Raw genomic sequence first — 56821 nt, 5'->3', positions numbered from 1 at the left:
GATGCGCAGGTGTTTCTCGTCGGGGGCCCCCTCGGGCTGTACGAGGAGCTGCCCGCTCATCCCGAGGTGCCCGAGCACGGAGTGCTCACGCTCCTCCAGCGGCAGCCACAGGTACTTGCCGCGCCGCCTGGGCACCCCGAAGGTCGCCCCCGTGAGCCGCGCCGCGAAATCGGCGCCGCCGCCCTCGTGCCGGCGTACGGCGCGCGGGTGCAGGACCTCGACGGCCGTGACGGTCCGCCCGGCCACCCAGCGTTCCAGCCCGCGCCGCACCACTTCGACCTCGGGCAGCTCGGGCACGGTGTTCCTCCGGAGGGTTCGGATCGGGCTCTCTCCCGCGAGCGTACCGACTTGCCCTGCGGGCTCGCCCCCTACCCGCATTTCCCGGCCGGCACCCGGAAACGGGTCCGCCCCGCCACCTGCCGGAGCAGGTGGCGGGGCGGGGAGTTCCCGGAAGAACGGGTCAGGCGTTCGACGTCGGATCGGCGGGGGTCGTCGCCCCGTCGTCCTCGGCCGGAGCCGCGGCCTCGGTCGCGGCCGGAGCCTGGACCTCGGCCTGAGCAACGCCGTCCACGGAAGTCGCCGCGGTACTGATACCGCGCCACGCAGACTCGGCCGCCTGCTGTTCCGCTTCCTTCTTGCTGCGTCCGACGCCGGAGCCGTAGGAGACGCCACCGACGCGCGCGGCGGCGGTGAAGGTCTTCTCGTGGTCCGGGCCGGTCTCGGTGACCAGGTATTCCGGCACGCCCAGACCTTCGGCCGCCGTGAGCTCCTGGAGACTGGTCTTCCAGTCCAGGCCGGCACCGAGGTTCGAGGACTTCTCGATGAGCGGGTCGAAGAGCCGGTGAACCAGCTCCGAGGCCGCGTCGAGGCCCTGATCGAGGTAGACCGCGCCGATCACCGCTTCAAGGGTGTCGGCGAGGATGGAGGCCTTGTCCCGGCCACCCGTGCCCTCTTCGCCCCGGCCGAGCCGGATGAAGGAGCCGAGTTGAAGGCCGCGGCTGACCTCCGCCAGTGCACGCGAGTTGACTACCGCGGCCCGCAGTTTGGCCAGTTGGCCTTCCGGCAGGTCGGGGTGGGTCGTGTACAGCGTGTCCGTGACCACCAGGCCCAGCACGGAGTCCCCGAGGAACTCCAGCCGTTCGTTGGTGGGCAGACCGCCGTTCTCGTACGCGTACGAGCGGTGGGTCAGCGCACGCACCAGAAGGGCGGACTCGAGTCGATACCCGAGCCGCCCTTCCAGAAGCACGTGGGACGAGGCCGCGTTGTTACTGACTGCCTGCTTCTCAGCGTGGGACAGCTCAGACATTGCGCCTCTCACCAGCCGCTCAGACCTCGAGGACCTGGCGCTTGTTGTAGGTGCCGCAGCTCGGGCACGCAATGTGCTGGAGCTTCGGCTCCTGGCAACGCTCACACGAAACCAGGGTGGGGACCGCAGCCTTCCACTGCGACCGGCGGTGGCGCGTGTTGCTGCGCGACATCTTCCGCTTCGGAACAGCCACGGCTACTTCTCCTGCTTCTCGGCGGCGCTCTGAACTCCGTCGGAGGCAGTGCCGCTCATATTGTCCTTCTCGACGCCCTGATCGGTGACGAGTCCCTGCAATGCCGCCCAACGGATGTCGACGGCGTCATGGTGGTGGTCCGGGTCGTCGTTCAGGCTGAGCCCGCAATCGGGGCACAGTCCGAGACAGTCCTCCCGGCACACCGGCTGCAGCGGCAGTGCGAGCACCACCACATCGCGCAGCACGGATTCGAGGTCGAACAAACCGTCCTCGAGAAAGAGCGTGTCCTCGTCGTCCTCGGCGTCGTCGGCCGGCTCCGCCTTGGAGCGGATCCGGTCGTCGGCGTCAGGGTACGAGAACATCTCCTGGAAGTCCGCCTTGAGCTCACACTCGACGGCCTCCAGACACCTTACGCATTCCCCGGTTGCCGAGCCACGGGCGGTGCCTGTGACAAGCACCCCTTCCATGACCGACTCCAGGCGGAGCTTGAGGTTCAGCCGGCTGCCTTCCGGCACTCCGATGACACCGGCGAGACCGAGGTCCGCCGGCGCCGCGATCTCGCGGGACAGCCGCAGCATGGCACCAGGACGCCGACCCAGCTCGTGCGTGTCGAACACGAGGGGGTTGCGGTGGTCGAGGTGGGTGTTCAGGGCTGTTCCCGCTTTCACAAAATCACTGGAGACTGCTGAAGATCAAGATTTCCGCCACTCAAGGGCAGCATGGATCGCGGTGCATACGCGCGACCGAAGAGCCAGGATACCCGCCGCTTCGCTCTGAGCCCAATCCTGGTCCGAGGCGAGCTCAGCGGCCCTGCTCGTACTGGCGCAGCTGGTCCAGATTGATCATGCTCGTGTCGAAGAAGCTGGTCTCGTCGAGCGCCGCCTGCTGGTCCTGTACGGGCTGGGGCTGCTGCTGGTAGCCGCCGTACGGGTCGGGCTGCTGCTGGTCGTACGAGACCGCGTACGGGTCGGGCTGCTGCTGGACCTGCTGGTAGCCGGAGTAGGGGTCCTGGTACGCGTAGGCGTCCTGCTGGACGGGCTGCTGGACCGGCTGCTGGTAGGCATAGGCGTCGTACGCCGGCTGCGGCTCGGGCTGCGCCTGCGCGGGGATCAGCGGCGCCTGCGGCTCGGCCAGCCCCGCCAGGAAGTCCGCGTCGCTGGAGGAGCGCGACTGCTGGTGCCCCGCCGCGTCCTGGGCGGCCATGTGGGCGCCGAGGTCGTCGGTGGCCACGCGGCCGAGGAGCTTCTGCCGGCCCCGGCCGACGGCCTCCAGGGTCTTGGAGAGCACCGCTTCGAAGGTCGCCAGCTTGGTGTCCACGTACGCGTCCGCCTGCTGCCGCTGCGTCTCGGGGTCGTGGCTGCGCTCGGGCGCCTCGGCGTCGGGGTAGCCCTGCTCGTCGAGCCCGGCCCCCCGGCCCAGCAGCTTCTCGCGGCCCCGGTCCACCGAGCCGATGGTCTTGGTGAGGACGACCTCGAAGTTCGCGAGCTTGCTGTCGACGTAGTCGTCGGCCTCGGCCTTGACCTCGTCCGCCTCCCGGCGGGCCTCCGCCAGGATCCGGTCCGCCTCGGCCTGGGAGCGCCGCGCGACCTCGGTGTCGGAGATCAGCGAACCGCGCTGGGCGTGCGCCGACTCGATGATCCGGTCGGCCTCGCGGCGGGCCTCCTCGACCATCTGCTCCCGGCCGCCGATGAGCTCCTGGGCCTGTGCGAGCGAGCCCGGCAGGGCGCCCCGCACTTCTTCGAGCAGGGCGAGCAGCTCGGCGCGGTTGATCACGCACGAGGCCGACATGGGCATGGACCGGGCGCTGCCGACGGCCGCGACGATCTCGTCGAGCTTCTTCTGCACGTCCATGGGTGCTCGCACTCTCTCGGCCCCGGGCGGTTCCCGAGACGGACGGGACGACTGTAAGGCCACCGGCCCGGGAGCCGACACCGGCTGATGCCGGGTCAGGGTGCGCCGACGGCCGGGTCAGCGCCGGGGCAGGCGCTCCAGCAGCGCGGCGTGCACGTGTGCGGGCAGCAGGTGGGCCACGTCGCCGCCCCAGGCCGCCACTTCCTTGACCAGGGAGGAGGACAGGAAGCTGTAGGTGGGGTTGGTCGGGACGAAGAGCGTCTCGACGCCCGACAGGCCGATGTTCATCTGGGCCATCTGCAGCTCGTAGTCGAAGTCGCTGACGGCGCGCAGGCCCTTGACGATGGCCGGGATCTCCCGCTGCTTGCAGAAGTCGACGAGGAGCCCGTGGAAGGACTCGACCACGATGTTGCCGTAGCCGGCGGTCGCCTCGCGGATCAGCTCGATCCGCTCCTCGACGGTGAAGAGCCCCTGCTTGGACTGGTTGATCATCACGGCGACGTGGACCACGTCGTAGAGCCGCGAGGCCCTGCCGATGATGTCGAGGTGTCCGTTGGTGATGGGGTCGAACGACCCCGGACAGACGGCGCGGCGCAACTGCATTCCCTCGTTCCCGGGTGCGGGCTTCATGACTCTTCGCTGATGGAGGCGGCGCGACCGTACCAAAGGGTGCCCTCGCCGTACTTCCTGGAGCGCAGCGGCTCGAAGCCGTCCGGCCACGGGAAGGCCCCGCTGCGGGTCCTGCGCTCCACGGTGACGAGCGCGTCGTCGGTGAGCCAGCCATTGGACCGGAGTGTGAGGAGGATCTCGCAGAGGTGTGCGTTCTCGACCTCGTACGGCGGGTCCAGGAAGACCATGTCGTACGGGTCCCCGTGCGCGGCGCCGGCCACGATCTGCTCGGCCTTGCCGGACCGGAATTCGGCGCCGGGCAGGCCGACCGAGGTGATGTTGTCCTTGATCGCCTTGGCGGCCTTGGCGTCGGGCTCGACCAGCAGCGCGTGGTCCGCGCCGCGGGAGAGCGCCTCCAGGCCGACGGCGCCGGAACCGGCGTAGAGGTCGAGGACGCGGGCCCCCTCGACTCCGTGCAGGGACTCCCAGGTGGAGAACAGGCCTTCGCGCATCCGGTCCGAAGTGGGGCGGGTGCCGGTGCCGGGCGGTACGGCGAGGCGTCGCCCGCCGGCGCTTCCGGCGATCACGCGGGTCATCTGGGGTCCTTCGGTGAGCGGGGCGGAGGGTGGTGCAGGCCTTCAACGATAGGTCGTGCCCGTCACCCCTTCTCCAGGTACTGCTCGCGCTCGGTGTCCAGCAGGGCGTCCAGGGCGGTCCGCAGGCCCGGCAGCTCCGTGAGCTCGGGGTCGGCGGCGACCACGCGGGTGGCCTCCTCCCGGGCCTGGGTGATGACCTCCTCGTCCTCGATGACCGCGAGCATCCGCAGCGAGGAGCGCACGCCGGACTGGGCCTGGCCCAGCACGTCGCCCTCGCGGCGCTGCTCCAGGTCGATGCGGGAGAGCTCGAAGCCGTCCAGGGTGGCGGCGACGGCCGCGAGCCGGGCGCGGGCGGGGCTGGCCTCGTGCATCTCGCTGACCAGCAGGCAGAGGCCCGGGGCGGAGCCGCGGCCGACGCGGCCGCGGAGCTGGTGGAGCTGGGAGACGCCGAAGCGGTCCGCGTCCATGATCACCATCACGGTCGAGTTCGGGACGTTCACGCCGACCTCGATGACGGTGGTGGCGACCAGCACCTTGACCTCGCCCGCGGTGAAGCGGCGCATCACGTCGTCCTTGTCGGCGGGGTCCATCCGCCCGTGCAGCACCTCGACGGACAAACCGGCCAGGGGCCCCCGGGTGAGCTGCTCGGCGATCTCCAGCACCGCGAGCGGGGGCCGCTTGTCGCCGTCCTCCTCGGCCGCCGCCTTCTTCTTCCCGCCCTTGGCGCCCTTGGCACCCTTGCCGTTCTCGTCCTCCCCGTCGCCGATGCGCGGGCAGACCACGTACGCCTGGTGGCCGTTCTCCACTTCCTCGCGGACCCGCTCCCAGGCCCGGGCCAGGAAGTGCGGCTTGTCCTTGGCGGGCACCACGTGGGTGGCGATCGGGGAGCGGCCGGCGGGGAGCTGGTCCAGTACGGAGGTCTCCAGATCGCCGAAGACGGTCATGGCGACCGTCCGCGGGATCGGGGTGGCGGTCATGACGAGCAGGTGCGGGGGCTGCTTTCCCTTGGAGCGCAGGGCGTCGCGCTGTTCCACGCCGAAGCGGTGCTGTTCGTCGACGACGACCAGGCCGAGGTCGTGGAACTGCACCTTGTCCTCGATCAGGGCGTGCGTGCCGATCACGAGCCCGGCCTCGCCGGTGATCAGGTCGAGCAGCGCCCGGCGCCGCGCGGGCACCCCCATCGAGCCGGTGAGCAGCACCACTTTGGTGCCCCGGTCGGAGCCGCCGAGCATGCCGCCCTCGGCGAGCTCGCCCATCATCTCGGTGATGGACCGGTGGTGCTGCTGCGCGAGCACCTCGGTCGGCGCGAGCATGGCGGCCTGCCCGCCGGAGTCGACGACGGCGAGCATGGCCCGCAGCGCGACCATCGTGTTGTGCGTGACGGTGAAGTTGTCGGTCACGTAGGCATGGCTCGGATGCTCGACGCTGATGCACTGGACAGGCTTCGGGCCAACGTGCTCCACGGCGCGAATACCGCGCCGGAACGTGTTGTACTTCGGCCTCGGCCGCATGCGGGCCGCCTTGCGCGACAGCCTGAACGGCTCGAACTCCTCGGGCAGCGCGACTGAGACGTTGAAGGCTGCCTTCTTGGCCAGCACCCGGGCACGTCCGCCGAGAGACCGCACGAGCCAGGCCACGTCCTCCGCCAGTCGGCGCGAGGCAGAGCAGAACGAAATGCTCATTCCGTTCGCGTCAAGCGTTCCGTCCGTGTCCATGAGCCCTTGAAGGACCGCCAGGCGTTCCTTGACCGGTGCGTTCTTGTAGACGTCCGGGACGAATTTGTCGTGGGAGGTCGCACCCCACAGCCCTAGGTCTCGAACCGCCTGGATGACGGGATTCCGGCGAGTGCCGCCCTTCGGTCCGCTCATCCGGATCGTGTAGTCGCACCGGGATCCGGGAACCGCGGCCATCTCGCAGCCCGGGGCCACCTCGGCCGCGACCGCAGCCAGAATTTCCGCGTCCGCGGTGGACAGCCGCAGGTTGTGCCGGAACGACCCGTCCCCGATGAGTACACCCATCAGGTAAGGATCAAGGGGTTGGCCATCGCCGCTCGCAAGGTCCACAGGTACCGCTACCGGCAGGTACCACTTGGAAGATCCATTGGCCTTGTACAGGTCCGACCGGATCTCCCTCGTGGTCATGACTTTGGGTTCCTGGCCGCGGTGCCATCCACAGCTGGTGCCGACGATCCACAGGTGTTCGTCGTCGCACTCGACCGTGCTCCCGTCCGAGAGCACCACCCGCCACACCTCGCGCTCTCCTTGTGGGAAGACACCCCCGACGATCGCGACCTCACCGGTCGGCACCACCACCTCGTCCCCGACCTCGATCTGGCCCATCGGCCGGAACCCCATCGGTGTCAGAACTTGGGCGTCGAGCGGTTGAGCCTTGCCCGAGCCGACTTCGCCCTGGAGGAGGCGGTGCATGGGGTGCTCGGTGGCGAGGTCGTCGAAGATCTCTTTCGAGACGGTCTGCTGGCCTTCGGTGAGGGTGAAGGGGAGCTTGGCGTCGAAGGATTCGAGGAGGCCGCCGGGGGTGGGGCGGCGGGGTACGGCCGGGAGCTGGGAGTCGGCGTGCCGGCGGCGGGCCAGGGCGACCTGGAGGACGAAGGCCTCGTCCCACTTGAGGCGCCCGCGGGCGTCCTCGATGTCGGCCTTGGTGACCGGGCGGTGGATCTTCAGCAGGGCTTCGGTGAGCGGGACCAGCCCGCGGTCCTCGCGCAGGGCGCCGGGCAGCGGGTCGACGACCTCCTGGGCCCTGGGGAGCACCGCGTCCACACACTTGGCGATCTTCCAGGACTCCAGCTTCGCGCAGGCCGGGTAGATCGGGATGAGCTGGCTCGCGAAGGCGGTGGCCGCGTCCCGGTCGGAGGCGTCCGCGCCGAGCGGCTCGTAGGCGGGGTGGGCGAGCTGGAGCTTGTGGTTGAACATCCCGACCTTGCCCGCGAACATCGCGCGGCTGCCGGGCAGCAGTTCCTTGTGCGGTTTGTGGACGCCCGACCCGAAGAAGACGAGCTGGAGGCGTCCGCTGCCGTCGGTGATGGTGACTTCGAGGCGCTTTCCGCCGCCCCGGCTGCCCTGGTACGTCAGCAGGCGCGCGTCGGCGACCTGCGCGACCACCGTGACGTGTTCGTCGATCTGGTCGGCGAGTTCGGCCAGCGAGGTCAGCTCGCCGCGCTCCGCGTACCGCCGGGGGTAGTGGTGGAGCAGGTCCAGGGCCGTGTGCAGGCCGAGCTGCTCGGCCAGCACCTTGGCGGTGGCGGGGCCGAGGGTCTTCTTGAGGTCTTCGTCGAGCGCGGGCACGTGTTCCATTGCACACCATCGGGCCGACAACCCGGCTATTCCACCCCGATGAGCAGCGGCGCGGACCAGCGCCCGCCCTGGTAGGTGACGGTGTCGACGGCGAGGTGGCCGTGCTGGACGTACGCCTCCAGGCGCTCGGCCAGCGCCTCCGGCACCTCGGGGCCCAGGACCAGGGTGACGAGTTCGCCGCCGGATCCGAGCATGCGGGCCAGGACGGCCTCGGCGGTTTCGGCCAGGCCGGTGCCGATGACGGCCACGTCGCCGTCGATGAGGCCGAGCACGTCGCCGGCCTGGCAGATGCCGGCCGAGGTGAAGGACTGCCGTTCGGCGACGGCGAGTTCGCCGTAGCGGGTGGCTCCGGCGGCCGCCGTCATGGCGACCACGTCCTCGTCAAAGGTGCCGTCCGGGTCGTGCACGGCGAGCGCGGCCAGGCCCTGGACCTCGGAGCGGGTGGGGATGACGGCGACCCGTACGCCTTCGGCGCGCGCCTGCTGGGCGGCGGCCGCCGCGACCGCCCGCAGTTCGGCGCCGTTCGGGAGCAGGACGACCTCGCGGGCGTGCGCCTCGCGGATGGCGTCGGCCAGTTCGGCGACGGCCGGCGGTTCCCCGGGCCGGGCGAGCACGGTGGTGGCGCCCGCCTCTCCGCACAGTCCGGCCAGCCCCTCGCCCTGGACCACGGCGACGACCGCGCGCTGGGAGCGCTCGCCGCGGGCCCGGCGGCGTTCGTCGCCGAAGTGCGTGATGCGGATCCGGTACGGCCGTCCGGCGACCACCGCGGCCTCCACGGCCGCGCCGGGGTCGTCGACGTGGACGTGGACGTTCCACAGCCCGCCGCCGCCGACCACCACGAGGGAGTCGCCGAGGGCGTCGAGCCGGGTGCGCAGCCGGTCGACCTCGGTCTCGGCGGCCTCCAGCAGGTAGATCACCTCGTAGGCGGGTCCGCCGTGCTCCTCGGCGCAGGGCTCCTGCGGCCCCGGTACGGGCACGGTCCGGCCGCGTACCGGTTCGGGGGCCGGCTCCCGCCCGGACAGCGCCTGCCACAGGGCCCCGAGTACGGCGACGAGTCCGCAGCCCCCGGCGTCGACCACCCCGGCCCGCCCCAGCACGGCCAGTTGCCCCGGGGTTTCGGCGAGGGCCGCGCGGGCTCCGTCGTAGGCGGCCCCGGCCACGTCGGCAGTGGTCTCGGCGGCCCGGGCGGCGGCCTCGGCGGCCCGGGCGGCGGCGGTGGCGACGGTGAGCATGGTGCCCTCCACCGGGTGCGCGACGGCCCGGTACGCCTCCTCGGCGGCCCGGGTCAGCGCCTGCGCGAGCAGCCGCGCGGGATCACGGTCGGCGGGATCACGGTCGGCGGGCTCGTCGCCGAGTACGTCGGCCACTCCGCGCAGCAGCTGCGCGAGGATCGTCCCGGAGTTGCCCCGGGCGCCTATCAGGGCGCCGTGCGCGAAGGCCCGTACGGCCTCGGAGAGGGAGGCCGCGGCTGTGCCGTCCGTCACTGCGGCGAGGAGGTCGGCGAGCTCGCGGTCGGCCGATTCGGCGGTCAGGTAGAGGTTGGTGCCGGTGTCCGCGTCGGCGACGGGATAGACGTTGATCGCGTCGATGTCCTCGCGGGCCCGGCCCAGTGCGGCCAGGGCCAGCGAGCTCCAGGTGCGTACCGCTTCGGCGTTCAGGGGGTACGGCTGAGGCTGGTGCGCCACCGGGCGTTCCTCCTTGTGCGGGCCAGGGTTCACCGCAGGGTAACGAAGGACTGCCGGGCGGGCGGGACCCCGGGGCGGGGGTGGCCGTGGACATGGTAGTTTTCTTGGACCGAGGCAGTCGTTGTATGCTGCTCCGGTTGCCCGATGAGAGTCGGGCCATTCCCCCCGGCAAACCACTTCAGATCTCTGATACCGGTGCGCCGGGATTCACTGTAAGTGCATCTGAAGTCTTTGGAGTGACCTGTGGCTGCCAACTGCGACGTTTGCGCCAAGGGGCCGAGCTTCGGCAACAGCATTTCCCACTCGCACCGCCGCACCTCGCGTCGCTGGAACCCGAACATCCAGCGTGTCCGTGCCGTGGTCAATGGGACGCCGAAGCGCCTCAACGCCTGCACCTCGTGCATCAAGGCCGGCAAGGTCTCGCGCTGACGCCTTCCGTCGTAGCGCAGCCCTTTCCGGTTGCCAAAGAGGCCGGTCCCCTGGTGGACCGGCCTCTTGCATTGCCTGAAACGCCTGTAGGGGTCAGTTACCGATTTCGGTAACTGACCCCTACAGGCGTTTGTGGCCTTCAGGCGCTCGGGCGGTGCCACCGCCACGCGTGGTCCACCGGGCCGATGCCCGCGCCCAGGGCGAACCCGGCGGCAATGGCGCCGGTGACGTACTCCTTGGCCCCGGTGACGGCCTCCGGGACGGTCCGGCCCTTGGCCAGGCCCGCGGCGATCGCGCTGGCGAGCGTGCAGCCGGTGCCGTGGGTGTGCCGGTTGTCGTGGCGCGGCGCCCGCAGCCAGAGTTCGTCGGAGCCGTCCGTGAGGAGGTCCACGGCCTCGTTCCCGTGGGCGGCGAGGTGGCCGCCCTTGATCAGCGCCCACGCGGGCCCGTACGCGAGGACCGCGTCGGCGGCCCGGCGCATGTCGTCCTCGCTCTCCACGACGACTCCGGTGAGCTGGGTCACCTCGTCCAGGTTCGGCGTGGCCACGGTGGCCCGGGGCAGCAGTTCCTTCCGTACGGCGTCCAGCGCCGTGGCGGCGAGGAGCGCGTCCCCGTGCTTGGAGACGCCGACCGGGTCCACGACGGCCGGGGCGGCGGTCGCGGCGAGCAGCTCGGCCACGGTCTCCACGAGGGCGGCGGACGACAGCATCCCCGTCTTCACGGCCTGGACGCCGATATCGTCCACCACGGCCCTGTACTGGCCCTTGACGGCCTCAGCGGGCAGTTCCCAGACGCCTTTGACGCCCAGCGAGTTCTGCGCGGTCACAGCCGTCACCACGCTCATCCCGTGGACCCCGAGCGCCAGCATCGTCTTCAGGTCGGCCTGGATGCCCGCACCGCCGCCGGAGTCGGATCCGGCGACGGTCAGACACAGCGGCGGGTGCGGGCGGGCTAGGGGGGATCCGCTCATCGCGGGGTGTCCTCCGCGGCCGTGTCGCCGCCGAAGTGGTCCCAGCCGCCGGTGGAGGCCCAGGGGGCGCCGTCGACGGTCACCTGGGGCAGCGCGGAGCGGTTCTGGACCTCGCCGATGACCTTCCAGCGGGCCGGGAGCTTCACGTCCGGCGGGAAGGTGGCGACGATCGCGTGGTCCTCTCCCCCGGTGAGGACCCACTGGAGCGGGTCCACGCCGACGGCCTGCCCGATGTCGTGCATCTGCGACGGGATGTCGACGGCCGCCGAGCGCAGGTCGATCCGTACCTTGCTGGCCTCGGCGATGTGCCCGAGGTCCGCGATCAGGCCGTCGCTGACGTCGGTCATGGCGGTGGCGCCGAGTCCGGCGGCCGCGGGGCCCGCGTGGTACGGCGGCTCGGGGCGGCGGTGGGCCTCGACGAAGGCCCGCGGCGAGCGGAAGCCGCGCGAGAGCACCGCGAAGCCGGCCGCGGACCAGCCGAGCCAGCCGGTCACGGCCACGACGTCGCCGGGCTGGGCGCCGGAGCGCAGCACGGGTTCGTGGTTGCGCAGGTCGCCGAGCGCGGTGATGGCCACGGTGATGATGTCGCCGCGGACGACGTCGCCGCCGACCACGGCCGCGCCGGCGACCTGGCATTCGTCGCGGATGCCGTCCATCAGCTCGGTGGGCCAGGTGGCCGGCAGCTCGGCCGGTACGACGAGGCCGAGCAGCAGCGCCGTCGGCACCGCGCCCATGGCGGCGATGTCGGCGAGGTTCTGCGCGGCGGCCTTGCGGCCGACGTCGTAGGCCGTGGACCAGTCGCGCCGGAAGTGCCTGCCCTCCAGCAGGATGTCCGTGCTCGCCACGACCCGCCGGTCGGGGGCCGACACCACCGCGGCGTCGTCGCCCGGGCCGACCCGGACCGCCGGGGTGGTGGTGAGCCGTGAGGTGAGCTCCCGAATGAGCCCGAACTCCCCCAGCTCGCCCACAGTGCCCTTCATCGCTGTGCCCCTTCTTGCCCAGTCCGCTTGCGGTCGCGAGCCGTCACAGCTCTGGGTACCGTCAACAGATACGTCAACTTCTGCTCTCCGTACGCCCGGCTCTGCGCGCTGCCGGACCCGCGGGTCTCCCCGCGGCGCTCGGCGACGCGGTACCGTGGCGTCCCTTCTTCCCCGGGCCCACCCGTCATCCCCGGGCCCACCCGAAGGGTAGGGGAAATGATCCTCGCGGCCGCCCTGGAGGTTCCGTGGTACAGGCGTACATCCTCATCCAGACCGAGGTGGGCAAGGCGTCGTTCGTCGCCGAGTCCATCGCGCAGATCGCGGGGGTGATCCAGGCCGAGGACGTGACGGGCCCGTACGACGTGATCGTGCGCGCCCAGGCCGACACCGTGGACGATCTCGGCCGCATGGTCGTGGCCAAGGTCCAGCAGGTGGAGGGGATCACCCGCACCTTGACCTGCCCGGTCGTCCATCTGTAGCCCCCGTCTACTCTTGGCCGGTGATGTCACGACACCGCCGGCCCTTCTCTCTGCTCGCCGCACTGACCGCGCTGGCCGCCTCGGCGGCCCTCGCGGGGTGTTCCCCGGGTGAGTCCGAGGCGCGGGTGGAACCGCCGTCCGCTCCGCCCGCCGATGTCGCGGGTCCCTGTGCGGCGCTGCACAAGAAGCTCCCCAAGACGGTGGCGCGGCTGGACCGTGCCCCGGCCGTACCGAAGTCCGACCTGACCGCCGCGTGGGGCGGCTCGGCGATCGTACTGCGGTGCGGTGTCGGCAGGCCCGTGAAGATGCTGGATCCGAAGCAGGACGGCATCGAGGTGAACGGTGTCGGCTGGCTCGTGGAGCGGCTGGACGACGGCGGGGTCCGGTTCACCACCGGGCTGCGGGTGGCGTACACGGAGGTCCTGGTCGACAAGGAGCATGCCACGGATGCGGGGATGCTGGTTGGCCTGTCCGCCGCGATCGCCGAGACCGTTCCGGTGGGCATCTCCTCGTACTGAGCCCCGCCGCCCGCCCCTCTTCGCTCACAAGGACCGCCCGCCGGGATGCCGGCGGGCGGTCCTTGTGTACGGCGAAAGCGCGGGCCTCATGGCGTGACCAGCGCCCTGAGCGACCCCGGATGAGCCGCCCCCGGGCGACCACGCCGGACAGCCCAGGAACCGCCCCGGCTGCAATCCGTCATCCCCACGCGAGACGGCTCAAGTCTTAGCGCAGTCCGGTGGAGCGTCGGAGGGCCGCCTGGATCAGGCGGTCCACCAGCTCCGGGTACTCGATGCCCGACTCCTGCCACATGCGCGGGTACATGGAGATCGGCGTGAAGCCCGGCATGGTGTTGATCTCGTTGATGACGAAGGTGCCGTCTTCGGTGAGGAAGAAGTCGGCGCGCACCAGGCCCTCGCAGGACGCGGCGTCGAAGGCCTCGATCGCGAGCTTCTGGACTTCGGCGGTCTGCTCCGGGGTGAGCGGGGCGGGCACGAGTCCGGAGGCGGAGTCGATGTACTTGGCCTCGAAGTCGTAGAAATCGTGGCTGGAGACCGGCGGGATCTCGGCGGGCACGCTCGCGCGCGGACCGTCCTCGAACTCCAGGACTCCGCACTCGATCTCGCGGCCGCGCAGCAGCGCCTCCACGATGATCTTCGGGTCGTGGCGGCGGGCCTCGCGGATCGCGGCGTCCAGTCCGGAGGGCTCGTCGACCTTGGTGATGCCGATCGAGGATCCGGCGCGGGCGGGCTTGATGAACAGCGGCCAGCCGTGCTCGCCGGCGAACTCGGCGATGCGGGCGAGGGCGCCCTCGCGGTCGTTCTCCCACTCGCGGGGGCGGATGGTCACGTACGGGCCGACACGCAGCCCGAAGGACGTGAAGACCCGCTTCATGTAGTCCTTGTCCTGGCCGACGGCCGAGGCGAGGACGCCCGAGCCGACGTACGGGATGCCGGAGAGCTCCAGGAGGCCCTGGAGGGTGCCGTCCTCGCCGTACGGGCCGTGCAGGACGGGGAAGACCACGTCGACCTCGCCCAGCGCCTTGGGGACGGCGCCCGGCTCGGTGTAGACGACCTCGCGGCTGGCCGGGTCGACGGAGAGCACGACGGCGCCCTCCTCGGATTCGGCGAGCTGCCCCACGTTGGGGAGCTCGCCGCCGGAGATGGCCATCCGGGCGGGCTCGTCGGCGGTCAGCGCCCACCGGCCGTCCGTGGTGATGCCGATGGGCAGCACCTCGTACTTGGAGCGGTCGATGGAGCGCAGGACGGCGCCCGCGGTGACGACCGAGATGGCGTGTTCCGAGCTGCGGCCGCCGAACACGACGGCCACGCGGGGCTTGCGGCCCTGCTGCTCAGGGGTCTGGGGGAGGTTCTCGCTGCTCATATCGCCACGAGGGTACCCGCTCATGCGTCCGGAAAGCAGTCAGCGCCGTTCCGGTTTGGCACTGCGCCCCATGAGTTCCTTGAGCGCGACCAGGGTGGGCTTGCCGTGGTGGACGATGTCGACGACCGTGTCGGTGATCGGCATGTCCACTCCGTGGCGGCGGGCCAGATCGGCCACGGACTGGCAGGACTTGACGCCCTCGGCGGTCTGCTTGGTGACCGCGATGGTCTCCTCCAGGGTCATCCCGCGGCCGAGGTTGGTGCCGAAGGTGTGGTTCCGGGAGAGCGGCGAGGAGCAGGTCGCGACGAGGTCGCCGAGGCCCGCGAGGCCGGAGAAGGTGAGCGGGTCGGCGCCCATCGCCAGGCCCAGGCGGGTGGCTTCGGCGAGGCCGCGGGTGATGAGCGAGCCCTTGGTGTTGTCGCCGAGGCCCATGCCGTCCGCGATGCCGACGGCGAGGCCAATGACGTTCTTGACGGCGCCGCCGAGCTCGCAGCCGATGACGTCGGTGCTCGTGTACGGGCGGAAGTACGGGGTGTGGCAGGCGGCCTGGAGGCGCTGGGCGACGGCTTCGTCGGTGCAGGCGACCACGGAGGCGGCGGGCTGCCGGGCGGCGATCTCACGGGCCAGGTTGGGGCCGGTGACGACGGCGACGCGGTCGGCGGGGACCTTGGCCACCTCTTCGATGACCTCGCTCATCCGCTTGGCGGTGCCGAGTTCGACGCCCTTCATCAGGGAGACGAGCACGGTCTCGGGGGCCAGCAGCGGGGCCCAGGCGGCGAGGTTGCCGCGCAGGGTCTGCGAGGGGACGGCGAGCACCGTGAAGTCGGCGCCGGCCGCGGCCTCGGCGGGGTCGCCGGTGGCGCGGATGTTCGCGGGGAGTTCGATGTCGGGGAAATAGTCCGGGTTGGTCCGGCCGCTGTTGATGGCGTCGACGAGCTCCTGCCTGCGGCCCCACAGGACCACCTCGCAGCCGGCGTCGGCGAGGACCATGGCGAAGGCCGTGCCCCAGGAGCCGGTTCCGAATACGGCTGCCTTCACGGGACGTGTCACTTGTTGCCCTCCCCTGCGGCCTTGCGCCGCTGCTGCGCCCTGGCGCCTCGATGGTCGTACGGCTGCGCGGGCGCACTCTCGCCCCGCAGTTCCTCCAGCAGCCCGGTGATGGCCGCCATGATGACTTCGGTGACCTCCCTGAGTACCTCCGGGGTGGGTTCCCGGTCGTAGTACGCGGAGAGGTCCACGGGCGGCCCGGCGAGGACCTGGAGCGTTTTGCGCGGGAACAAGCTGACCTTGTTCTCCTTGGCGTAGGGCGGCATCGCGAGATGCGCGCCCCACTGGGCCACCGGAATGACGGGGGCCCTGGTCATCAGTGCCACGCGCGCGGCGCCGGTCTTGCCGGCCATGGGCCAGATGTCCGGGTCCCGGGTGAGGGTGCCTTCCGGGTAAAAGGCCACGCATTCGCCCTGCTCGATCGCGTCCACGGCGGCCCGGAATGCGTCCAGGGCGTTGGTGGACTCCCGGTAGACGGGGATCTGGCCGGAGCCGCGCAGGATCGCTCCGACAATGGGGACCTCGAAGAGGGCCGCCTTGCCGAGCAATCGGGGCACCCGGCCGGTGTTGTACTGGAAGTGCGCGTAGGACAGCGGGTCCAGATACGAGTTGTGATTGACGGCGGTGATAAATCCGCCCTCGGTCGGAATGTGTTCCATTCCCCGCCAGTCCCGCCTGAAGAGCACTACCAGCGGCGGTTTCGCGATGGCCGCCGCAAGGCGGTACCAGAAGCCGATTCTGCGGCGGGACACTCGGACACCTTCCTCTAGGACCGGTGCGCGGCTTGGGCACCCCGGGGACGGACAAGTGTGGCCCCGGGTCCGGTCTCTGTCGAGAACACCGTACGCCCCGGACACCCGGACCAGACCCCGGGTCGCCCGGCATGAGGTGACAATGGGGCTCCGCATGACCTGGCCATGACCCGCACATGGTCTGAGCGGCGCGCGAGCGTGCCGGAGGGAAGGGGTCCGTCACGAACGCCGTCTGGAGTCTGGTGGTCCCGCTGAAGCCGCTCGCGGTGGCCAAGAGCCGCCTCGCGGTGGCGGTGGGAGCGTCCCGGCCGGGGCTCGCCCTGGCGTTCGCGCTGGACACCGTCGCGGGGGCGCTGGCCTGCACGGCGGTCGCGGATGTGGTGGTCGTCACGGACGATCCGGCGGCCGGGGCGGAACTGGCGCGGCTGGGGGCCCGGATCGTGCCGGACTCCCCGGCGGCCGGCCTCAACGCGGCACTGGCCCACGGGGCGCGGGAGATACGGGCGGGCAGGCCCGGGGCGGCGGTGGCCGCCATGAACGCGGATCTGCCGGCGCTGCGGCCACCCGAATTGCTACGCGTGCTCGAAACCGCTTCGGCATTTCCCCGGGCATTTCTGGCTGATGCGGCGGGAATCGGGACGACCCTGCTTTCCGCTGCTCCGGACGTGGAATTGGCGCCCTCGTTCGGCGGCCCCTCACGGGCCCGGCATTCGGCCTCGGGCGCGGTGGAAATGGCCCTCTCCGGCGTCGAGAGCATCCGGCGGGACGTGGACACGGGGGCGGATCTGCGTACTGCCCTGACCCTCGGTGTGGGGCGTCATACGGCCCGATACAGTGCCCGTATGCAGGCGACCGCGTACACGTACGACTCCCAGACCCGCAGCGGCAGTGTGCTGCTGGACGACGGCACCCCGGTGCCCTTCGAGGCCCCGGCGTTCGACGCGGGCGGCCTGCGGCTGCTGCGTCCCGGGCAGCGGGTCCGGATCGAGACGGACGGCGAGGGCGCGGGCCTGCGGATCACCCTGGTCACCCTGCAGACCTTCTGACCCCCGGGCGCTGCGGCCCGGCGGGCCTGCCGGCCACCTGACCTGCCTGACTTTCCGGCCCACCCGACCTGACGGCCCTCCGGCCCACGGCGCTCCGACGCACCGCGGGCCGGCTTCCCCGCCGTGGGGAAACCGGCCCGGCGTGTGTGACTCGTTGCCCTACTTGGTCTTGCGGGCGGTGGTCTTCTTCGCGGTGACCTTGCGCGTCGCCGTCTTCTTGGCGGGCGCCTTCGTCGCAGCGGTGGCCTTCTTGGCCGCCGGGGCGGTCTTCTTCGCGGTGGCGGTGGTCTTCTTCGCCGTCGCCGCGGCCTTCTTGACCGTGGCCTTCTTGGCCGCGGGAGCGGCCTTCTTCGCCACGGCGGTCTTGGCGACCGTCTTCTTGGCGGTGGCGGTGACCTTCTTGGCCGTGGCCTTCTTCGCGACCGTGGTCTTGGCCGCGGCAGCCGCCTTCTTGGCGGGTGCGGCCTTCTTCGCGGCGGCCTTCTTGACCGTCGCCGAAGCACCACCGGTGAGGCTGCCCTTGGGCGCCTTCTTCACCGATACCTCGCCGCCCTTGGGCAGCTTCTTGGTGCCGCTGACCAGGTCCTTGAAGCCCTGACCCGCACGGAAGCGGGGAACAGAGGTCTTCTTGACCCGGACGCGCTCACCCGTCTGGGGGTTGCGGGCGTAGCGGGCCGGGCGGTCGACCTTCTCGAACGAGCCGAAGCCCGTGACCGAGACCCGGTCGCCCCCGACGGTCGCGCGGACGATGGCGTCCAGTACCGCGTCGACGGCGTCCGCGGCCTGCTGACGGCCGCCCAGCTTGTCGGCAATCGCTTCTACGAGCTGCGCCTTGTTCAACGTCTTCCCCTTCGGAGACTTCGCCAGAACGAATGTGTTCAAGCTTATTTCGCACGTTAGGCGGATATATACCGCAAATCAAACACGAAACGGTCTTATCACCCTAGTGCCGCAACGTTGTAGGCCGTTACGGAGTTCCTTCGCATCAGTCGCCTTCAGGGAATCGACCCTCGTCGAGGTCCTTCATCAACCTGTCCAGGCGCCTTGCCGCGTCGGCGAGATCATGCTTCGCCACGGCCGTGACGACCAACAGCTTCCGGGACAGCGCCATCCTTACGCCCTCCGGGACTTGCAGTGTGCGCACCCTTGTGTGTGCTTCTTTCAATCGGTCGGCGACAAGTCCGTAGAGCTCAAGTTGACTGTCGCGTTCCATGCACAGATTGTGCCATCTGGGGCGAGTTGTCGCCTCACGGGGCCTCAACACACGACTGTGCCCCCTGCCGGATGGCAGGGGGCACAGTGTTGCCTATGTGATCACCCTAAGGCGAATAAGCGCTGATCAGGCTGGAATCACGCCTGAATCGTGCTCGGCTTGAAGGGGGGCCGGGCGCTTTCGTAGGTGGTGATGTCCGCTTCGTTCTGAAGGGTGAGCGAGATGTCGTCCAGCCCCTCCAGGAGCCGCCAGCGGGCGTTGTCGTCGAGGTCGAACTCCGCGACGACGCCTTCGGCTCGGACCTGGCGGTCGACCAGGTCGACCGTGATCTCGGCGGTGGGGTCGGCCTCGGTCAGCTTCCACAGCTGCTCGACGGTCTCCTGCGGCAGGACCACGGTCAGCAGGCCGTTCTTCAGCGAGTTGCCGCGGAAGATGTCGGCGAAGCGGGAGGAGATGACCGTCTTGAAGCCGAAGTTCTGCAGGGCCCAGACGGCGTGCTCGCGCGAGGAACCGGTACCGAAGTCGGGACCGGCGACCAGGACGGTCGCGCCGGCGCGCTCGGGGCGGTTGGTGATGAACTCCGGGTCCTTGCGCCAGGCCTCGAAGAGCCCGTCCTCGAAACCGTCGCGGGTGATCTTCTTCAGCCAGTGGGCCGGGATGATCTGGTCGGTGTCGACGTTGCTGCGGCGCAGCGGTACGGCCCGGCCGGTGTGGGTGGTGAAGGCTTCCATCGTTCTCAGACTCCGGCGGTCGCGGTGGCTTCGGACAGGTCGGCGGGCGAGGCCAGGTGGCCCAGCACCGCGGTGGCGGCGGCCACCTGCGGGGAGACCAGGTGGGTGCGCCCGCCCTTGCCCTGCCGGCCCTCGAAGTTGCGGTTGGAGGTGGACGCGGAGCGCTCACCGGGGGCCAGTTGGTCGGGGTTCATGCCCAGACACATCGAGCAGCCCGCGTGCCGCCATTCGGCGCCGGCCTCCTTGAAGACCTTGTCCAGACCCTCCGACACGGCCTGCAGGGCGACGCGGACCGAGCCCGGGACGACCAGCATGCGGACCCCGTCGGCGACTTTGCGGCCCTCGATGATCCCGGCGACGGCGCGCAGGTCCTCGATGCGGCCGTTGGTGCAGGAACCTACGAAGACGGTGTCGACCTTGATGTCGCGCAGCGGCTGCCCGGCGGTCAACCCCATGTACTCCAGGGCCTTTTCGGCGGCGTGGCGCTCCGAAGCGTCCTCGTACGAAGCCGGGTCGGGGACGTTGGCCGACAGGGGCGCGCCCTGGCCGGGGTTGGTGCCCCAGGTGACGAACGGCGACAGCGTGGTGCCGTCGATGACCACCTCGGCGTCGAAGACGGCGTCGTCGTCGGTGCGCAGGGTCTTCCAGTACGCGACGGCCGCGTCCCAGTCCTCGCCCACGGGGGCGTGGTCGCGGCCCTGGAGGTAGTCGAAGGTGGTCTGGTCGGGGGCGATCATGCCCGCGCGGGCGCCGGCCTCGATCGACATGTTGCAGATGGTCATGCGGGCTTCCATCGAGAGGTCCTCGATGGCCTCGCCGCGGTACTCCAGGATGTAGCCCTGGCCGCCGCCGGTGCCGATCTTGGCGATGATCGCCAGGATCAGGTCCTTGGCGGTGACGCCCTCGGCCAGTGCGCCGGTGACGGTGATCGCCATCGTCTTGGGGCGGGCCAGCGGCAGCGTCTGGGTCGCCAGCACGTGCTCGACCTGGCTGGTGCCGATGCCGAACGCCAGCGCGCCGAAGGCGCCGTGCGTGGAGGTGTGCGAGTCACCACAGACCACGGTGGTGCCCGGCTGGGTCAGACCCAGCTGCGGTCCCACGACGTGGACGACGCCCTGCTCGACGTCACCCAGGGAGTGCAGGCGCACTCCGAACTCGGCGCAGTTCGACCGCAGCGTCTCCAGCTGGGCCCGGGAGACCGGGTCCGCGATCGGCTTGTCGATGTCGATCGTGGGGGTGTTGTGGTCCTCGGTCGCGATGGTGAGGTCGAGGCGTCGGACCTTGCGGCCGGCCTGACGCAGACCCTCGAAGGCCTGCGGGCTGGTCACCTCGTGCAGCAGGTGCAGATCAATGAAGAGGAGGTCGGGCTCACCTTCGGCGCGCCGGACGACATGGTCGTCCCAGACCTTCTCCGCGAGTGTCCTACCCATCGCTTTCCCTCCGGCCGGCCGGTTGTGCCGGCGCTTGATAGAGATCTTGTGCGCCTGATCGCCCGTACCCCACGTCCCGGACGACGGCTCGGACCCAGTGGTTCGTGGACCCGCACATACAGACTCGCTGGTTCTTGGAAAAATTGAACTTGCGTTTCACAGTGTGAGACGCGAATATCGTTTCATGGACAACTCTAGCGGCGTCGGCGTTCTCGACAAGGCAGCTCTGGTATTGAGCGCACTGGAGTCCGGTCCGGCCACCCTCGCCGGGCTGGTCGCGGCGACAGGGCTCGCACGACCCACGGCACATCGCCTTGCCGTGGCACTGGAACACCACCGGATGGTGGCGAGGGACATGCAGGGCCGGTTCATCCTCGGACCGCGGCTGGCGGAGCTCGCCGCCGCGGCCGGCGAGGACCGCCTGCTGGCCACGGCCGGACCGGTGCTCACCCACCTCCGGGACATTACGGGCGAGAGCGCGCAGCTCTACCGGCGTCAGGGCGACATGCGCATCTGCGTGGCGGCCGCCGAGCGGCTGTCGGGCCTGCGGGACACCGTCCCGGTGGGCTCCACGCTCCCGATGAAGGCCGGCTCGGCCGCGCAGATCCTGATGGCCTGGGAGGAGCCCGAGCGGCTCCACCGCGGCCTGCAGGGCGCGCGCTTCACGGCGACGGCGCTCTCGGGCGTACGGCGTCGCGGCTGGGCGCAGTCGATCGGCGAGCGCGAGCCCGGCGTGGCCTCCGTCTCGGCGCCCGTGCGCGGGCCGTCGAACCGCGTGGTGGCCTCCGTATCGGTCTCCGGGCCGATCGAGCGCCTGACCCGCCACCCAGGGCGCATGCACGCCCAGGCCGTCATCGACGCGGCCGCCCGCCTGACCGAGGCCCTGCGCCGCTCCAGCTGAGCACCTCCCCGGCCGCAGACCTCCACCACCACTACCCCCGGGCCCGGGGGCGCGTGAGACGCCGCACACGTCCGCACACGCGCCGCCGGGCCCGTACTACGTCCAGGACAGTCCGGGTCCCGTCCGATCCTGTCCGGAACGGTCCGGGAACAGCGAAGAGGCCCTCCGCGATGAACGCGGAGGGCCTCTTCTGTGCGTACCCCCGACCGGATTCGAACCGGCGCTACCGCCTTGAGAGGGCGGCGTGCTAGGCCGCTACACAACGGGGGCTAGCTGTTACTGCGGTACTGCGCTGGGCTACCAGGACTCGAACCTAGAATAAGAGAACCAGAAACTCTCGTGTTGCCAATTACACTATAGCCCACAGGTCTAGACCAGCTAGACACCGTACCCCCGACCGGATTCGAACCGGCGCTACCGCCTTGAGAGGGCGGCGTGCTAGGCCGCTACACAACGGGGGCCCTAGCGATCCTGCATCAAAACATCCGGGTGCGACCCTGGAGATCTCGCGGGAAGGATCTGTACCCCCGACCGGATTCGAACCGGCGCTACCGCCTTGAGAGGGCGGCGTGCTAGGCCGCTACACAACGGGGGCAAGCACTGCGTTACTACTGAACTGCGCTGGGCTACCAGGACTCGAACCTAGAATAAGAGAACCAGAAACTCTCGTGTTGCCAATTACACTATAGCCCACCAAAACGCAAGACCCTGAGGGACTTTCGTTCGGTTAGCGTCTCCGGCCCGGCCTTTCGGCCCGAGCGGGCGGCGCAGAAAGAACATTACCGGATGCCTGACCGTGCTCCAAAACGGGTATCCCCGGCCAGCACCTGCGGGAGCCGGTCGAGTCCGGCGATGCGGTGCACGCCCTCGGGCCCGGGGCCGCGCGATCCGTCGCGGTCGAGCCACACGGCCGTCAGACCGGCGTCACGGGCGCCGCGCGCGTCGATCTCCGGCTGGTCCCCCACGTAGACGACCTCCCCCGGCTCCAGCCCCATCTCGGCGCACGCGGCCAGGAAGGCCCCGGCCTCGGGCTTGCTGACGCCCAGCTCCACGGCGCACACCAGCACCTCGAAGCGGTCGCGCAGGCCGAGGTGGCGCAGCTTGGGGTCCTGGTTGGCCACGGAGGAGTTGGAGAGCACCCCGTGGCGGTAGCCGGCGGCCAGGGCGTCCAGTACGGGCACCACGTCGGGGAAGAGCTCCCAGGCCGCCGTGTAGTGCTCCACGTACCGCCCGAACCAGTCGTCGGCCTGGGCGTCGGTCATCGCGGGCTCCCCGAGGAACTCCCGCACCCGGTCCCGGCGCTGCCCCTGGAAGGTGCCCTCCCCCGCCGCGAACCGCTCCCAGTGCCGGTCGGTGATCCGCCGCCACAGCGCGAGCGCCTCGCGCGGAGCCCCGTACCGCTCCGCGAGCCCCTCGGCGACCAGGTGCGCCGCGAGCCCGGCCCGGTCGGCCCCGGTGTAGTCGAAAAGGGTGTCGTCGATGTCCCACAGCACCGCACGGATCGCCATACGGCCGACCCTACGCGGAACGCCCCGGGGGCGGCAGCCCTTTGCGGAGCTGCCGCCCCCGGGGGACGGTGCGGGTGGTGCTTACGCGGCGCTGAGCTTGGCCAGGGTCGCGTCGATGCGGGACAGGGAGCGGTCCTTGCCCAGGATCTCGAGGGACTCGAAGAGCGGGAGACCGATCGTGCGGCCGGTGACGGCGACGCGGACCGGTGCCTGGGCCTTGCCGAGCTTGAGGCCGTGGGCCTCGCCGGCGGTGAGGACCGCCTGCTTGAGCGACTCGGGGTCCGACCAGTCCGCGGCGGCGAGGTTCTCGCGGGCCGTGGTGAGGAGGGCCGCCGGGTCGCCCTTCATCGCCTTGTCCCACGAGGCCTGGTCTTCCACCGGCTCCTTGAGGAACAGGAAGTCGACGTTGGCCGTGATGTCGGACAGGACCGTGACGCGGGTCTGGGCGTACGGCGCGATGCGCTCCCAGGCGGCGGCGTCGAAGTCCTCGGGCGCCCAGTTGGCGTGCGGGGCCTGCAGCCACGGGGCGCAGGCGTCCGCGAAGGCCTTCGGGTCGAGCAGGCGGATGTGGTCCGCGTTGATCGACTCGGCCTTCTTGAGGTCGAAGCGCGCCGGGTTGGCGTTGACGTCCGGGATGTCGAACTTCTCCACCATCTCCTCGATCGAGAAGATGTCCTGGTCCTTGGAGAACGACCAGCCGAGCAGCGACAGGTAGTTCAGCAGGCCCTCGGGGAGGAAGCCGCGCTCGCGGTACAGGTTGAGCGAGGCCTCGGGGTCGCGCTTGGAGAGCTTCTTGTTGCCCTCGCCCATCACGTACGGCAGGTGGCCGAACTGCGGGACGTCCGTGGCGATGCCGAGTTCCATCAGCGCCTTGTAGAGCGCGATCTGGCGGGGGGTGGAGGACAGCAGGTCCTCGCCGCGCAGCACGTGCGTGATCTGCATCAGCGCGTCGTCGACCGGGTTGACCAGCGTGTAGAGCGGCGCGCCGTTGGCCCGCAGGATGCCGAAGTCCGGCACGTTCTCCGGGGTGAAGGTCAGCTCGCCGCGCACCAGGTCGGTGAAGGTGATCGGCTCGTCGGGCATCCGGAAGCGGACGATCGAGGGGCGGTGCTCGCCCTGGAACGCCTCCAGCTGCACCTGGGTCAGCTCGCGGCAGTGGCCGTCGTAGCCGGAGGGCTTGCCGGCGGCGCGGGCGGCGGCGCGGCGCGCGTCCAGCTCCTCGGTCGAGCAGTAGCAGTCGTACGCGTAGCCGCCGTCACGGAGCCGCTGGGCGACGTCCGCGTAGATGTCCATGCGCTCGGACTGGCGGTACGGGGCGTGCGGGCCGCCGACCTCGGGGCCCTCGTCCCAGGTGAAGCCGAGCCAGCGCAGCGAGTCGAGCAGCTGGCCGTAGGACTCCTCGGAGTCGCGGGCCGCGTCGGTGTCCTCGATGCGGAAGACGAACGTACCGCCGTGGTGGCGGGCGAACGCCCAGTTGAAGAGGGCGGTCCGGACCAGGCCCACGTGGGGGTTGCCGGTCGGGGAGGGACAGAAACGTACGCGGACGTTCGCGTTAGCCACGCTTGATCACCTTGTTGGTGAGAGTGCCGATGCCTTCGATGGTGACGGCGACCTCGTCGCCGACGTTCAGGGGGCCGACTCCGGCCGGGGTCCCCGTGAGGATGACGTCGCCCGGGAGCAGCGTCATGGCCTCGGTGATGTGCACGATCAGGTCCTCGATGGAGCGGACCATCTCGCTGGTGCGGCCGAGCTGGCGCTGTTCGCCGTTGACGGTGCACTGGATGGTCAGGTCGCTGGGGTCGAGGTCCGTCTCGATCCAGGGGCCGAGGGGGCAGGAGCTGTCGAAGCCCTTGGCGCGGGCCCACTGCTTCTCGCGCTGCTGGACGTCGCGCGCGGTGACGTCGTTGGCGCAGGTGTAGCCGAGGATGACGTCCTTGACGCGCTCGCGCGGGACCTCGCGGCACATGCGGCCGATGACCACGGCGAGCTCCGCCTCGTGGTGGAGGTCCTGGGAGAAGGACGGGTACGCGATCGGGTCGCCCGGGCCGACCACCGAGGTGGAGGGCTTGAAGAAGGTGATGGGGGCGTCCGGGACCTCATTGCCCAGCTCCGCCGCGTGCTCCGCGTAGTTGCGGCCGATGGCCACGACCTTGTTCGGGAGCACGGGCGGCAGCAGCCGGACCTTGCTCAGCGGGACCTTCGTGCCCGAGAGCTCGAAGTCCGCGAACGGGATGCCCTTGATGATGTCGAGGACGAGCTCACCTTCGGCGCCGGGGGCAGTGCTGCCCTCGACCGCGCCGAACGCGACATTGCCGTCGATCGAGAACCTGGCGATGCGCACGTGTTGCGTCTGCCCCTCTGTATTTCCGCTGGCTGGAGTCTGCGGACTCCAGGCTAACGCGGTGGGGGCCGACGCTTCGCGCGCATCGTTGCGAGAAGGTCCCGTGGCCGGGGACTACTGCGCGGCGGCGGCGACCGGTGCGTTCATGAGGATGGTGCGGCGCGGGTTCGCGGTCTGGGCCGGCAGCTCGACGGTGTGCTCCGGGACCGGCACGGCCTGCAGCTCCTCGGCGTCCTTGAGGTGCGCGAGGGTGGTGCGGCGCGGGTTGGCTATGTTGCGGAACATCATCGTCGTCTTCATCGGAGTGCGAAGCCCTCGGCTCACTAGGTCGGATGGTGGCGGCGGCGGCCGCCGGGATGCCTTCGGAGTGCCGCTTGTCGCTCGCGGCAACCCTGTAAAGCTCAAGGCTAAACATCTGAATCCCCCGCCGAACCGGGAAGTAATGGCCACGGCTGTGTGAGTTTGCTCACCAGTGGCCTGGCATTACGGGCATAACGGGCAGTCAATGTCCTCCCATAAAACGGACATTGCGCCACTGAATGCGCCATTCCGCTCCTGATCATCGCGACTGGGACAGCTTGCCGGGTGTGAGGTTTGGGCGGCGTAAGTCCGATTCCGTATGAATTGGCACGCACGACGGGTAGTGCACACGTCACCAGACGTGACCGACCGCCCAGGGCGGGACTCGCACCTTGTTGGAGATCCGCCTCTGTGCTGGAATTCGCGGGACCGCCGCGGGAAACAGCCGGCGCGCAGGTGGCGCGAGACAGCGCCGAGCGCGGCGGCAACGGAGAGGGAGACGCGCCGGTCACCGACGACCACCATGGGGCGCATTGCCCCACGACTCGACACCGTCCCACCGGTCGCCCGGCGGGACGCCTGGTCCAGAGGTTGCGACGCTAGTGCAGGGACGATTCAAGAGGGATGACAAGGGGTCTCCCCAGGCCCGTCAGGGCCGTGGGGAAGCCGCGCCGGAGCAGGACCCGCGCGGCGGGACCGACCGTGGCTCCTCGCCCCAGCACGCCCAGAACCGCGGGCCGGCTGTCGAGAGCGGGGGCCCCGACGGCTCCGCCACGGTGAAGCCCAAGGGCCGCGCCAAGTCCAAGGGCGGATCCAAGGCCGACGACGAGTCGGGCGGCCGCGACGTCGCGATACCCCAGACCCCCCGTGGGTCCGGTTCACGCCTCGCCATGCAGAACTGGCGCATCAGTACGCGACTGGTGTCGCTGCTGACCCTGCCGGTCGTCGCCGCCACCACCCTCGGTGGCTTCCGCATCAACGACTCGCTCAACGACATCGCGCAGCTGGAGCACATGCAGCTGCTGACGACGATGACCCGGCAGGCCACCAACCTGGCCGCCATGCTCCAGGCCGAGCGTGACAACTCCGCCGGTCCGCTGTCCGTCGACAAGTCGGGCAAGCCCAGCACCCTGGTCAAGGGTGTCCGCGACTCGACGGACTCCGCCGTCAAGGCCTTCGCCGCCGCGACCGACAAGGTCGACGTCGCCGAGGGCAACGACGAGACGCTCAGGTCGATCCGCAACAACATCCTGCAGATCGCACACGGGCTCAACAACCTCGAAGAGATCCGCAAGGGCGCGTACCAGAACGGCGCCCAGCAGACCGTCACCGAGTACAACGCGCTGGTCGTCTCGCTGCTCTCGCTCTCGCAGGAGATGGCGCAGGCCACCTCGAACCCCGAGATGATCAAGCGCACCCGCGCCCTGGCCGCGTTCTCCTCCGCCAAGGAGTACGCCTCCATCCAGCGCGCGATCATCGCTGCCGCGCTCCCCGCCGACCCCAATCAGTCCGGCAACCTCAGCGAGAACGACCGGCTCTACGCCCGCTCCGCGCAGAACAGCGAAGAGCAGGCGCAGAAGACCTTCGAACTCGCCTACCAGGGCAAGCCCGAGGAACTCCTCGCCTCGCTCGGTGACGGCAACCAGGAAATCGGCAACGCCGACGGCTACGCGCGCCGCGTCCTCGGGAACAAGGACCAGTTCGTCAAGGAGAAGCCCCGGTCCTGGATGGACTGGTACGACGCGGACGACGTCAAGCTCCAGGCCATGAAGGTCATCGAGCTCACCCTGCTCGAGGACATGGAGCAGAAGGCCCGCGAGCTCAAGAACGAGTCGCAGCGCGACGCGCTCATCAACGGTGCGCTGATCCTCCTCGTCCTCGGCGTCTCCCTCGTCGGCGCCTTCGTCATGGCCCGCTCGATGATCCGCTCCCTGCGCCGCCTCCAGGACACCGCGACCCGCGTGGCCCAGGACCGGCTGCCCGAGCTCGTCAAGCAGCTGTCCGAGTCCGACCCGCAGGACGTGGACACGACGGTGGAGTCCGTCGGTCTGCACACCCGCGACGAGATCGGCCAGGTGGCCGCGGCCTTCGACGACGTGCACCGCGAGGCCGTCCGCCTCGCCGCCGAGCAGGCCCTCCTGCGAGGCAACGTCAACGCGATGTTCACCAACCTCTCGCGCCGTTCGCAGGGCCTCATCCAGCGCCAGCTCTCGCTCATCTCCGAGCTGGAGTCGCGCGAGGCCGACCCGGACCAGCTGTCCTCGCTCTTCAAGCTCGACCACCTCGCGACCCGCATGCGCCGTAACGGCGAAAACCTCCTCGTCCTCGCGGGCGAGGAGCCGGGCCGCCGGTGGACCCGCCCCGTCCCGCTCGTCGACGTGCTCCGTGCCGCGGCGTCCGAGGTGGAGCAGTACGAGCGCATCGAACTCTCGTCGGTGCCCGGCACCGACGTCGCCGGCCGCGTCGTCAACGACCTCGTGCACCTGCTCGCCGAGCTGCTGGAGAACGCCACCTCGTTCTCCTCCCCGCAGACCAAGGTCAAGGTCACCGGGCACGCGCTGCCCGACGGCCGCGTGCTCGTCGAGATCCACGACACCGGCATCGGCCTCTCCCCCGAGGACCTCGCCGCGATCAACGAGCGGCTCGCGTCGCCGCCGACCGTGGACGTCTCCGTCTCCCGCCGCATGGGCCTGTTCGTGGTCGGCCGCCTGTCCCTGCGACACGGCATCCGCATCCAGCTCCGCCCCTCCGACTCGGGCGGTACGACGGCCCTCGTCATGCTCCCGGTGGACGTCGCCCAGGGCGGCAAGAAGCCGGCCCCGATGCCCGGCCAGGGCGGTCAGGGTTCCCCCGGCGCCCCCGGTCAGGGTGGTCCCGGCGGCCAGGCGCAGGGCTCGATCCCCGCTCCCGGCGCGCGTCCCCCCGTGGGCGCCGCCCCGCAGCGCGGCCAGGTTTCCGCCGGCAACCAGCGCGCGGCCCTGCCGGGCCGCGACGGCGGCCCCGGCGGTCAGCCCCAGGGCCCCGGCCCGCAGGGCGGACGGCCGCAGGGCGGACGGCCGCAGCAGCAGGGCCCCGGCGGGCAGACGCAGAGCGCCTTCGGTTCGGGTGCTCCGCTGCCCGGCCGCGGTCCGGTCTCCGGTCCCGGCGGCCCGGGCGGCTTCGGCGGTCCGCAGGCCCGTCCGGCCGGCGGCCCCACGGCGTCCGGTCCCGGCGGCTTCCCGCAGGGCAACGGCTTCGAGCGCCCGCAGCAGCCCCAGCAGCCGTACCAGCCCCAGCAGCAGGCTCCGCAGCAGCAGGGGCAGCAGGGGCAGCAGCAGACCGGCGGCCCGGCCGCCCGCGGACCCCGCCCGCAGCTTCCGCCGCGCGGTGGCGCGCCCCGTCCGGAGCTCCCGGGCGCGGTCGGCGGACCCGCCGCGATGCCCCAGACCACCAGTTGGGGCGCGGGCCAGCGCGGGCAGCACGACGTTCCGCGCGGCCACGACGAGCTGTCGGGCCCCGGTTCCACGTCCGAGTTCCCCCGCCCCGACTTCAACGCCCCGGCCCCGCAGGCCGGCGGCAACGGCGGCTACGACAACGGCGCCACGGGCCAGTTCGCCCGTCCCGACTTGGGCGACCCGGCCTCCACCGGCCAGTTCGCCCGCCCGGACTTCGGTGACCCGGCCTCCACGGGGCAGTTCGCCCGCCAGGACTTCCAGGCCCAGCGGCCCGGTGGCCCCGGTGTCGGCGGCTACGCCCAGCCAGGCCAGGCCCCGCAGCCCCAGGGCAACTACGCCCCCGTACCGCCTCCGCGCGCAGAGGCTCCGCGGCTGCCGCAGGCGCCCCGGCCGGAGGCACTGCCCCCGGCCGGTCCGGGCACCGGCGAGGGCCGCAGCCCGATCTTCGACACGCTGGAGTCGAACTGGTTCCGCCAGGAGGCCGCTCAGGCCGCCGCGCAGGCGCCGACGGCCGTACCCCAGCAGCAGGGCCAGCAGGCGCAGCAGTCCGCTCCGGCGGCTCCGGCTCCCGCCGCCCCTCAGCGCCCGCAGCAGCCCCAGCTGCCGCAGCGCGGCCAGGAGGAGGCTCCGGCCGAGTCCGCGCAGACGGCCACCGGCGCCGTGCCGACCGTGAGCTGGCGCTCCTCGCCGAACGACGAGCTGATGCGGCAGGCCGAGCGCGTGCGCCAGCCCGCCGCCGGCGGTATCACCACGTCGGGTCTGCCCCGCCGGGTCCCGCGGGCGAACCTCGTGGCCGGCACCGCGCAGCAGCAGGCCGAAGCACAGGCCGGCCCCCAGGTTTCGCGATCCCCGGACGATGTCCGCGGGCGTCTCACCAACCTCCGCCGCGGTATCCAGCAGGGTCGGCAGGCCGGCACCACCGGCCCGGCCACCGGCAGTTACCACGTCGACCCCACTTACCAGCAGGAGCGATAGTTGAGTTCGATGAGCCAGGCGGCACAGAACCTGAACTGGTTGATCACGAACTTCGTGGACAACACCCCCGGGGTGTCCCACACCGTGGTGGTCTCCGCCGACGGCCTCCTTCTGGCGATGTCCGAAGGCTTCCCCCGCGACCGGGCCGACCAGCTCGCCGCGGTGGCCTCCGGGCTGACCTCCCTCACCGCGGGTGCGTCCCGCATCTTCGAGGGCGGCGCCGTCAACCAGACGGTGGTGGAGATGGACCGCGGATTCCTCTTCCTGATGTCCGTCTCCGACGGATCCTCGCTGGCCGTACTGGCGCACCCCGAGTGCGACATCGGCCTCGTGGGCTACGAGATGGCTCTCCTCGTGGACCGCGCCGGCAGTGTCCTCACCCCGGACCTGCGCGCGGAACTGCAGGGAAGCCTGCTCACCTGACTGCCACTCTCCCGGCCGGACGGTACTGCCGGCCGGGGGACCGGGGCCCGCGCCCCGGAACCCAGTACCACCGCCAGGCCGTCATACCGTCCCCCCCACCGGCCGCCCCGTGAGACGGCACGCTGACCATTGCTGTCCAGCCCGGAGGATCAATGACCCCGCCCCCCGCCTATTCCGATTCGTACGGAGACTCGTACTCGGAAGGCGACCAGCCGCTGGTTCGTCCGTATGCGATGACCGGCGGCCGGACCCGACCGCGCTACCAGCTCGCCATCGAGGCACTGGTCAGCACCACGGCCGATCCGATGCACCTCTCCGGGCTGCTCCCGGAGCACCAGCGCATCTGCACCCTCTGCCGTGAGGTCAAGTCGGTCGCGGAGGTCTCCGCACTGCTGAACATGCCGCTCGGCGTCGCACGGATCCTCGTCGCCGACCTGGCGGAGGCCGGCATGGTGGCCATCCACCAGCCGGGCAATGGAGAGGCCGGCGGAACGCCGGATGTAACGCTGCTCGAGAGGGTTCTCAGTGGACTTCGCAAGCTCTAACGGTGGGGCGGCTCCTCGCTCCACCACCTCCGCGAAGATCGTGGTGGCGGGTGGCTTCGGCGTGGGCAAGACCACGTTCGTCGGCGCCGTCTCCGAGATCAACCCGCTGCGCACCGAGGCCGTGATGACGTCCGCGAGCGCGGGCATCGACGACCTGACCCACACCGGGGACAAGACGACCACCACGGTCGCCATGGACTTCGGCCGCATCACCCTGGACCAGGACCTGATCCTGTACCTCTTCGGTACTCCCGGTCAGGACCGCTTCTGGTTCATGTGGGACGACCTCGTGCGCGGCGCGATCGGGGCGATCGTCCTGGTCGACACGCGACGCCTCGCCGACTGCTTCCCGGCCGTCGACTACTTCGAGAACAGCGGCCTGCCGTTCGTCGTGGCGCTCAACGGCTTCGAGGGGCACCAGCCCTACACCCCGGAGGAAGTCCGCGAGGCCCTGCAGATCGGCCCGGACGCCCCCATCATCACCACCGACGCCCGCCACCGCGCGGACGCCAAGAGCGCGCTCATCACGCTCGTCGAGCACGCCCTGATGGCGCGGCTCAAGTAGGGCTCCGCGCAAGGAGTGCTTCACCGGCTGGTTTTGGGGGGCGGGCTGTGTCATGCGACACGGCCCGCCCCCTTCGTTCATAACGTTTCGACAGAGAATTGCCGGTAGTTGGCGACACGGTGCGTTCGCCCGGTGTCGCTGCGCTCACAACCGGCCCCATTTTTGCCGCAGGACGCTCTTTATGTCCGATTTATGTGGGGCATAAGGCTCTAGGAACGGCCGATTTCAACTGTTTGGAACACGGCCGTTAACCGTGCTGGAATTCAACGAACTAGCTAGTAGCACCGCCGAGAGGTTGTTGGTCGAGTGAGGCGAAGCAACTCGAGCCCCGCGGATGAACCCGCGCGCGGCAACTTCACCCCGCCGCCGCGCGCGGCCGCGTCATCCTTTGACGTACCCGTGGAACCATCCGTGAGCGGTGGCAGCACCAGCAGGTTCTCGCCCCGCAACTGGCGTGTGCCGACCCGACTGAACGCCATCCTGCTCGTCCCGGTCCTCGTCGGACTGGTCATGGGCGGCTTCCAGGTGAAGGGGTCCATCGACACCTGGAACGAGGCCAAGGACGCCGAGAAGACCGCCGTCATCGTCCAGGCCGCCGCCGAGTACGGCCAGGCGCTCCTCAACGAGCGCGACCTGACGGCCGAGCCCCTGCTGAAGGGCCAGCGCGAGTCCGAGTCCGTACAGAAGGCGTACTCCGCCACCGACGCGGCCCAGGCCAAGTTCGCCGAGGTCGCGAAGGATCTGCCCGAGGGCCAGGGCCTGGAACGCCGCCTGGAGCTCTTCCGCCAGGAGGAGCCGAAGCTGGAGCAGGTCCGCAAGACGGCCTACCTGTCGCAGCAGATGGAGACGCCGAAGAAGGCCCTCCCCAAGGCGATGGGCCCGATCCCGACCGAAGAGGGGTACGTGCTGGTCCAGCACTACCTCATGCAGTTCTCCAACGAGCTGGGCCTCGGCACCGGCAACGTGACCTCGTACGGCCGCATGGTCTACGCGCTCGAACTGTCCAAGGCCGCGAACTCGCTGCAGCGCTCGGTGGGCACGCACCTGCTGGTGCGGCCGAACGAGGACGAGGACATCCGCAAGGCCCAGCTCGTCGCCTTCTCCTCGTACGCGTACCTCGAAGAGATCGCCATCGGCGAGTACGTCGCCGCCGGCACCGACGAAGACGTCGCGCGCCTCAAGGACATCATGGGCGCGAAGTCCCAGGAGGGCGCCAAGAAGCTCGTCGACGCCAAGCAGGCGGCCGAGCAGGCGGGCACCGTCTTCCGGGCGCCTCCGGTGGTCAACGGCTCCGCGCTCACCGGCATGACCGAGGCGATAGCCGGCGGCGCGAAGCCGGCCGCCCTCGCCCTGGGCGGCACCACCCCGGCGGCCTGGCAGGCCGCCGCGACCGCCAAGTTCGACGGCTACAACCAGCTCGAGAAGGAACTCCTCGACAAGGCCCTGGCGGACGCCGGATCGGTCTCCGACGAGGCCCGCAACGACGCCATCCTGACCGGCGCCATCGTGGTCGTGGCCCTGCTCGCCGCCTTCATCCTGGCCGGCATGATGGCCCGCCAGATGGGCAAGGCGATGCGCCGTCTGCGCGGTGCCGCCTTCGACATCGCCGAGCAGCGCCTGCCGATGCTCGTCGACCAGCTCTCGCGCACCGACCCGGGCAAGGTCGACACCCGGGTGGTGCCGATCCCGATCGACTCCCAGGACGAGATCGGCGAGGTCGCCCGCGCCTTCGACCAGGTCCACCGGGAGGCCGTCCGGCTCGCCGCCGAGCAGGCCCTCCTCCGGGGCAACGTCAACGCGATCTTCACGAACCTCTCCATGCGCAACCAGTCGCTGATCGAGGGCCAGCTGAGCCTGATCACCGAGCTGGAGAACAACGAGGCCGACCCGGACCAGCTGGAGAACCTCTTCCGCCTGGACCACCTGGCCACCCGCATGCGCCGCAACGGCGAGAACCTCCTCATCCTCGCGGGTGAGGAGCCGGGCCGCCGCTGGGACCAGCCGGTCCCCCTCGTCGACGTCCTGCGCGCCGCCTCCTCCGAGGTGGAGCAGTACGAGCGCGTCGAGCTGTCGGGCGTCTCCGACGCCGAGATCCACGGCCAGGCCGTGACCGACCTCGTGCACCTGCTCGCCGAGCTCCTGGAGAACGCCACCACCTTCTCCTCCCCGCAGACCAAGGTCCGGGTCAACGCGACGCGTCTGCCCGACGGCCGCGTGATGGTCGAGATCCACGACAAGGGAATCGGCCTGACGGCCGAGGACTTCGCGGACATCAACCACAAGCTGGCCAACCCGCCGACCGTGGACGCCGCGATCTCGCAGCGCATGGGTCTGTTCGTGGTCGGCCGGCTGGCCGACCGGCACGGCATCCGCGTCCAGCTGCGCCCCTCGGGCGAAGCGGCCGGCACCACCTCGCTGGTCATGCTCCCCGACGCCATCACCCACGGTGGCGGTGGCGAGGAGGTCCCGGCGGACGACTTCACGGTCTCCCAGATGATCCCGCGCCAGCAGGCCCAGCAGCCGGCTCCGCTGCGCACGGCCGCCGAGCTCGGCTTCGACGACTCCCGCTACGAGGTCCACCGGGCCGACCAGCCGGGCTACGACGAGCCCGCCGCCGACCCGGTCGGCCGCTCCCTGGGCCGTGACGAGCGCCGGGCCGCGCTGGAGGCGCAGGTCGGCTACCCGCAGGCGCAGCCGGCGTACGACGAGCCCGCGGCGCAGTATCCGGAACCGCAGCCGGAGCACGCGTACCAGCCGTACCAGGGCTACGAGCAGCAGCCCGCGCAGGGCTACGACCTCGGTTACGAATCCGCTCAGGCCGGGCAGGGATACGACGCGTACACCCAGCAGGAGTACGCGTATCCGGAACCCGAGTACACGGATCAGCGACAGGAACTCCCGGCCTACGACGGCGGGTACGATTCCCCCTCCACAAGCGCGGAGTGGCCCCAGCAGAACACCTACTCGGGCTCCTACCAGCAGGATTACGGGACCGAATCGGAATCACCGGCCGCTCCCGAACCGGCGCCGGAGCGCGTAGGCTTCGACCGTCCGGGCACCACTGCCGACGCCGGCCACCAGGTGACCGGGGCGGGCCTGCCGCGACGCGGCAGCCAGCCGCAGCAGCGGCCGGGACAGCAGGAAACGGAGTCCTCCGGATCCCTCTTCGAGCAGCGGCCGCAGCGTCAGCAGCAGCCCGCGGCGCCGGAGCAGGACACCGGGGAGACGGAAGGCCCTGCCGACTGGCGCTCGAACAACGACGAGCGCTGGCAGCAGGCCGCCAAGCTCCGTGAGCCGAAGGCGGGCGGGGTCACCCCGTCCGGTCTCCCTCGGCGGGTGCCCAAGGCCAACCTGGTCGAGGGCGCTGCGGAGACGACGCCGCAGGGAGGCCCCGAGGTCTCCCGGGCCCCGGAGGACATTCGTGGCAGGTTGAGCAACCTGCGACGCGGTGTCCAGCAGGGCCGCAACGCGGGATCCGAGCAGTCAAGTAACAGCTATGACCAGGAGCGTTAGTGTGAGCGCGATGAGCCAGGCAGCGCAGAACCTGAACTGGTTGATCACCAACTTCGTGGACAACACCCCAGGGGTGTCCCACACGGTGGTGGTATCCGCCGACGGCCTCCTTCTGGCCATGTCCGAGGGCTTCCCCCGCGACCGGGCCGACCAGCTCGCCGCGGTGGCCTCCGGGCTGACCTCCCTCACCGCGGGTGCCTCGCGCATCTTCGAGGGCGGCGCCGTCAACCAGACCGTTGTGGAGATGGACCGCGGATTCCTCTTCCTCATGTCCGTCTCCGACGGATCCTCGCTCGCGGTGCTCGCGCACCCCGAGTGCGACATCGGCCTCGTGGGCTACGAGATGGCCCTTCTGGTGGATCGCGCGGGCAGTGTCCTCACCCCGGACCTGCGCGCGGAACTGCAGGGCGGGCTTCTCAACTAGCAGACAGGCAGTGCGTTTCGCGCCACTGCACCATAGGGTGCGGTGGCGCGGTTCCACAGGGAGTACTGCGTACTTGGAGTCGGAGGAGGAGACGTGACAACACCCGGAGGACATCCCTATGGCGGCGCGCAACAGCCGCAGGGTGGGCACGACCAGAACCGCTTCAACTTCCCCTCCGCTCCCAGCAACCGGCCCGCGCCGGAGCACGACCCGGCCTCCGGGCAGCAGCCGTACCAGCGGCAGCCCTACCAGCAGCAGCCGTACGGCCGACCGCAGCAGCCGGGTCAGTCCTACCGCTCCCCGCAGCAGCCTCCGCGCGGCGGTCGCCCGCAGGCGCACAACCCGCTGGTGCGTCCGTACGCGATGACCGGTGGCCGGACCCGGCCGCGCTACCAGCTCGCCATCGAGGCGCTGGTCAGCACCACGGCCGATCCCGCGCGTCTGCAAGGGCAGTTGCCCGAGCACCAGCGCATCTGCCTCCTGTGCCAGGAGATCAAATCCGTTGCGGAGATCTCGGCACTTCTCTCCATTCCTCTTGGCGTAGCCCGGATCCTCGTCGCCGACCTGGCGGAGGCCGGCCTCGTAGCCATCCACCAGCCCGGCGGCGACGAGTCCGCCGGCGGCCAGCCAGATGTGACACTGCTCGAAAGGGTGCTCAGTGGACTTCGCAAGCTCTAACGGCGGAGCGGCTCCTCGCTCCACCACCTCCGCGAAGATCGTGGTGGCGGGTGGCTTCGGCGTGGGCAAGACCACGTTCGTCGGCGCCGTCTCCGAGATCAACCCCCTGCGCACCGAGGCCGTCATGACGAGCGCCTCCGCCGGCATCGACGACCTGACCCACACCGGGGACAAGACGACCACCACGGTCGCCATGGACTTCGGCCGCATCACCCTGGACCAGGACCTGATCCTGTACCTCTTCGGTACCCCCGGTCAGGACCGCTTCTGGTTCATGTGGGACGACCTCGTGCGCGGCGCCATCGGCGCCGTGGTCCTCGTCGACACCCGCCGTCTCGCCGACTGCTTCCCCGCCGTCGACTACTTCGAGAACAGCGGCCTGCCCTTCGTCATCGCCCTCAACGGCTTCGACGGGCACCAGCCCTACACCCCGGAGGAAGTCCGCGAGGCCCTGCAGATCGGCCCGGACGCCCCCATCATCATCACCGACGCCCGCCACCGCGCGGACGCCAAGAGCGCGCTCATCACCCTGGTCGAGCACGCCCTCATGGCCCGCCTGCGGTAGCCGTCCCCGGCCTCACGCGCCCGGTCTCCGGTCGTACGCGAAAGCCCCCCGCACTCCGAGGAGTGCGGGGGGCTTTTCACGTGGTGCCTGCGGGGCAGCTTCGCGTACTAGCCCTGCCAGCTGCGCGGGCCGCGGAAGCCGGGGGTGCGCTCCAGGCGGCGCCAGCCGGCCTGGGAGCGGGCGGCGGCGGCCGAGGTCTCCTCGGGGACGGCCGCGGCGCGGGCGAGCAGGATCGCGGTGATCGCGGCCAGCTCCTCGGGCTCGGCGTTGCCCTTCTCGACCTTCAGCAGGGTGCTCGTGGCGTTGCTCATCGGTGGCAGTTCTCCTTCGGCTTCGACGTCTACTGGGGCGGGTTGCCGTGCTTGCGCGACGGCAGGTCCGCGTGCTTGTTGCGGAGCATCGCGAGGGCGGCGACGAGGACCTCGCGGGTTTCCGCGGGGTCGATGACGTCGTCGACGAGGCCTCGCTCGGCCGCGTAGTAGGGGTGCATCAGCTCGGCCTTGTACTCCTTGACCATGCGCGCGCGCATCGCCTCGGGGTCTTCGGCGTCCGCGATCTGCTTGCGGAAGATGACGTTGGCGGCGCCCTCGGCGCCCATCACCGCGATCTCGTTGGTGGGCCACGCGTAGGTCAGGTCGGCGCCGATGGACTGGGAGTCCATGACGATGTACGCGCCGCCGTAGGCCTTGCGCAGGATCAGCGAGATCCGCGGGACGGTGGCGTTGCAGTACGCGTACAGCAGCTTGGCGCCGTGGCGGATGATGCCGCCGTGCTCCTGGTCGACGCCCGGCAGGAAGCCGGGGACGTCCAGGAGGGTGATGATCGGGATGTTGAAGGCGTCGCAGAGCTGGACGAAGCGCGCGGCCTTCTCGGAGGCGTGGATGTCCAGGACGCCGGCGAGGTGGCCGGGCTGGTTGGCGACGATTCCGACGACCTGTCCGTCCATCCGCGCCAGCGCGCAGATGATGTTGCGGGCCCAGCGCTCGTGGATCTCCAGGACGTCGCCCTCGTCGACGAGCTCCTCGATGACCTTGAGCATGTCGTACGGGCGGTTGCCGTCGGCGGGCACGAGGTCGAGCAGGACGTCGGAGCGGCGGTCGGCCGGGTCGCTGGTCTCGTGGACCGGGGGGTTCTCGCGGTTGTTGGAGGGCAGCATCGTGATGAGGTAGCGGACCTCGGAGATGCAGGTCTCCTCGTCGTCGTACGCGAAGTGCGCGACACCCGAAGTCTCGGCGTGCACGTCGGCTCCGCCGAGGCCGTTCTGGGTGATCTCCTCACCGGTCACCGCACGGACCACGTCCGGGCCGGTGATGAACATCTGCGAGGTCTCGCGGACCATGAACACGAAGTCCGTCAGCGCCGGGGAGTAGGCCGCACCGCCGGCGCAGGGGCCCAGCATCACCGAGATCTGCGGGATGACGCCCGAGGCCTTGGTGTTGCGCTGGAAGATGCCGCCGTAGCCGGCCAGCGCCGAGACGCCCTCCTGGATGCGGGCACCCGCGCCGTCGTTCAGGGAGACCAGCGGGGCACCGGCCGCGATGGCCATGTCCATGATCTTGTGGATCTTCGTCGCGTGGGCCTCGCCCAGCGCGCCGCCGAAGATCCGGAAGTCGTGCGCGTAGACGAAGACCGTACGGCCCTCGACCGTGCCCCAGCCGGTGATGACACCGTCGGTGTAGGGCTTCTTGGTCTCCAGGCCGAACCCGGTCGCCCGGTGGCGACGCAGCTGCTCGACCTCCTTGAAGGAACCTTCGTCGAGCAGCAACGCGATCCGCTCACGGGCGGTGAGCTTGCCCTTGGCATGCTGCGCTTCGGTCGCCCGGTCACTCGGTCCGCGCCGCGCCTGCTCGCGCAGGTCGTGCAGCTCGGCCACGCGCCCGCGGGCGTCCGTCGGCTCGCTCGGAATCTGGTCCACAACGGTCATGTAATGACCTTACGAAGCCGGACCGGAAAACCCTCCGTCGAATCCACACAGTGTCGGGTGTCTTCCGCTGTCCGTCCCGGACAGAACCACCGTGGGTGCAGCGGGGCCCACCAGGCAGGACCTTGGTCCTTTGTTGGTTTCTGACAAAACTCCCGCCAAGCCGTCATCAAGACACGGCCAAGTCACTCGCAAGAAGTACAGAGGTTGAAATTTGAACGGAATGGGTCTAGCGTCGTTGTTGTTGAAAGTTCAACGAGTGCCGGACATCGGTCGGCACCCCCCACAAAGGAGCAGTCATGGGTCTCTTCACCCGCCGCACGCAGGACACCGCCACCACCACGACCGCCGTCGCCACCCTCGACGTGGACCCGGCCCTCGCCGCGCTCACCGGTGACTACGTCATCGACGCCTCCCACAGCAGCATCGGCTTCACCGTCCGCCACGCGATGGTCACCAACGTGCGCGGCGCCTTCGCCGACCACGAGGGCACCCTGCACCTGGACGGCGCCGACCCGTCCCGCTCCACCGCCTCCATCGACGTGAAGATCGCCTCCATCGACACCGGCATCGGCGACCGCGACGGCCACCTGCGCTCGGGCGACTTCTTCGACGCCGAGACCTTCCCGCTGATGACCTTCCGCTCCACCGAGGCGCAGCAGCTCGGCGGCGACACGTACCGCATCACCGGCGAGCTGACCATCAAGGACGTCACGCGCCCGCTCTCCATCGACCTGGAGTTCGGCGGCGCGGCGACCGACGTCTACGGCAACGAGCGCGTCGGGTTCGAGGGCTCGGCCGAGATCCTGCGCTCCGACTGGGGCCTGACCTGGAACGCGGCGCTGGAGACCGGCGGCGTGATGGTCAGCGACAAGGTGAAGCTGACCTTCGACATCTCGGCGATCAAGCAGGCGTGACCCCGCGTGCGACCCCAGGTGTGACCCCGGCCGGGGGTGGGGCCGGGGGCGGCTAGAAGTCGCCCCCGCCGAACCCGCCTCCGCCGTCGAAGCCGCCTCCGCCGCCGAAGTCCCCGCCGCCGAAGTCGGACGGGTTGAAGTCGGCCCCGGAGACGTCGCCCCCGTCGAAGCCTCCGCCGTCGAATCCGTTGCCGCCGCCGAAGTCGGAGGCGTAGCCCGGACTGGACATCATCGAACCGAGCATCGTGCCCATGAGCAGGCCGGGCAGGATGCCGCCGCCGAAGTAGCCGCCGGCCCAGGGACCGTACGCCGGGCCGGCGTCGTAGTAGGGGCGCGGACCGTGCTCGGTGTCGACGGTGCGGACCGCCGGGTCCTGGCCGTCGCGCAGCCGGACGGCATCCGCCGCGCAGACCGGGACCGTACGGGCGGCTCCGCCCGCCGGGGCCCAGGCGGCGTCCTCGGTGCTCGGCCCGTGGCGCGGGTCGAAGAAGCAGGGGGCACGGCGCTCGGGCAGCGGCCGGCCCTGCCGGCGCGCGTCGAGGCGGGCCAGCGCGAACCGGCCGTCCTCCAGCGCCTGCGTGACGCCCTTGACCTCTTCGGGGTGCTGCACGGAGGCCATGATCTGCTTGGCCTTCTCGTACGAGTCGAGGCCCTGCTCGTAGTCCGCGCGCATGGCGTCGTCGGCGCCGGGCTCACCGGGATGGAAGTCGAGGCGCTCCAGCTCTTCGCCGAAGGCCGTGATGTCCTCGTCGACGACCACGCTCAGCCGGGCGATGGATTCACGCCGGAGCTCTTCCTTCTTCTTGCGGTTGCGCTTGACCAGCGCGTACGCCCCGCCACCGCCGACTGCGGCCACCACGCCGAGCCCGATCAGGGCGCCCACCGGGGCGCCGGCGTCGGTGCTCGCGGTGCCCCAGGAGGCCGGGGCCTTGCCCTTGGCCTGGGCGAGGGCCTGGTCCACGAAGTTGTTGAGCTCGGTGCCCGCGTCGGCCGGGCCGCCCGCCTTGACGGCGTCGACCAGGTTGCGGACCGCGTTGCCGGGCATGACGGCCCGGTCGGCCCCGGCGTTGAAGCCGTCCCCGAGCCGGATCGCGTAGAGCCCGGTGATGCCGGTCTCGGTACGGACCGTCTTGAGCACGCTGGCTGCGGGGAACTCGGCGGTGGCCGGCAGTACGGCCACGAACACCGGTTTCCCGGCATCCTTGATCTTCTTCGCGAGCGCGTCCGCCTGCGCGGGCGGCAGCTGCGCCTCGGCGCGGGGGTCCACGTAGACCGGGCCCTTCTTGAGGGCCTCGGCCACGGTGGTGGTCCCGTCGGCGGCCGACGCCCCCGGGGCGACCAGTAGCGCGGTGGCGGACAGCGCCAGCAGCAGAGCGGCCAGCAGCGATCCAAAAGGTACGGATATAAGCCTGGTCCTCATATCCATGACGCTACCCGAATGGGTGCAATCCTGTGTGAGCAGGGCATAAGGGCCCAGCGGCCCGCCGCCTCACCCCGCCGGAGCGCGGTGAGACGGCGTCGGCCGGCTACTCCGCCGGCTCCACGCCCGCGTGGAGGAGGCCGTAGGTGAAGGCGTCTTCCAGGGCCTGCCAGGAGGCTGCGATGACGTTCGGGGCGACGCCGACCGTGTTCCACTCCCGCGCGCCGTCCGTCGTGGTGACCAGGACCCGGGTCGTGGACGACGTGCCGTGTGCGCCCTCCAGGATGCGGACCTTGTAGTCGATCAGCTCGAACTTGGCGAGCTGGGGGTAGAAGCGCTCCAGGGCGACCCGCAGCGCGCGGTCCAGCGCGTTGACCGGGCCGTTGCCCTCCGCCGTCGCGACGATCCGCTCGCCCTTGGCCCACAGCTTCACCGTGGCCTCGTTGGCGTGCGTGCCGTCGGGGCGGTCCTCGACGATGGCCCGCCAGGACTCGATGCGGAAGTACTTGCGCGCCCGGCCCTCGGCCTCGGCGCGCAGCAGCAGCTCGAAGGAGGCGTCGGCGGCCTCGTACGTGTAGCCCTGGAGCTCCCGCTCCTTGACCCGCTCCACCACCCGGGAGACCAGCGCGCGGTCCCCGCCGAGGTCGACGCCGAGCTCCTTGCCCTTGAGCTCGATGGAGGCCCGGCCGGCCATGTCGGAGACGAGCATCCGCATGGTGTTGCCGACCCGCACGGGGTCGATGTGCTGGTACAGGTCCGGGTCGACCTTGATGGCCGAGGCGTGCAGGCCCGCCTTGTGCGCGAAGGCGGAGACGCCGACGTAGGGCTGGTGCGTGGAGGGGGTGAGGTTGACGACCTCGGCGATGGCGTGCGAGATCCGGGTCATCTCGGCCAGGGCGCCCTCCGGGAGGACCGTCCGGCCGTACTTGATCTCCAGCGCGGCGACGACCGGGAAGAGGTTGGCGTTGCCGACGCGCTCGCCGTAGCCGTTCGCGGTGCACTGCACGTGCGTGGCGCCGGCGTCCACGGCGGCCAGCGTGTTGGCGACGGCGCAGCCGGTGTCGTCCTGGGTGTGGATGCCCAGGCGGGCGCCGGTGTCGGCCAGTACGGTCGCCACGGTCGCGGTGATCTGCGCGGGCAGCATGCCGCCGTTGGTGTCGCAGAGGACCACGACGTCGGCGCCGGCCTCGTGCGCGGCGCGTACGACGGACTTCGCGTACTCGGCGTTGGCCCGGTAGCCGTCGAAGAAGTGCTCGCAGTCGACGAAGACCCGGCGGCCCTGGGAGACGAGGTGGGCGACGGTGTCGCGGACCATCTCCAGGTTCTCGTCGAGGGTGGTGCGCAGCGCCAGCTCGACGTGCCGGTCGTGGGACTTGGCGACCAGGGTGATCACCGGGGCGCCGGATTCCAGCAGGGCGCGGACCTGCGGGTCGGTGGCGGCCGAGCCGCCCGCCCTGCGGGTCGCGCCGAAGGCGACGAGCTGGGCGTGCTTGAAGTCGATCTCCGCGCGGGCACGGGAGAAGAACTCCGTGTCGCGGGGGTTGGCGCCGGGCCAGCCGCCCTCGATGAACCCCACCCCGAAGTCGTCCAGGTGCCGGGCGATCGTCAGCTTGTCCGCGACCGTGAGGTTGATGCCCTCACGCTGGGCACCGTCGCGCAGGGTCGTGTCGAAGACGTGGAAGCCGTCGTCGGGGCCCGAAGCCGGCGCAGTCGGCTCGGTCGCCTCTGTCGTCGTCATGCTGATCTGACTCCTGTCGGATGGGTGGTTCCGGATGCCCGCCCTCGGGCAGGCCGACGCCACTGCCCCCATCATCGCGCGCTGCCCGATCCCGGCATGTTCGTGGCCGGAAAACGAAAAAACCTCTCGCGGGTGCGAGAGGTCTGCGCGCGGGTCTGGGGCACGGTGGCCGCCTCCGCGAAGTTCTTCCGCGGCTCAGCGGCCACTGGGGACCGGCGCGCTGCTGTCCATAATCATGAGCTGAGCAGGCACGTCGGCAGTCTGCCATACCGCATGCCGCCCATGGACGGGGATCTCAGCATGCGGGCAGGCCCCCGTCCGGCCCGGTGCGGCCGGCTCCGTTGCCGGGGCTCCGCCGCGGACCCCGCGCCTCAAACACCGGCGGAGCTGGAATCACCGTGCAGGGTCAGCGCCTCGGTGAGGAACTCGCTGACGTGGTCGAGGATGTCGCCCCGCCCTATCCCGGGCAGGCCGACCGCGACCTGGATGCTGAACCCGTCGAGCAGGGCCCGCAGCCGGGCCGCGAAACGGTCCGGGTCGACCGGGCGGAACTCTCCGCGCGAGATGCCCTCGGCGAGCAGGGCCACCAGGTCGCGGTGCCAGGCGCCCTCGATGGCCGCCTGGCGGTCCCGCTCCCCCGGTCCCGCGTTCTGCGAGCGGTTCCAGACCTCCAGCCACAGCGTCCAGTGCGGATCCCGGGCGCCCTCGGGCACGTACAGGTCCACGTACGCCTGCAGGCGTTCCAGGGTCGGGCCGCGGCGGGACAGCAGGGCGCGGCGCCGGGTGCCGAGCGCCGCCTCGCTCCACTCCAGGGTCTGCAGCAGGAGCTCGTCCTTGGTGCGGAAGTAGTAGAGGAGGTGGCCGCTGCTCATGCCGACCTGGCGGCCCAGGCCGGCCATGGTCAGGCCGTCGAGACCGCGTTCGGCGATGGTGGCCATGGCGGCGACCAGTACGTCCTCGCGCGGCGGCGCGTTCTTGCGCGCGGCACGTACCTCACCGGCCACCATGACCCACTCCTCGTCCCGGCCGCCCTTTCGGGGTCAGACCTTCGGCTGCTGCTGGGTGATGCAGTGGATACCGCCACCCCCGGCGAAAATCGTACGTGCGTCGACGAGCGTCACGGTCCGCTCGGGGAAGAGACCACGGAAGATCTCGGCCGCCTCCTCGTCCCGCGGGTCGTCGAAGGCGCACAGGACCACGCCGCCGTTGCACAGGTAGTGGTTGATGTAGGAGTAGTCGACCCACTCCCCGTCCTCTTCCAGCACGGTCGGCGCCGGGATCTCCACGACCTCCAGCTGCCGCCCCTGCGCGTCGGTGGACGCGCGCAGGATGGCGGCGATGGTCTTGCCGCGCTCGTGGTCCGGGTGGGCCGGGTCGGGCTGGCTGTGGACCATGACCACGCCGGGCCGGGCGAAGGCGGCGACGATGTCCACGTGGCCCTGGGTGCCGTAGGTACCGTAGTCGCCGGCCAGGCCGTACGGGAGCCAGATCGCCTTGGTGGTGCCCAGGTGGGCGTGGATCTCGGCCTCGACCTGCTCCCGGGTCCAGTCGGGGTTGCGGCCCTTGCCGAGCTGCACGGTGTCGGTGAGGAGCACGGTGCCCTCGCCGTCCACGTGGATGGCGCCGCCCTCGTTGACCAGTGCGGTGCTGTAGGTGCGGGTCCCGACGATGCCGGAGATCTCCCGGGCGATCTTCGAGTCGTGGTCCCAGCGGGCCCAGTCCTGGGCGCCCCAGCCGTTGAAGGTCCAGTCGACGGCGGCCAGCTCGCCGGCGTCGTTGGTGACGAAGGTCGGGCCGATGTCGCGCATCCAGGCGTCGTCGAGCTCGCGCTCGACCAGGTCGATGTCATCGCCGATGACGGCGCGGGCGTTCTCCGCGTCACCGGGCGAGACGACGAGGGTCACCGGCTCGTACGAGCGCACCGCGCGGGCCACGGCGCCCCATGCCTCGCGGGCTTCGGCGAGCTCCTGCTCGTTGGTGAAGGTGGGGTTGGGGCTGGGCCAGGCCATCCAGGTGCGCTCGTGGGGCATCCACTCGGCGGGCATCCGGAATCCGGCGTTCACGGGCGTGGTGTCGGTCATGGCAGGGAGGTCCTTACAAGCTCTGCTGACTTGGAGACTGTGCTGTTTTAAAGGAAGTACAGGCGGTTGAGGGAGACCGATTCGGCGGCTTCGGAGCGCAGCGGTTCCCCGTCGAGGGAGACGAGTCCGCTGCGCGCGTCCACATCGACCGCGCCCACCCGGGAGTTGAGGAGCAGGTTCCCGGGGCCGATGCCCCGGGTGCCGCGGACGGCGACGCGGCGCCTGCGCGTCGGCATCTCGTCGCTGCCCAGCGCCGCCGCGGCGGCCGAGACGAAGGCGACGGAGATGTCGGCCGCGGTGGCCCCGTACGAGCCGAACTGCGGGCCGAGGACCAGCGGTTCGCAGGTGTCGGTGGCGGCGTTGGGGTCGCCGGTGACCCCGTAGGCCGGGAAGCCGGACTTGAGGACCAGCTGCGGCTTGGCGCCGAAGAACTGGGGGCGCCACAGCACGATGTCGGCGAGCTTGCCGACCTCGATGGAGCCGATCTCGTGGGCCAGGCCGTGGGCGATGGCCGGGTTGATGGTCAGCTTGGCCATGTAGCGCAGGACGCGGGCGTTGTCGTCGCCCTCACCGTCCCCGGCCAGCGGGCCGAGCTCGCCCTTCATCTTGGCGGCCATGGCGAAGGTGCGCCGGATGGTCTCGCCCGCACGGCCCATGCCCTGGGCGTCGGAGGAGGTGATGCCGATCGCGCCGAGGTCGTGCAGGACGTCCTCGGCCCCCATCGTGCCCGCGCGGATCCGGTCGCGGGCCATGGCGGCGTCGCCGGGGAGGTCCGGCTTGAGGTCGTGGACGGAGACGATCATCCCGTAGTGCTCGGCGACCGCGTCCCGGCCGAAGGGCAGGGTCGGGTTGGTGGAGGAGCCGATGACGTTCGGCACGCCCGCCATCTTCAGGACGTTGGGGACGTGGCCGCCGCCGCAGCCTTCGATGTGGAAGGCGTGGATGGTCCGGCCGTCGAGCACCCGCAGGGTGTCCTCGACGGACAGGCACTCGTTGAGGCCGTCGCTGTGCAGGGCGACCTGGACGTCGTACTCCTCGGCGACCCGCAGGGCGGTGTCCAGGGCGCGGGTGTGCGCGCCCATGTCCTCGTGGACCTTGAAGCCCGAGGCGCCGCCCTCGGCGAGGGCTTCGATCAGCGGAGCCGGATCCGAGGAGGAACCCCGGGCCAGGAAGCCGATGTTGACGGGCCAGGCGTCGAAGGCGTTGAAGGCGTGCTTCAGCGCCCACGGGGAGTTGACCCCGACGCCCCAGACCGGGCCGAACTCCTGGCCGATGATCGTGGTGACGCCCGCGGCGAGCGAGGCCTCCATGATGCGCGGGGAGAGCAGGTGCACGTGGGTGTCCACGGCGCCGGCGGTGGCGATCATGCCTTCGCCGGAGACGATGCTGGTGCCCGTGCCGACCACGACGTCGACCCCGTCGAGGGTGTCGGGGTTGCCGGCCCGGCCGATCGCGTGGATCCGCCCCTCGCGGATGCCGATGGAGACCTTGCGGATGCCGAGGACGGCGTCGATGACCAGCACGTTGCTGATCACCACGTCGCAGGTGTCGCGGACGGCGGCGGCCTTCAGGTGCAGTCCGTCGCGGGCCGTCTTGCCGAAGCCGGCCAGGAACTCGTCCCCGGGCTTCTGGGAGTCGGACTCCACCCGGACGGTCAGCCCGGAGTCGCCGAGCCGGACCCGGTCCCCGGCCCGGGGGCCGAAGACGGAGGCGTACTCGTGCGGGTCGATGTGCCGGCTGCCGGGTGCGCAGTGGTCGCTGTGCCTGGTCTGCTTGCTCACGCCTGGTCTCCGTCCGTGGCATCGGTTCCGAGGTAGCCGCAGGCGGCTGCGCGGCGCAGGGCTTCGGCCTTGGCACCCGGGGCGTCCAGCGGTCCGTCGACCAGACCCGCGAAGCCGATCGCGACACGGTCCCCGCCGATGGGGACGAGGCCGACCTCGCCCTCGCCGTGCGGGTCGAACCGTACGGACGAGCCCGCCGGCACGCACAGGCGCATGCCGTAGGCCGCCGCGCGGTCGAAGTCGAGGCGCGGGTTGGCCTCGAAGAAGTGGAAGTGGGAGGTGACGCTCACCGGCACCGCGGCGGTGTTGCGCACGTGCAGGTGGACGGCCGGTTCCGGCTGGGGCGCTCCGGGGCCGGGTACGACCGCGCCCGGGGCGTCCTCGCCCAGGCCGACGGCGCCCCGGATCGGGGACGAGACCACTGCGAGACGGGATCCGTCGTCGAAGACGGCCTCCACGTGCACCTCGGTGACCACGTCGCTGACGCCGGGCAGCACGTCGGCGGGGCCCAGCACGGAGCGGGCCTCCTCGATGGCTTCCGCCAGCCGCTTGCCGTCACGCGCGGCCTCGCAGACCGTGTCCGCGATGAGCGCGGTGGCCTCCGGGACGTTGAGTTTGAGTCCGCGGGCCCGTCGGGCCCTGGCCAGTTCCGCAGCGCTGCGGAGAAGCAGCCGGTCGCGCTCCGTAGGGGTCAGCCGCACGCCGATCCACCACCCTTTGAGTCGATGGGTTAGAGCATCACTCTAACTCTTCATTTCCTTGCAATGAAGCATTGACCTGAGACCAGGGCTTAGGTCACATTGAGTGTCGCTCAAACAGTGCATTGCCACCCCCCGCCCTGCCAAGGGAGTCCCCCCATGCCCATCGAACAGCGCGGAGTCGACACCATCCCGGAGGAGGAACGGACCAGCGGTCCCCGTGACCTGATCTCGATCCTCCTCGGCTCCAATCTCTGCCTCGGAGTGATCGTCTTCGGCTGGCTGCCCCCGTCCTTCGGACTGGGTCTGTGGCCGTCGGTCACCGCCATCGTGACCGGCACCCTCGTCGGCATCGCCTTCACCGCGCCGCTGGCGCTCGTCTCCCTGCGTACGGGGACCAACCTCTCCACCTCCAGCGGCGCCCAGTTCGGCGTCCGCGGCCGGCTCGTCGGTTCGGTGGTCGGCCTGCTGCTCTCCCTCGGCTACACCGCGCTGACCCTGTGGATAGGCGGCGACGTGATGGTCGGCGCCCTGTCCCGGCTCACCGGGCTCCCGGACACCGGCGCCTCCCGGGCCGTGATGTACGGCGTACTCGCCGCCTGTACGGTCGTCGGGGCCGTCTTCGGCTACCGGCTGCTGCTGCGCATGAGCAAGGTGCTCTCCATCGGCATGGTGGTCCTGCTGGCCGTCGGCGTCTTCGCCTACGCCCCCGATTTCACCGCCGCCGCCCCGCCGGACACCGAGTACCTCCTCGGCACCTTCTGGGCCACCTGGCTGCTCGCCGCCGTCGCCGCCGGACTCAGCGGACCCGTCGCCTTCATCACCCTGCTCGGCGACTACACCCGCTACATGTCCCCCCGTCGGCACAGCTCCCGCAAGGTGTTCTGGGCCACCGGTCTCGGCCTGCTGCTCGGCCTCCTGATCCCGCAGCTCTTCGGCACGTACACCGCGCTGGCGGCCCGCGCCGGAGCCGAGTACGCCGGCCCGCTGGTCGAGGCCGCGCCGTTCTGGTACCTGGTCCCGCTGCTCGCCGCCGCGGCGGCCGGCTCGGTCGGCAACGCCGGGCTGATGCTCTACTCCATGGGCCTCGACCTCGACGCCATCGTCCCCAAGGCCACCCGCACCACGGCCACCGTGATCGCCGCGGCGGTGGCCACCGCGTTCGTCTTCTTCGGCTCGTTCTCCTGGGACGTGCAGTCGGCGATGACCTCGTTCGTCCTGCTGCTGACCGCGATCGGCACCCCGTGGGCCGTGATCACCCTCATCGGTTATGTCCGCTGTCGCGGGCAGTACGACGCCGACGCCCTCCAGGTGTTCAACCGTCGCGCCAAGGGCGGCGTCTACTGGTTCAACAACGGCTGGAACGTCCCGGCAACCCTCTCCTGGGCCGTCGGCGCGGGCGTCGGCCTGCTCGCCGTGACGACCCCGTTCTACGAGGGCCCGCTGCTGGCCCTGACCGGCGGCGTGGACTGCTCCTTCGTCCTCTCCGGCCTGACGGGCGGCCTGGTCTACGCGGCCCTGACCGCCCGCACGGCCCCCGCCCCGGCGCCCGCCGAAGCCGCCGAGGAGCCGGTGGCCGCGTAGGAACCACCCCGTACGTACGAAGGCCCGCGCTCCCCTGACCACAGGGGGGCGCGGGCCTTCGTACGTACGGGGCCTGCGGGCTCTAGCCCAGCGGGTGCATCCAGCCGTGGGTGTCGGCCCTGTGGCCGGTCTGGAGGTCCAGGAGGGCCTTGCGGAGCTTCATGGTGACCTCGCCGGGCTCGCCGTCGCCCTGGGTCCAGTTGGCGCGCTCCGACTTGACGGAGCCGACCGGGGTGATCACGGCGGCGGTGCCGCAGGCGAAGACCTCGGTCAGGGTGCCGTTCTCGTTGTCGCGCTTCCAGTCCTCGGTGGTGATGCGGCCCTCCTCGGCGGTGTAGCCGAGGTCGCGGGCGATGGTGAGGAGGGAGTCGCGGGTGATGCCGGGAAGGAGCGAGCCGGTGAGCTCGGGCGTGACGATCCGCTGTGTTCCATCCTCCTGGCCGTACACGAAGTACAGGTTCATCCCGCCCATCTCCTCGATCCAGCGGTGCTCGACGGCGTCGAGCCAGACCACCTGGTCGCAGCCGTGCTCGGCGGCCTGGGCCTGCGCGACGAGCGAGGCGGCGTAGTTGCCGCCGGTCTTGGCCGCGCCGGTGCCGCCCTTGACGGCGCGCACGTACTCCTCGGAGAGCCAGACGGAGACGGGCTTGACGCCACCGGGGAAGTACGCGCCGGCGGGCGAGGCGATGACGATGAAGAGGAACTCGTTGGCCGGGCGGACGCCGAGGCCGACCTCGGAGGCGAACATGAAGGGCCGCAGGTACAGGGAGGCCTCGCCGGAGTCCGGCACCCAGGCGCGGTCCTGCTGGATCAGCGCGTCGCAGGCGGCGATGAACAGGTCGGTCGGCAGCTCCGGCATGGCCATCCGGCGGGCGGAGGTCTGGAAGCGCTCGGCGTTGGCCTGCGGCCGGAAGGTGGCGACGGTGCCGTCGGGCTGCTTGTAGGCCTTGAGCCCCTCGAAGATGGTCTGCGCGTAGTGCAGGGTCATGTTCGCGGGGTCCATCGACAGCGGCGCGTACGGGACCAGCTCCGCGTCGTGCCAGCCGCGGCCCTCGGTCCACTTGATCGTGACCATGTGGTCGGTGAAGTGGCGGCCGAAGCCGGGGCTCACCAGGATCGCGTCGCGCTCCGCGGCGGACAGGGGGGTCGAGGAGGGCTTCAGCTCGATCGTGGGCGTCGTCATGAGTGCTTGTCCTTCACCGGTTTTGTAGGGCGGACCGCGCTCACGGCGTACTAGGACGTCCGAGCTTCCCCGTATTCCGCGGCCTCGCGTTCGATTATCGCGCGGGAGGACGCTTCGGTGAAACGGGGTGAATGCGGCCCAGGAGAGATGGTGACACCCGGGGCCGCACAGGAAAAGCCGCCGGGTGCGATGGTCGCGACCCGGCGGCTTCCTGGAGGTGGGGCTACCGGGTCAGCCGGCTACTCGAGCGGCGAGGGCGTCGCCGATCGCGTCGGTGGACCGGAAGGTGCCGTCGCGCTCGGCCAGATCGGCGGAGACCGCGTCCTCGATGCGGGCGGCCTGGGCCTCGTAGCCGAGGTGGCGCAGCAGGAGGGCGACCGAGAGGATCGTCGCGGTCGGGTCGGCCTTGCCGGTGCCGGCGATGTCCGGGGCAGAGCCGTGGACGGGCTCGAACATGGACGGGAAGGCGCCGGTCGGGTTGATGTTGCCCGAGGCGGCCAGGCCGATTCCGCCGGTCACGGCGGCGGCCAGGTCGGTGAGGATGTCACCGAAGAGGTTGTCCGTGACGATGACGTCGAAGCGGTCGGGCTGGGTGACGAAGAAGATCGTCGCGGCGTCGACGTGCAGGTAGTCGGTCGTGACCTCGGGGTACTCCTGGCCGACCTTGTCGAAGATGTTCTTCCACAGGTGACCGGCGTAGACGAGGACGTTGTTCTTGTGGACCAGGGTCAGCTTCTTGCGCGGGCGGCCGTTGGCACGCTCGTACGCGTCACGGACCACGCGCTCGACGCCGTAGGCCGTGTTGAGGCTGACCTCGGTGGCCACCTCGGCCGGGGTGCCGGTGCGCAGGCTGCCGCCGTTGCCGGTGTACGGGCCTTCGGTGCCCTCGCGGACCACGACGAAGTCGATCTCCGGACGGCCGGCGAGCGGGGTGGCCGTGTTGGGGAAGAGCTTCGACGGGCGCAGGTTGATGAAGTGGTCGAAGGCGAAGCGGAGCTTCAGCAGCAGACCGCGCTCCAGGACGCCCGACGGGACCGAGGGGTCGCCGATGGCGCCCAGCAGGATCGCGTCGTGGTGCTTGAGGGCCTCGAGCTCCGCGTCCGGGAGGGTTTCACCGGTGCGGTGCCAGCGCTGGGCGCCGAGGTCGTACTCCTTGGTCTCCAGCTTCACATCCTGGGGCAGGACCGCGGTAAGGACCTTGAGGCCCTGAGCCACGACTTCCTGGCCGATGCCATCACCGGGGATCACTGCGAGATTGATGCTGGTCGACATGGTGGAACCGTACTCCTTGTCCCATCCCTTAGACATATTGCGTCCACGATGTGGACGCAATATGTACGGGCCGGGAGCGCTCAGCGGCAGGTCAGGGGCCCGGCGTGCGAAGGCGCCGGCGGCCCGATCCGCAGCGGTCAGTGACCGGTCGAGCCGCCGTTGTCACGGCGGTCCAGCGCGCGCTGCAGGGCGGCGGCGGCGTTCTTGCGGTCCGCGTCGGCGGCGGCGGAGCGGCGGACGCGGCGGGCGGTGGTGGAGGGGGTGTGCGTCATGGTGATCGACTCCTTGAGATCACGGCGTGGCGGGGCCACGGATGAGGGGTTCCTTCAAGGCGCCGGAAGAGGCGGGGAGCGGTGCGCGGCAGGGGTTGCCTGCCATGGGGCGCGCGCTCTCGACCGCCATTCGCCGGATCGGCGAGACGTTCGGCTTCTACAACGTAGGCCAGCTCCCGCTGTATGTCTCCGCAATTACTCGGACTTCCTACTATCTGAGACGCCGTACGGCCCGGAAGGCCCCTTCCGGCACTCCGGTTTCAGCCGCTCCCGGCGCGAAGTTCCCTGATCAGAGCCCGTACGGCGAGGGTGGCAGCGGATTCCGGTGTGGTGACGTACCCCACGCGCCTCACTGGCCCCTCCGGGCCCAAACCGGTGACGTCGACGGCTCCGGTCACCTCGCGGAGGGACAGCTCGGGCATGATCGCCATACCGAGCCCCCGGCCGACCATGGTCAGCACCATCGCATCGTCCTCCGCCTTGACGGTCGCCCGCGGGATCCAGTCCTGCGCCAGCCACCAGGTGCGGGTGTAGGAGCCGCAGTTCTCGTCCCAGTCCATCAGGGGCAGCGCCTTCGGGTCGGGATGTCCGGCCGGATGCACCAGGGCGTACGCCTCCTCCACGAGCACCCCGCTCAGCAGACCGGGCGGCATGCCCTGCGAAACGCCCAGCGTCGCGATGCCGAGGTCCGCGCGGCCCGCGGCCACCTCCCCGGCCGCACCGGCGCCGATCTCGCGCACCACCCGGACCTCGGGGCGGATCCCGGGGTGCCGGGCGGTGAGCCGCTCCAGGGCGGGTGGCAGCAGGTGCAGGGCCGCGCTGCGGAACGCGGCGATCCGCAGCACGCCGTCCAGTGCCACCGGGTCGGCGGCCCGGCCCGCGCCGCGCGCCTCCGCGCCCATCACCTCGTAGAGCCGCAGGATCCGGCGGGCGTGGCCGACGGCCCGCTCCCCCGCCGGGGTGGGCGAGGCGCCGGTCCGGCCGCGCTCGAAGAGCACCGCGCCGAGCTTGGCCTCGCTGCCGCGCACCGCGTGCGAGACGGCGGACTGGGTGAGACCGAGGGCGGAGAAGCCGCCACCTCGGCGACGGCTACCCGGACCCGCAGTTCCTGCGGGAGGAGCTCGGCCGGGCCAAACCCTTGCCCGCCGATTCCCTCCTAAGACTTGATCCGCAATTCCCGAAGGAGGTACGGACTGCATCCGGTCGGCTGGTCCGGGCGCTCCGACGTGGTCACCTCGCGGTGTCTCATCCGGGGTTGCTCGGGTCCGTTCCGGAATTCGGTGAGCAGAGGCCCGCAGTTCAGCGGACTGCCACAGGTGCTGCACCGGCAAGCCGGTGGTCAGAACCTCGCGCGGTTGACTCACACTGGCCGTCTTCTCGGCCGCCACCGATCGTATCGGACCGGCTGCCCGAGAGATGCGGAACACCTCGGCTCGTCCGATCCGGGCCTCGCGGAGGGCGACCTGGTCTTCCACCGCGAGGGCTGGCGCACCCACGCCCTCGTCACCCTGGGCGCCGGCGGCGCCCGCAAGCTGCGCGGCCACGAGGGCGTCCCGCTGGAGGCGTACCTCTCGATCCTCGGCGGCACCGGCCTGACCGCGTACGCCGCCCTGACCCGGACCGCGGCCCTGCGAGAGGGCGAGGACCTCTTCGTCTCGGCCGCGGCGGGCGGGGTCGGAACGGCCGTCGGCCGGATCGCCCGGCTGCTCGGCGCCCGCCGGATCATCGGCAGCGCCGGTTCGGCGGCGAAGGTCCGCCACCTCACCGGGGCCCTCGGCTTCGACGCCGCCTTCGACTACCACGACGGGCCGGTCGGCGAGCAGCTCGCGCAGGCCTCGCCCGACGGCATCGACGTCTACGTGGACAACGTCGGCGGGGACCACCTGGAGGGCGCGATCGACGTGCTGCGCGAGTACGGCCGCATCGCCTGGGTCGGGGGGATCTCGATGTACAACGGCGACCGCTCGCCCGCCGCGCCCCACAACCTCTTCGAAGTCGTACACAAGTCGCTCCGCCTGGAAGGCGTATTGGTTCGAAATCACACCAATCTGCAGGACGAGCTGGAGGACTTCCTCGTCCCTCATCTGCGCAGTGGCCTGATCGGCACCGATACCACCGTTGTGCAGGGCTTTGATCACACGGTGGACGCCTTCCGGGGCATGCTCCGCGGGGAGAATCTGGGAAAAATGCTCGTACGGATCGACGTCTGAAACCAGCCACCCGGATGTTCACCGAGTTCTTACCGCACGGCTGTAGACCTTTGGCGCGTCTGCCGCCACGCTTGCCGTCAATGTGCCAGCGGGGCACTTGAGTTGGAGGCGAGCAGCCAGTGACACCTATCAGCCGCAGAGGATTCGTGGGAATCGGCGCCGGGCTGATGGCAGGGGCGACCCTGCCCGCGATCGCGCCGACCTCGGCGGCCGCCGCCACCGCGTCCGGCACGATCACCGACGTGAAGCACGTGGTGATCCTGATGCAGGAGAACCGCAGCTTCGACCACTACTTCGGCAAGCTGAAGGGTGTCCGCGGCTTCGGCGACCGCGCGGCCGGAAACATCCCGGGCGGCTGGGGCATGTTCAACCAGCCCAACTGGGGCGGCCGCCAGTACCCGTGGAAGCTCAGCTCCACCCCGCCGGTGGGCGGCGTCGACGGCGAGACCCTCGCCCAGTGCAACGGCGACCTCCCGCACAGCTGGACCTCGCAGCACGCGGCCTGGAACAAGGGCCGCATGGACAACTTCGTGACCGGCGTCGGCAACACCCGCACCCTCGGCTACCTCGACCGCGGCGACATACCGTTCCACTACGGCATCGCCGACGCCTACACCGTCTGCGACGCCTACTTCTGCTCCACCCTGAGCGCGACCGGCCCCAACCGCACCTTCCTGTGGAGCGGCAAGATCGACGCGGGCAGCAAGGACGGCGGCGAGGAGTCCGGGCTGACCTGGGAGACGTACGCGGAGGCCCTCCAGCGCGCCGGGATGAGCTGGAAGGTCTACCAGAACGCCCAGGACAACTACGGGGACAACGGGCTCGCCTACTTCAAGAAGTTCACGGACGCCGCCCCCGGCACCCCCCTGCGGGACCGCGGCATGGGCTCCGTCCCCAAGGTCACCGGCTCCACCCCCGACGACATCGCCGCCGCCATCCGCGCGGACGTCGTCGCCGGCACCCTCCCCCAGGTCTCCTGGGTCGTGGCGAACGAGGCCTTCTCCGAGCACCCGTACGCCCCGCCCGGCGACGGCGCGCACTTCGTGGACCTGGTCTACCGCGCGCTCTCGGCGAACCCGGAGGTCTTCGACTCGACCGTCCTCTTCCTCAACTACGACGAGAACGACGGGTTCTTCGACCACGTCCCGCCGCCGGTCGCCCCGCCCGGCACCCCCGGCGAGTACATCGACGGCGTCCCGATCGGGCTCGGCTTCCGCGTCCCGATGATCGTGATGTCCCCGTGGACCCGTGGCGGCTGGGTGAGCTCCGAGGTGTTCGACCACACCTCCGTGCTGCGCTTCATGGAGACGTGGACGGCCGCGCTCGGCACCCCCGCGAACTGTCCGAACATCAGCGCGTGGCGCCGCAAGGTCACCGGCGACCTGACGGGCGTCTTCGACTTCGCGCACCCGGTCTACGGGGTTCCCGCCGGCCTCCCCTCCACGGCCAAGGTCATCGGCCAGGCGACCTGCGGCCCGCTCTCCAACCCGGTGCCGCAGGACAATGCGCAGCCGGTGCAGGAGGCCGGGACCCGGCCCGCGCGAGCCCTTCCGTACCAGGTCAACGGGAACCTGGACCGCTTCGAGTTCGGGTCGGGCGGCAAGATCCTGGCCTGGTTCTCGATGGCGAACGCGGGCGCCGAGGCGAAGCAGGCGGCGCACTTCTCGATCCACCCGCACCAGTACCGGGACACGGCCGCCTGGCAGTACACGGTGGACGCCGGCGCCACGTCGACGGACTACTTCAACATCGGGCTCGGCAGCGGCTCCGGCAAGTACGACATCTCGATGTACGGGCCGAACCGCTTCCTGCGGCGCTTCATCGGCGACGCGTCGAAGGCGGGCAAGTCCATCGAGGTCGCGTCCCGCTTCGCGGTAGAGCCGGGCACCGGCAAGACGGCGCTCTACCTCAAGCTGACCAACTCCTCCGCCTCCCCTGTCACCTTTACGATCCGCGCGAACGCCTACCGCACGGACGGCCCGTGGACGTACACGGTGCCGGCGAACTCCTCGCGCGAGGACTACTTCAACGCGGTGGCCTACAACAACGGCTGGTACGACTTCACCGTCCTCGCCGACTCCGACGGCACCTGGTCGCGCCGCTACACGGGTCACATCGAGACGGGCGCCCCGAGCATCAGCGGCAGCTAGTGCCTTAACAGGCAACGTTTGCCCTGTTGTGATGTGACGCGCCGTCCCGGTGCTGTGCCGGGCGACGCGTGGCCGTCACCCTGTCCGGGTGGCAGAACGAGTACGTGTACGCGAGATCGACGATGACGAAGGCAGACGGCTGCTTCGGATCATCCGCCGGGGAACCGGGTCGGTAGTGACCTGGCGGCGGGCCCAGATGGTCCTGCTGTCCGCCCAGGGCATGCCGGTGGCGAAGATTGCCGGGGTGACGTTCACCAGCGCGGACCGGGTCCGGGATGTGATCCACAACTTCAACGCCGACAGCTTCGTCTCCCTGTATCCGAAGTACAAGGGCGGCCGGCCCAGGACGTTCACCCTGCCCGAGCGGCGCGAGATCAAGAAGATCGCGAAGTCCAAGCCGACCGAACACGACCTGCCCTTTTCGACCTGGAGCCTGACCAAGCTGGCGGACTTTCTGGTCGCCGAGGGGGTGGTCGACGACATCAGCCACGAGGGCCTGCGCATCCTGCTCCGCGAGGAAGGCGTCTCCTTTCAACGCCTGAAGACCTGGAAGACCTCCCGCGACCCCGACTACGCGGCCAAGAAGGCCCGCGTCGAACACCTCTACGCGATCGCCGACGGCGAGGTCATACCCGAGGAGGGCGAGCCCGAAGTCGTCTTATGTATGGACGAGTTCGGGCCGCTCAACCTGATGCCCCACCCGGGCCGGCAGTGGGCCGAACGCTCCGGCAAACACAAGGACCCCGACCGCGAACCCCGCCGCAGGCGGCGGGCGACCTACAACCGCTACGGCGGAGTACGGCACCTGTTCGCCGCCCTGGACCTGGCCAAGGACAAGCTCTACGGCCACATCAAGCCGGTCAAGAAGCGCACCCAGTTCCTGGAGTTCTGCCGCTACCTGCGAACCCTCTAC

Annotated in this window: 49 protein-coding genes, 5 tRNA genes and 3 pseudogenes (2 of these 57 cut by a window edge); 18 read left to right on the top strand and 39 right to left on the bottom strand. The window is 70.6% G+C overall.

All coding sequences use genetic code 11. The annotated features are described in order from the left end of the window. The 9 genes from mutM to AC3IYI_RS28655 form a co-directional block, all read right to left on the bottom strand. A protein-coding gene (gene mutM / locus AC3IYI_RS28695; RefSeq protein ID WP_489406414.1) for a bifunctional DNA-formamidopyrimidine glycosylase/DNA-(apurinic or apyrimidinic site) lyase crosses the window boundary here: on the bottom strand, window positions 1-297 show its 5' end (the start). 573 nt of this gene lie to the left of the window's left edge; only the first 297 of its 870 coding nucleotides appear in the window; it begins with the start codon at window positions 295-297; the stop codon falls past the left edge of the window. A 163-nt stretch (window positions 298-460) separates the two neighbouring features. After that, window positions 461-1306, bottom strand: coding sequence for a ribonuclease III (gene rnc / locus AC3IYI_RS28690; protein WP_489406413.1), 846 nt, complete (start codon window positions 1304-1306; stop codon window positions 461-463). A 19-nt stretch (window positions 1307-1325) separates the two neighbouring features. Continuing rightward, on the bottom strand, window positions 1326-1499 hold the full coding sequence (gene rpmF, locus AC3IYI_RS28685) for a 50S ribosomal protein L32 (protein ID WP_003965982.1): 174 nt from the start codon (window positions 1497-1499) through the stop codon (window positions 1326-1328). Between the two features lie 2 nt (window positions 1500-1501). Next, window positions 1502-2167, bottom strand: a complete 666-nt coding sequence (locus tag AC3IYI_RS28680) for a YceD family protein (RefSeq protein ID WP_266904102.1) — start codon at window positions 2165-2167, stop codon at window positions 1502-1504. Between the two features lie 133 nt (window positions 2168-2300). Next, complete coding sequence (locus AC3IYI_RS28675; protein WP_489406412.1) at window positions 2301-3350, bottom strand: ATP synthase subunit B family protein; 1050 nt, start codon at window positions 3348-3350, stop codon at window positions 2301-2303. Between the two features lie 117 nt (window positions 3351-3467). Next, window positions 3468-3947, bottom strand: a complete 480-nt coding sequence (gene coaD / locus AC3IYI_RS28670) for a pantetheine-phosphate adenylyltransferase (protein WP_489411709.1) — start codon at window positions 3945-3947, stop codon at window positions 3468-3470. A 29-nt stretch (window positions 3948-3976) separates the two neighbouring features. Continuing rightward, on the bottom strand, window positions 3977-4555 hold the full coding sequence (rsmD, locus tag AC3IYI_RS28665; RefSeq protein WP_489406411.1) for a 16S rRNA (guanine(966)-N(2))-methyltransferase RsmD: 579 nt from the start codon (window positions 4553-4555) through the stop codon (window positions 3977-3979). 62 nt (window positions 4556-4617) lie between these two features. Continuing rightward, window positions 4618-7866 carry a helicase-related protein gene (locus AC3IYI_RS28660; RefSeq protein ID WP_489406410.1) on the bottom strand — a complete coding sequence of 1083 codons (3249 nt, stop codon included), beginning with the start codon at window positions 7864-7866 and terminating at the stop codon, window positions 4618-4620. 26 nt (window positions 7867-7892) lie between these two features. Continuing rightward, a complete protein-coding gene (locus AC3IYI_RS28655; protein WP_489406409.1) occupies window positions 7893-9551 on the bottom strand; it encodes a DAK2 domain-containing protein in 1659 nt (552 codons plus the stop codon). Window positions 9552-9794: 243 nt separating this feature from the next. Between AC3IYI_RS28655 and rpmB the strand changes: the two genes are divergently transcribed. Then, window positions 9795-9980: a 50S ribosomal protein L28 gene (gene rpmB / locus AC3IYI_RS28650; protein ID WP_073911113.1), complete on the top strand. Its 186-nt coding sequence runs from the start codon at window positions 9795-9797 to the stop codon at window positions 9978-9980. A 139-nt stretch (window positions 9981-10119) separates the two neighbouring features. On the opposite strand, the gene thiD is transcribed toward rpmB, so the two are convergent. Further along, window positions 10120-10950, bottom strand: coding sequence for a bifunctional hydroxymethylpyrimidine kinase/phosphomethylpyrimidine kinase (gene thiD / locus AC3IYI_RS28645; RefSeq protein ID WP_489406408.1), 831 nt, complete (start codon window positions 10948-10950; stop codon window positions 10120-10122). Then, window positions 10947-11930, bottom strand: a complete 984-nt coding sequence (locus AC3IYI_RS28640) for a thiamine-phosphate kinase (protein WP_489406407.1) — start codon at window positions 11928-11930, stop codon at window positions 10947-10949. The genes thiD and AC3IYI_RS28640 overlap by 4 nt, the downstream gene beginning before the upstream one ends. Before the next feature lie 245 nt (window positions 11931-12175). Here AC3IYI_RS28640 and AC3IYI_RS28635 point away from each other — a divergent pair, with 245 nt between their 5' ends. Beyond that, on the top strand, window positions 12176-12409 hold the full coding sequence (locus tag AC3IYI_RS28635) for an Lrp/AsnC ligand binding domain-containing protein (RefSeq protein WP_112450218.1): 234 nt from the start codon (window positions 12176-12178) through the stop codon (window positions 12407-12409). Between the two features lie 23 nt (window positions 12410-12432). Next, window positions 12433-12927, top strand: coding sequence for a DUF3515 domain-containing protein (locus AC3IYI_RS28630; protein WP_489411708.1), 495 nt, complete (start codon window positions 12433-12435; stop codon window positions 12925-12927). A gap of 205 nt (window positions 12928-13132) precedes the next feature. On the opposite strand, the gene AC3IYI_RS28625 is transcribed toward AC3IYI_RS28630, so the two are convergent. The 3 genes from AC3IYI_RS28625 to AC3IYI_RS28615 are packed head-to-tail and all read right to left on the bottom strand — an operon-like array spanning window position 13133 to window position 16089. Continuing rightward, window positions 13133-14290, bottom strand: coding sequence for a D-alanine--D-alanine ligase family protein (locus tag AC3IYI_RS28625; protein ID WP_489406406.1), 1158 nt, complete (start codon window positions 14288-14290; stop codon window positions 13133-13135). A gap of 39 nt (window positions 14291-14329) precedes the next feature. Beyond that, the gene (locus tag AC3IYI_RS28620) at window positions 14330-15340 is read right to left on the bottom strand and encodes an NAD(P)H-dependent glycerol-3-phosphate dehydrogenase (protein ID WP_489406405.1); all 1011 of its coding nucleotides are present in this window, start codon (window positions 15338-15340) and stop codon (window positions 14330-14332) included. After that, complete coding sequence (locus AC3IYI_RS28615) at window positions 15337-16089, bottom strand: lysophospholipid acyltransferase family protein (protein WP_489406404.1); 753 nt, start codon at window positions 16087-16089, stop codon at window positions 15337-15339. Before AC3IYI_RS28615 ends, AC3IYI_RS28620 begins: the two co-directional genes overlap by 4 nt. 239 nt (window positions 16090-16328) lie before the next feature. Here AC3IYI_RS28615 and cofC point away from each other — a divergent pair. Beyond that, window positions 16329-16934, top strand: a pseudogene (gene cofC, locus AC3IYI_RS28610) (2-phospho-L-lactate guanylyltransferase); the annotation flags it as partial. Between the two features lie 360 nt (window positions 16935-17294). On the opposite strand, the gene AC3IYI_RS28605 reads toward cofC, so the two are convergent. From AC3IYI_RS28605 to leuC, 4 genes are all read right to left on the bottom strand, one after another. Beyond that, window positions 17295-17975, bottom strand: a complete 681-nt coding sequence (locus AC3IYI_RS28605) for an HU family DNA-binding protein (protein WP_489406403.1) — start codon at window positions 17973-17975, stop codon at window positions 17295-17297. A gap of 145 nt (window positions 17976-18120) precedes the next feature. Beyond that, entirely contained in the window at window positions 18121-18348 is a 228-nt protein-coding gene (locus AC3IYI_RS28600; RefSeq protein WP_243337737.1) for an SCO5555 family protein, read from the bottom strand. Window positions 18349-18485: 137 nt separating this feature from the next. Further along, the gene (gene leuD / locus AC3IYI_RS28595; protein WP_489406402.1) at window positions 18486-19079 is read right to left on the bottom strand and encodes a 3-isopropylmalate dehydratase small subunit; all 594 of its coding nucleotides are present in this window, start codon (window positions 19077-19079) and stop codon (window positions 18486-18488) included. Window positions 19080-19084: 5 nt separating this feature from the next. Continuing rightward, window positions 19085-20509: a 3-isopropylmalate dehydratase large subunit gene (leuC, locus tag AC3IYI_RS28590; protein WP_489406401.1), complete on the bottom strand. Its 1425-nt coding sequence runs from the start codon at window positions 20507-20509 to the stop codon at window positions 19085-19087. A 184-nt stretch (window positions 20510-20693) separates the two neighbouring features. On the opposite strand from leuC, the gene ndgR reads away from it, so the two are divergent. Further along, window positions 20694-21410, top strand: a complete 717-nt coding sequence (gene ndgR, locus AC3IYI_RS28585; RefSeq protein WP_489406400.1) for an IclR family transcriptional regulator NdgR — start codon at window positions 20694-20696, stop codon at window positions 21408-21410. A gap of 197 nt (window positions 21411-21607) precedes the next feature. Here ndgR and AC3IYI_RS28580 read toward each other — a convergent pair. The 9 genes from AC3IYI_RS28580 to AC3IYI_RS28540 all read right to left on the bottom strand — a co-directional run bounded on the left by AC3IYI_RS28580 (window position 21608) and on the right by AC3IYI_RS28540 (window position 25559). Next, window positions 21608-21680, bottom strand: a tRNA-Glu gene (locus AC3IYI_RS28580). A gap of 22 nt (window positions 21681-21702) precedes the next feature. After that, a tRNA-Gln gene (locus AC3IYI_RS28575) sits at window positions 21703-21774 on the bottom strand. A gap of 24 nt (window positions 21775-21798) precedes the next feature. Beyond that, window positions 21799-21871: transfer RNA gene (locus tag AC3IYI_RS28570), tRNA-Glu, on the bottom strand. Window positions 21872-21932: 61 nt separating this feature from the next. Next, window positions 21933-22005: transfer RNA gene (locus AC3IYI_RS28565), tRNA-Glu, on the bottom strand. A 26-nt stretch (window positions 22006-22031) separates the two neighbouring features. Continuing rightward, window positions 22032-22103, bottom strand: a tRNA-Gln gene (locus AC3IYI_RS28560). A gap of 86 nt (window positions 22104-22189) precedes the next feature. Then, window positions 22190-22918 carry an HAD family hydrolase gene (locus AC3IYI_RS28555; RefSeq protein ID WP_489406399.1) on the bottom strand — a complete coding sequence of 243 codons (729 nt, stop codon included), beginning with the start codon at window positions 22916-22918 and terminating at the stop codon, window positions 22190-22192. Window positions 22919-22999: 81 nt separating this feature from the next. Further along, window positions 23000-24478 (bottom strand): glutamate--tRNA ligase, encoded by a 1479-nt coding sequence (gene gltX / locus AC3IYI_RS28550; protein WP_489406398.1) that lies wholly within the window; start codon window positions 24476-24478, stop codon window positions 23000-23002. Further along, window positions 24471-25259, bottom strand: a complete 789-nt coding sequence (locus tag AC3IYI_RS28545) for a fumarylacetoacetate hydrolase family protein (protein WP_356516572.1) — start codon at window positions 25257-25259, stop codon at window positions 24471-24473. The genes gltX and AC3IYI_RS28545 overlap by 8 nt, the downstream gene beginning before the upstream one ends. 114 nt (window positions 25260-25373) lie before the next feature. After that, window positions 25374-25559 carry a hypothetical protein gene (locus tag AC3IYI_RS28540; RefSeq protein WP_489406397.1) on the bottom strand — a complete coding sequence of 62 codons (186 nt, stop codon included), beginning with the start codon at window positions 25557-25559 and terminating at the stop codon, window positions 25374-25376. Window positions 25560-26161: 602 nt separating this feature from the next. On the opposite strand from AC3IYI_RS28540, the gene AC3IYI_RS28535 reads away from it, so the two are divergent. The 8 genes from AC3IYI_RS28535 to AC3IYI_RS28500 all read left to right on the top strand — a co-directional run bounded on the left by AC3IYI_RS28535 (window position 26162) and on the right by AC3IYI_RS28500 (window position 36681). Next, window positions 26162-29968, top strand: coding sequence for a nitrate- and nitrite sensing domain-containing protein (locus tag AC3IYI_RS28535; RefSeq protein ID WP_489406396.1), 3807 nt, complete (start codon window positions 26162-26164; stop codon window positions 29966-29968). Between the two features lie 9 nt (window positions 29969-29977). After that, window positions 29978-30391, top strand: a complete 414-nt coding sequence (locus tag AC3IYI_RS28530) for a roadblock/LC7 domain-containing protein (RefSeq protein WP_069922098.1) — start codon at window positions 29978-29980, stop codon at window positions 30389-30391. Window positions 30392-30543: 152 nt separating this feature from the next. Further along, the gene (locus AC3IYI_RS28525) at window positions 30544-30936 is read left to right on the top strand and encodes a DUF742 domain-containing protein (RefSeq protein ID WP_422461029.1); all 393 of its coding nucleotides are present in this window, start codon (window positions 30544-30546) and stop codon (window positions 30934-30936) included. Continuing rightward, entirely contained in the window at window positions 30917-31501 is a 585-nt protein-coding gene (locus AC3IYI_RS28520) for a GTP-binding protein (RefSeq protein WP_243337754.1), read from the top strand. Before AC3IYI_RS28525 ends, AC3IYI_RS28520 begins: the two co-directional genes overlap by 20 nt. A gap of 306 nt (window positions 31502-31807) precedes the next feature. Then, window positions 31808-35014 carry a sensor histidine kinase gene (locus tag AC3IYI_RS28515; protein ID WP_489406395.1) on the top strand — a complete coding sequence of 1069 codons (3207 nt, stop codon included), beginning with the start codon at window positions 31808-31810 and terminating at the stop codon, window positions 35012-35014. A 10-nt stretch (window positions 35015-35024) separates the two neighbouring features. Beyond that, complete coding sequence (locus AC3IYI_RS28510; protein WP_243337850.1) at window positions 35025-35438, top strand: roadblock/LC7 domain-containing protein; 414 nt, start codon at window positions 35025-35027, stop codon at window positions 35436-35438. Window positions 35439-35531: 93 nt separating this feature from the next. Then, entirely contained in the window at window positions 35532-36116 is a 585-nt protein-coding gene (locus AC3IYI_RS28505; RefSeq protein WP_489406394.1) for a DUF742 domain-containing protein, read from the top strand. Then, window positions 36097-36681 carry a GTP-binding protein gene (locus AC3IYI_RS28500; protein WP_489406393.1) on the top strand — a complete coding sequence of 195 codons (585 nt, stop codon included), beginning with the start codon at window positions 36097-36099 and terminating at the stop codon, window positions 36679-36681. The genes AC3IYI_RS28505 and AC3IYI_RS28500 overlap by 20 nt, the downstream gene beginning before the upstream one ends. A gap of 107 nt (window positions 36682-36788) precedes the next feature. On the opposite strand, the gene AC3IYI_RS28495 is transcribed toward AC3IYI_RS28500, so the two are convergent. Both AC3IYI_RS28495 and AC3IYI_RS28490 read right to left on the bottom strand, forming a co-directional pair. After that, window positions 36789-36992 carry an acyl-CoA carboxylase subunit epsilon gene (locus tag AC3IYI_RS28495; protein ID WP_489406392.1) on the bottom strand — a complete coding sequence of 68 codons (204 nt, stop codon included), beginning with the start codon at window positions 36990-36992 and terminating at the stop codon, window positions 36789-36791. 29 nt (window positions 36993-37021) lie between these two features. Next, the gene (locus AC3IYI_RS28490; RefSeq protein WP_489406391.1) at window positions 37022-38605 is read right to left on the bottom strand and encodes an acyl-CoA carboxylase subunit beta; all 1584 of its coding nucleotides are present in this window, start codon (window positions 38603-38605) and stop codon (window positions 37022-37024) included. 296 nt (window positions 38606-38901) lie between these two features. Between AC3IYI_RS28490 and AC3IYI_RS28485 the strand changes: the two genes are divergently transcribed. Further along, complete coding sequence (locus tag AC3IYI_RS28485) at window positions 38902-39519, top strand: YceI family protein (RefSeq protein ID WP_489406390.1); 618 nt, start codon at window positions 38902-38904, stop codon at window positions 39517-39519. A gap of 52 nt (window positions 39520-39571) precedes the next feature. Here the strand turns inward: AC3IYI_RS28485 and AC3IYI_RS28480 are convergent, their stop codons facing one another. The 6 genes from AC3IYI_RS28480 to ureA form a co-directional block, all read right to left on the bottom strand. Beyond that, window positions 39572-40939: a hypothetical protein gene (locus AC3IYI_RS28480; protein ID WP_489406389.1), complete on the bottom strand. Its 1368-nt coding sequence runs from the start codon at window positions 40937-40939 to the stop codon at window positions 39572-39574. Window positions 40940-41045: 106 nt separating this feature from the next. Then, window positions 41046-42677 carry a citramalate synthase gene (gene cimA / locus AC3IYI_RS28475; protein ID WP_489406388.1) on the bottom strand — a complete coding sequence of 544 codons (1632 nt, stop codon included), beginning with the start codon at window positions 42675-42677 and terminating at the stop codon, window positions 41046-41048. Window positions 42678-43048: 371 nt separating this feature from the next. Next, on the bottom strand, window positions 43049-43684 hold the full coding sequence (locus tag AC3IYI_RS28470; RefSeq protein WP_489406387.1) for a TetR/AcrR family transcriptional regulator: 636 nt from the start codon (window positions 43682-43684) through the stop codon (window positions 43049-43051). 33 nt (window positions 43685-43717) lie between these two features. Then, window positions 43718-44758 (bottom strand): agmatine deiminase family protein, encoded by a 1041-nt coding sequence (locus AC3IYI_RS28465; RefSeq protein WP_489406386.1) that lies wholly within the window; start codon window positions 44756-44758, stop codon window positions 43718-43720. A 47-nt stretch (window positions 44759-44805) separates the two neighbouring features. Beyond that, complete coding sequence (locus AC3IYI_RS28460; RefSeq protein WP_243337776.1) at window positions 44806-46539, bottom strand: urease subunit alpha; 1734 nt, start codon at window positions 46537-46539, stop codon at window positions 44806-44808. Further along, window positions 46536-47240, bottom strand: coding sequence for an urease subunit gamma (gene ureA, locus AC3IYI_RS28455; RefSeq protein WP_489406385.1), 705 nt, complete (start codon window positions 47238-47240; stop codon window positions 46536-46538). The genes AC3IYI_RS28460 and ureA overlap by 4 nt, the downstream gene beginning before the upstream one ends. 156 nt (window positions 47241-47396) lie before the next feature. On the opposite strand from ureA, the gene AC3IYI_RS28450 reads away from it, so the two are divergent. Continuing rightward, entirely contained in the window at window positions 47397-48821 is a 1425-nt protein-coding gene (locus tag AC3IYI_RS28450; protein WP_489406384.1) for a cytosine permease, read from the top strand. An 82-nt stretch (window positions 48822-48903) separates the two neighbouring features. Here AC3IYI_RS28450 and AC3IYI_RS28445 read toward each other — a convergent pair whose 3' ends face one another. From AC3IYI_RS28445 to AC3IYI_RS28430, 4 genes and pseudogenes are all read right to left on the bottom strand, one after another. Then, a complete protein-coding gene (locus tag AC3IYI_RS28445) occupies window positions 48904-50004 on the bottom strand; it encodes a branched-chain amino acid aminotransferase (RefSeq protein ID WP_489406383.1) in 1101 nt (366 codons plus the stop codon). A 231-nt stretch (window positions 50005-50235) separates the two neighbouring features. Beyond that, the gene (locus AC3IYI_RS28440) at window positions 50236-51276 is read right to left on the bottom strand and encodes a 3-isopropylmalate dehydrogenase (protein WP_243337785.1); all 1041 of its coding nucleotides are present in this window, start codon (window positions 51274-51276) and stop codon (window positions 50236-50238) included. 137 nt (window positions 51277-51413) lie between these two features. Further along, a complete protein-coding gene (locus tag AC3IYI_RS28435) occupies window positions 51414-51548 on the bottom strand; it encodes a hypothetical protein (RefSeq protein ID WP_266904135.1) in 135 nt (44 codons plus the stop codon). Between the two features lie 260 nt (window positions 51549-51808). Continuing rightward, window positions 51809-52653 (bottom strand): annotated as a pseudogene (locus tag AC3IYI_RS28430) (LysR family transcriptional regulator). A 250-nt stretch (window positions 52654-52903) separates the two neighbouring features. Between AC3IYI_RS28430 and AC3IYI_RS28425 the strand changes: the two are divergent. The 3 genes and pseudogenes from AC3IYI_RS28425 to AC3IYI_RS28415 all read left to right on the top strand — a co-directional run. Then, window positions 52904-53758: a zinc-binding dehydrogenase gene (locus tag AC3IYI_RS28425; protein WP_489406382.1), complete on the top strand. Its 855-nt coding sequence runs from the start codon at window positions 52904-52906 to the stop codon at window positions 53756-53758. 119 nt (window positions 53759-53877) lie between these two features. Continuing rightward, window positions 53878-55908, top strand: coding sequence for a phosphocholine-specific phospholipase C (locus AC3IYI_RS28420; protein WP_489406381.1), 2031 nt, complete (start codon window positions 53878-53880; stop codon window positions 55906-55908). Between the two features lie 88 nt (window positions 55909-55996). Then, window positions 55997-56821: pseudogene (locus AC3IYI_RS28415) on the top strand (IS630 family transposase); it runs 309 nt beyond the window's last position.

Source organism: Streptomyces sp. GL_148 (assembly GCF_057834205.1).
Note: the sequence above shows the minus strand (reverse complement) of the source record. Positions and strands in the feature narration are given on the sequence as shown.

What these genes read in the sequence shown, in the direction of transcription:
- thiD (WP_489406408.1), bottom strand. Translation starts at nt 10,950, where the DNA reads ATGAGCGGATCCCCCCTAGCCCGCCCGCACCCGCCGCTGTGTCTGACC.
- AC3IYI_RS28555 (WP_489406399.1), bottom strand. Translation starts at nt 22,918, where the DNA reads ATGGCGATCCGTGCGGTGCTGTGGGACATCGACGACACCCTTTTCGAC.
- AC3IYI_RS28445 (WP_489406383.1), bottom strand. Translation starts at nt 50,004, where the DNA reads ATGACGACGCCCACGATCGAGCTGAAGCCCTCCTCGACCCCCCTGTCC.
- AC3IYI_RS28660 (WP_489406410.1), bottom strand. Translation starts at nt 7,866, where the DNA reads ATGGAACACGTGCCCGCGCTCGACGAAGACCTCAAGAAGACCCTCGGC.
- leuC (WP_489406401.1), bottom strand. Translation starts at nt 20,509, where the DNA reads ATGGGTAGGACACTCGCGGAGAAGGTCTGGGACGACCATGTCGTCCGG.
- rnc (WP_489406413.1), bottom strand. Translation starts at nt 1,306, where the DNA reads ATGTCTGAGCTGTCCCACGCTGAGAAGCAGGCAGTCAGTAACAACGCG.
- AC3IYI_RS28440 (WP_243337785.1), bottom strand. Translation starts at nt 51,276, where the DNA reads ATGTCGACCAGCATCAATCTCGCAGTGATCCCCGGTGATGGCATCGGC.
- AC3IYI_RS28630 (WP_489411708.1), top strand. Translation starts at nt 12,433, where the DNA reads ATGTCACGACACCGCCGGCCCTTCTCTCTGCTCGCCGCACTGACCGCG.
- AC3IYI_RS28490 (WP_489406391.1), bottom strand. Translation starts at nt 38,605, where the DNA reads ATGACCGTTGTGGACCAGATTCCGAGCGAGCCGACGGACGCCCGCGGG.
- AC3IYI_RS28480 (WP_489406389.1), bottom strand. Translation starts at nt 40,939, where the DNA reads ATGAGGACCAGGCTTATATCCGTACCTTTTGGATCGCTGCTGGCCGCT.
- AC3IYI_RS28465 (WP_489406386.1), bottom strand. Translation starts at nt 44,758, where the DNA reads ATGACCGACACCACGCCCGTGAACGCCGGATTCCGGATGCCCGCCGAG.
- AC3IYI_RS28675 (WP_489406412.1), bottom strand. Translation starts at nt 3,350, where the DNA reads ATGGACGTGCAGAAGAAGCTCGACGAGATCGTCGCGGCCGTCGGCAGC.
- AC3IYI_RS28625 (WP_489406406.1), bottom strand. Translation starts at nt 14,290, where the DNA reads ATGAGCAGCGAGAACCTCCCCCAGACCCCTGAGCAGCAGGGCCGCAAG.
- AC3IYI_RS28640 (WP_489406407.1), bottom strand. Translation starts at nt 11,930, where the DNA reads ATGAAGGGCACTGTGGGCGAGCTGGGGGAGTTCGGGCTCATTCGGGAG.
- AC3IYI_RS28435 (WP_266904135.1), bottom strand. Translation starts at nt 51,548, where the DNA reads ATGACGCACACCCCCTCCACCACCGCCCGCCGCGTCCGCCGCTCCGCC.
- AC3IYI_RS28530 (WP_069922098.1), top strand. Translation starts at nt 29,978, where the DNA reads ATGAGCCAGGCGGCACAGAACCTGAACTGGTTGATCACGAACTTCGTG.
- rsmD (WP_489406411.1), bottom strand. Translation starts at nt 4,555, where the DNA reads ATGACCCGCGTGATCGCCGGAAGCGCCGGCGGGCGACGCCTCGCCGTA.
- AC3IYI_RS28540 (WP_489406397.1), bottom strand. Translation starts at nt 25,559, where the DNA reads ATGAAGACGACGATGATGTTCCGCAACATAGCCAACCCGCGCCGCACC.
- ndgR (WP_489406400.1), top strand. Translation starts at nt 20,694, where the DNA reads ATGGACAACTCTAGCGGCGTCGGCGTTCTCGACAAGGCAGCTCTGGTA.
- AC3IYI_RS28510 (WP_243337850.1), top strand. Translation starts at nt 35,025, where the DNA reads ATGAGCCAGGCAGCGCAGAACCTGAACTGGTTGATCACCAACTTCGTG.
- leuD (WP_489406402.1), bottom strand. Translation starts at nt 19,079, where the DNA reads ATGGAAGCCTTCACCACCCACACCGGCCGGGCCGTACCGCTGCGCCGC.
- AC3IYI_RS28495 (WP_489406392.1), bottom strand. Translation starts at nt 36,992, where the DNA reads ATGAGCAACGCCACGAGCACCCTGCTGAAGGTCGAGAAGGGCAACGCC.
- AC3IYI_RS28485 (WP_489406390.1), top strand. Translation starts at nt 38,902, where the DNA reads ATGGGTCTCTTCACCCGCCGCACGCAGGACACCGCCACCACCACGACC.
- AC3IYI_RS28450 (WP_489406384.1), top strand. Translation starts at nt 47,397, where the DNA reads ATGCCCATCGAACAGCGCGGAGTCGACACCATCCCGGAGGAGGAACGG.
- AC3IYI_RS28470 (WP_489406387.1), bottom strand. Translation starts at nt 43,684, where the DNA reads ATGGTGGCCGGTGAGGTACGTGCCGCGCGCAAGAACGCGCCGCCGCGC.
- AC3IYI_RS28525 (WP_422461029.1), top strand. Translation starts at nt 30,544, where the DNA reads ATGACCCCGCCCCCCGCCTATTCCGATTCGTACGGAGACTCGTACTCG.
- cimA (WP_489406388.1), bottom strand. Translation starts at nt 42,677, where the DNA reads ATGACGACGACAGAGGCGACCGAGCCGACTGCGCCGGCTTCGGGCCCC.
- AC3IYI_RS28600 (WP_243337737.1), bottom strand. Translation starts at nt 18,348, where the DNA reads ATGGAACGCGACAGTCAACTTGAGCTCTACGGACTTGTCGCCGACCGA.